55 protein-coding genes and 5 tRNA genes (2 of these 60 running past the window's edge) are annotated in these 57,671 nt (G+C 41.2%); 18 read left to right on the forward strand and 42 right to left on the reverse strand.

Annotated elements, in window-relative coordinates; all coding sequences use genetic code 11:
- The 18 genes from rpoC to GO816_RS02235 form a co-directional block, all read right to left on the reverse strand.
- Nucleotides 1–1,501, reverse strand: the start of a protein-coding gene (gene rpoC / locus GO816_RS02150) for a DNA-directed RNA polymerase subunit beta' (protein WP_157539711.1). The gene continues 2,789 nt to the left of window position 1, outside the view; 1,501 of the gene's 4,290 nt are visible here — the first part of the coding sequence; it begins with the start codon at nt 1,499–1,501; its stop codon lies off the left edge, out of view.
- Nucleotides 1,502–1,604: 103 nt separating this feature from the next.
- The gene (gene rpoB, locus GO816_RS02155; protein WP_157539712.1) at nt 1,605–5,408 is read right to left on the reverse strand and encodes a DNA-directed RNA polymerase subunit beta; all 3,804 of its coding nucleotides are present in this window, start codon (nt 5,406–5,408) and stop codon (nt 1,605–1,607) included.
- Nucleotides 5,409–5,563: 155 nt separating this feature from the next.
- On the reverse strand, nt 5,564–5,944 hold the full coding sequence (rplL, locus tag GO816_RS02160; protein WP_157539713.1) for a 50S ribosomal protein L7/L12: 381 nt from the start codon (nt 5,942–5,944) through the stop codon (nt 5,564–5,566).
- 58 nt (nt 5,945–6,002) lie between these two features.
- Nucleotides 6,003–6,524, reverse strand: a complete 522-nt coding sequence (gene rplJ / locus GO816_RS02165) for a 50S ribosomal protein L10 (RefSeq protein ID WP_157539714.1) — start codon at nt 6,522–6,524, stop codon at nt 6,003–6,005.
- A gap of 2 nt (nt 6,525–6,526) precedes the next feature.
- The gene (rplA, locus tag GO816_RS02170) at nt 6,527–7,225 is read right to left on the reverse strand and encodes a 50S ribosomal protein L1 (RefSeq protein WP_317163572.1); all 699 of its coding nucleotides are present in this window, start codon (nt 7,223–7,225) and stop codon (nt 6,527–6,529) included.
- Between the two features lie 101 nt (nt 7,226–7,326).
- A complete protein-coding gene (rplK, locus tag GO816_RS02175) occupies nt 7,327–7,767 on the reverse strand; it encodes a 50S ribosomal protein L11 (RefSeq protein WP_157539715.1) in 441 nt (146 codons plus the stop codon).
- Between the two features lie 123 nt (nt 7,768–7,890).
- The gene (gene nusG / locus GO816_RS02180; protein ID WP_157539716.1) at nt 7,891–8,433 is read right to left on the reverse strand and encodes a transcription termination/antitermination protein NusG; all 543 of its coding nucleotides are present in this window, start codon (nt 8,431–8,433) and stop codon (nt 7,891–7,893) included.
- A gap of 18 nt (nt 8,434–8,451) precedes the next feature.
- Nucleotides 8,452–8,646 carry a preprotein translocase subunit SecE gene (secE, locus tag GO816_RS02185; RefSeq protein ID WP_157539717.1) on the reverse strand — a complete coding sequence of 65 codons (195 nt, stop codon included), beginning with the start codon at nt 8,644–8,646 and terminating at the stop codon, nt 8,452–8,454.
- 20 nt (nt 8,647–8,666) lie between these two features.
- Nucleotides 8,667–8,737, reverse strand: a tRNA-Trp gene (locus GO816_RS02190).
- A 100-nt stretch (nt 8,738–8,837) separates the two neighbouring features.
- Complete coding sequence (tuf, locus tag GO816_RS02195) at nt 8,838–10,025, reverse strand: elongation factor Tu (RefSeq protein WP_157539718.1); 1,188 nt, start codon at nt 10,023–10,025, stop codon at nt 8,838–8,840.
- 55 nt (nt 10,026–10,080) lie between these two features.
- Nucleotides 10,081–10,152: transfer RNA gene (locus GO816_RS02200), tRNA-Thr, on the reverse strand.
- Nucleotides 10,153–10,261: 109 nt separating this feature from the next.
- Nucleotides 10,262–10,334 (reverse strand) — tRNA-Gly (locus GO816_RS02205).
- Nucleotides 10,335–10,439: 105 nt separating this feature from the next.
- Nucleotides 10,440–10,520: transfer RNA gene (locus tag GO816_RS02210), tRNA-Tyr, on the reverse strand.
- 92 nt (nt 10,521–10,612) lie between these two features.
- A tRNA-Thr gene (locus GO816_RS02215) sits at nt 10,613–10,685 on the reverse strand.
- A gap of 158 nt (nt 10,686–10,843) precedes the next feature.
- Nucleotides 10,844–11,194, reverse strand: a complete 351-nt coding sequence (locus GO816_RS02220; RefSeq protein ID WP_157539719.1) for an HPF/RaiA family ribosome-associated protein — start codon at nt 11,192–11,194, stop codon at nt 10,844–10,846.
- 16 nt (nt 11,195–11,210) lie between these two features.
- On the reverse strand, nt 11,211–12,104 hold the full coding sequence (locus GO816_RS02225) for a tyrosine-type recombinase/integrase (protein ID WP_157539720.1): 894 nt from the start codon (nt 12,102–12,104) through the stop codon (nt 11,211–11,213).
- Between the two features lie 71 nt (nt 12,105–12,175).
- Nucleotides 12,176–12,367, reverse strand: a complete 192-nt coding sequence (rpsU, locus tag GO816_RS02230) for a 30S ribosomal protein S21 (protein ID WP_157539721.1) — start codon at nt 12,365–12,367, stop codon at nt 12,176–12,178.
- A 120-nt stretch (nt 12,368–12,487) separates the two neighbouring features.
- A complete protein-coding gene (locus GO816_RS02235; protein ID WP_157539722.1) occupies nt 12,488–12,964 on the reverse strand; it encodes a DinB family protein in 477 nt (158 codons plus the stop codon).
- Nucleotides 12,965–13,088: 124 nt separating this feature from the next.
- Between GO816_RS02235 and GO816_RS02240 the strand changes: the two genes are divergently transcribed.
- From GO816_RS02240 to GO816_RS02250, 3 genes are all read left to right on the forward strand, one after another.
- Nucleotides 13,089–14,858 (forward strand): DUF885 domain-containing protein, encoded by a 1,770-nt coding sequence (locus tag GO816_RS02240; RefSeq protein WP_317163573.1) that lies wholly within the window; start codon nt 13,089–13,091, stop codon nt 14,856–14,858.
- Between the two features lie 88 nt (nt 14,859–14,946).
- Nucleotides 14,947–16,218, forward strand: a complete 1,272-nt coding sequence (locus tag GO816_RS02245; RefSeq protein ID WP_198171398.1) for a DUF2268 domain-containing putative Zn-dependent protease — start codon at nt 14,947–14,949, stop codon at nt 16,216–16,218.
- An 85-nt stretch (nt 16,219–16,303) separates the two neighbouring features.
- Entirely contained in the window at nt 16,304–16,486 is a 183-nt protein-coding gene (locus GO816_RS02250; RefSeq protein WP_157539724.1) for a hypothetical protein, read from the forward strand.
- On the opposite strand, the gene GO816_RS02255 is transcribed toward GO816_RS02250, so the two are convergent.
- The 3 genes from GO816_RS02255 to GO816_RS02265 all read right to left on the reverse strand — a co-directional run bounded on the left by GO816_RS02255 (nt 16,461) and on the right by GO816_RS02265 (nt 18,884).
- Nucleotides 16,461–18,101 (reverse strand): M28 family metallopeptidase, encoded by a 1,641-nt coding sequence (locus GO816_RS02255; protein WP_157539725.1) that lies wholly within the window; start codon nt 18,099–18,101, stop codon nt 16,461–16,463. The two genes, GO816_RS02250 and GO816_RS02255, sit on opposite strands and share 26 nt — an antisense overlap.
- Nucleotides 18,102–18,154: 53 nt before the next feature.
- Entirely contained in the window at nt 18,155–18,349 is a 195-nt protein-coding gene (locus GO816_RS02260; RefSeq protein ID WP_157539726.1) for a hypothetical protein, read from the reverse strand.
- Between the two features lie 85 nt (nt 18,350–18,434).
- The gene (locus tag GO816_RS02265) at nt 18,435–18,884 is read right to left on the reverse strand and encodes an SRPBCC family protein (protein WP_157539727.1); all 450 of its coding nucleotides are present in this window, start codon (nt 18,882–18,884) and stop codon (nt 18,435–18,437) included.
- Between the two features lie 109 nt (nt 18,885–18,993).
- Between GO816_RS02265 and GO816_RS02270 the strand changes: the two genes are divergently transcribed.
- Complete coding sequence (locus tag GO816_RS02270; RefSeq protein ID WP_157539728.1) at nt 18,994–20,832, forward strand: UbiD family decarboxylase; 1,839 nt, start codon at nt 18,994–18,996, stop codon at nt 20,830–20,832.
- 228 nt (nt 20,833–21,060) lie between these two features.
- Here GO816_RS02270 and GO816_RS02275 read toward each other — a convergent pair whose 3' ends face one another.
- From GO816_RS02275 to GO816_RS02305, 7 genes are all read right to left on the reverse strand, one after another.
- Nucleotides 21,061–21,387 carry an FtsB family cell division protein gene (locus GO816_RS02275; protein WP_232336466.1) on the reverse strand — a complete coding sequence of 109 codons (327 nt, stop codon included), beginning with the start codon at nt 21,385–21,387 and terminating at the stop codon, nt 21,061–21,063.
- A gap of 42 nt (nt 21,388–21,429) precedes the next feature.
- Nucleotides 21,430–22,728, reverse strand: coding sequence for a DEAD/DEAH box helicase (locus tag GO816_RS02280; protein ID WP_157539729.1), 1,299 nt, complete (start codon nt 22,726–22,728; stop codon nt 21,430–21,432).
- Between the two features lie 281 nt (nt 22,729–23,009).
- A complete protein-coding gene (can, locus tag GO816_RS02285; RefSeq protein ID WP_157539730.1) occupies nt 23,010–23,675 on the reverse strand; it encodes a carbonate dehydratase in 666 nt (221 codons plus the stop codon).
- A gap of 71 nt (nt 23,676–23,746) precedes the next feature.
- Nucleotides 23,747–25,201: a TolC family protein gene (locus tag GO816_RS02290; RefSeq protein WP_157539731.1), complete on the reverse strand. Its 1,455-nt coding sequence runs from the start codon at nt 25,199–25,201 to the stop codon at nt 23,747–23,749.
- A gap of 28 nt (nt 25,202–25,229) precedes the next feature.
- Nucleotides 25,230–26,603: an HlyD family secretion protein gene (locus GO816_RS02295; protein WP_157539732.1), complete on the reverse strand. Its 1,374-nt coding sequence runs from the start codon at nt 26,601–26,603 to the stop codon at nt 25,230–25,232.
- Complete coding sequence (locus GO816_RS02300; protein WP_157539733.1) at nt 26,596–27,600, reverse strand: ABC transporter transmembrane domain-containing protein; 1,005 nt, start codon at nt 27,598–27,600, stop codon at nt 26,596–26,598. The genes GO816_RS02295 and GO816_RS02300 overlap by 8 nt, the downstream gene beginning before the upstream one ends.
- A gap of 339 nt (nt 27,601–27,939) precedes the next feature.
- Entirely contained in the window at nt 27,940–28,287 is a 348-nt protein-coding gene (locus tag GO816_RS02305) for a hypothetical protein (RefSeq protein ID WP_157539734.1), read from the reverse strand.
- Between the two features lie 86 nt (nt 28,288–28,373).
- Here GO816_RS02305 and GO816_RS02310 point away from each other — a divergent pair, with 86 nt between their 5' ends.
- The 3 genes from GO816_RS02310 (at nt 28,374) to GO816_RS02320 (ending at nt 31,124) form a co-directional block, all read left to right on the forward strand.
- Nucleotides 28,374–28,784, forward strand: a complete 411-nt coding sequence (locus tag GO816_RS02310) for a GNAT family N-acetyltransferase (RefSeq protein ID WP_157539735.1) — start codon at nt 28,374–28,376, stop codon at nt 28,782–28,784.
- 242 nt (nt 28,785–29,026) lie between these two features.
- Nucleotides 29,027–30,145 carry a M42 family metallopeptidase gene (locus tag GO816_RS02315; RefSeq protein WP_157539736.1) on the forward strand — a complete coding sequence of 373 codons (1,119 nt, stop codon included), beginning with the start codon at nt 29,027–29,029 and terminating at the stop codon, nt 30,143–30,145.
- An 82-nt stretch (nt 30,146–30,227) separates the two neighbouring features.
- Nucleotides 30,228–31,124, forward strand: a complete 897-nt coding sequence (locus tag GO816_RS02320) for a nucleotidyltransferase family protein (protein WP_157539737.1) — start codon at nt 30,228–30,230, stop codon at nt 31,122–31,124.
- 84 nt (nt 31,125–31,208) lie between these two features.
- Here the strand turns inward: GO816_RS02320 and GO816_RS02325 are convergent, their stop codons facing one another.
- From GO816_RS02325 to GO816_RS02340, 4 genes are read right to left on the reverse strand one after another with little or no spacing between them, the layout of a single operon-like run.
- Nucleotides 31,209–31,769: a histidine phosphatase family protein gene (locus GO816_RS02325; protein ID WP_198171399.1), complete on the reverse strand. Its 561-nt coding sequence runs from the start codon at nt 31,767–31,769 to the stop codon at nt 31,209–31,211.
- A 52-nt stretch (nt 31,770–31,821) separates the two neighbouring features.
- Nucleotides 31,822–32,220, reverse strand: coding sequence for a DUF1634 domain-containing protein (locus GO816_RS02330; RefSeq protein WP_157539738.1), 399 nt, complete (start codon nt 32,218–32,220; stop codon nt 31,822–31,824).
- Between the two features lie 17 nt (nt 32,221–32,237).
- Entirely contained in the window at nt 32,238–33,071 is an 834-nt protein-coding gene (locus GO816_RS02335; protein ID WP_157539739.1) for a sulfite exporter TauE/SafE family protein, read from the reverse strand.
- 10 nt (nt 33,072–33,081) lie between these two features.
- Nucleotides 33,082–33,735 (reverse strand): FadR/GntR family transcriptional regulator, encoded by a 654-nt coding sequence (locus GO816_RS02340; RefSeq protein ID WP_157539740.1) that lies wholly within the window; start codon nt 33,733–33,735, stop codon nt 33,082–33,084.
- A gap of 163 nt (nt 33,736–33,898) precedes the next feature.
- Between GO816_RS02340 and GO816_RS02345 the strand changes: the two genes are divergently transcribed.
- Together GO816_RS02345 and GO816_RS02350 are read left to right on the forward strand one after the other, a co-directional pair.
- Nucleotides 33,899–34,480 (forward strand): DUF5025 domain-containing protein, encoded by a 582-nt coding sequence (locus GO816_RS02345; RefSeq protein WP_157539741.1) that lies wholly within the window; start codon nt 33,899–33,901, stop codon nt 34,478–34,480.
- 107 nt (nt 34,481–34,587) lie between these two features.
- A complete protein-coding gene (locus tag GO816_RS02350) occupies nt 34,588–36,849 on the forward strand; it encodes a glycoside hydrolase family 31 protein (protein WP_157539742.1) in 2,262 nt (753 codons plus the stop codon).
- A gap of 79 nt (nt 36,850–36,928) precedes the next feature.
- On the opposite strand, the gene GO816_RS02355 is transcribed toward GO816_RS02350, so the two are convergent.
- From GO816_RS02355 to clpB, 5 genes are all read right to left on the reverse strand, one after another.
- Nucleotides 36,929–37,156 (reverse strand): hypothetical protein, encoded by a 228-nt coding sequence (locus tag GO816_RS02355; protein ID WP_157539743.1) that lies wholly within the window; start codon nt 37,154–37,156, stop codon nt 36,929–36,931.
- Between the two features lie 76 nt (nt 37,157–37,232).
- Nucleotides 37,233–37,913: a GNAT family N-acetyltransferase gene (locus tag GO816_RS02360; protein ID WP_157539744.1), complete on the reverse strand. Its 681-nt coding sequence runs from the start codon at nt 37,911–37,913 to the stop codon at nt 37,233–37,235.
- Nucleotides 37,914–38,113: 200 nt separating this feature from the next.
- Nucleotides 38,114–38,653, reverse strand: a complete 540-nt coding sequence (locus GO816_RS02365; RefSeq protein WP_157539745.1) for a ferritin — start codon at nt 38,651–38,653, stop codon at nt 38,114–38,116.
- A gap of 205 nt (nt 38,654–38,858) precedes the next feature.
- Nucleotides 38,859–39,227 carry a hypothetical protein gene (locus GO816_RS02370; RefSeq protein WP_232336467.1) on the reverse strand — a complete coding sequence of 123 codons (369 nt, stop codon included), beginning with the start codon at nt 39,225–39,227 and terminating at the stop codon, nt 38,859–38,861.
- A gap of 214 nt (nt 39,228–39,441) precedes the next feature.
- Nucleotides 39,442–42,033 carry an ATP-dependent chaperone ClpB gene (gene clpB, locus GO816_RS02375; RefSeq protein WP_157539746.1) on the reverse strand — a complete coding sequence of 864 codons (2,592 nt, stop codon included), beginning with the start codon at nt 42,031–42,033 and terminating at the stop codon, nt 39,442–39,444.
- A 260-nt stretch (nt 42,034–42,293) separates the two neighbouring features.
- On the opposite strand from clpB, the gene GO816_RS02380 reads away from it, so the two are divergent.
- Entirely contained in the window at nt 42,294–43,628 is a 1,335-nt protein-coding gene (locus GO816_RS02380; protein WP_157539747.1) for a sensor histidine kinase, read from the forward strand.
- Nucleotides 43,629–44,094: 466 nt separating this feature from the next.
- On the opposite strand, the gene GO816_RS02385 is transcribed toward GO816_RS02380, so the two are convergent.
- A complete protein-coding gene (locus GO816_RS02385; RefSeq protein ID WP_157539748.1) occupies nt 44,095–45,522 on the reverse strand; it encodes an ATP-dependent DNA helicase in 1,428 nt (475 codons plus the stop codon).
- Between the two features lie 63 nt (nt 45,523–45,585).
- Here GO816_RS02385 and GO816_RS02390 point away from each other — a divergent pair, with 63 nt between their 5' ends.
- Genes GO816_RS02390 through GO816_RS02400 form a run of 3 tightly spaced genes read left to right on the forward strand, consistent with a single transcriptional unit; the run spans nt 45,586 to nt 47,523 of the window.
- A complete protein-coding gene (locus GO816_RS02390) occupies nt 45,586–46,401 on the forward strand; it encodes a DUF3822 family protein (RefSeq protein ID WP_157539749.1) in 816 nt (271 codons plus the stop codon).
- Nucleotides 46,377–46,943: a 16S rRNA (guanine(966)-N(2))-methyltransferase RsmD gene (gene rsmD, locus GO816_RS02395; protein WP_157539750.1), complete on the forward strand. Its 567-nt coding sequence runs from the start codon at nt 46,377–46,379 to the stop codon at nt 46,941–46,943. The genes GO816_RS02390 and rsmD overlap by 25 nt, the downstream gene beginning before the upstream one ends.
- A gap of 40 nt (nt 46,944–46,983) precedes the next feature.
- Nucleotides 46,984–47,523 (forward strand): DUF4269 domain-containing protein, encoded by a 540-nt coding sequence (locus GO816_RS02400; protein WP_157539751.1) that lies wholly within the window; start codon nt 46,984–46,986, stop codon nt 47,521–47,523.
- Here GO816_RS02400 and GO816_RS02405 read toward each other — a convergent pair.
- Nucleotides 47,520–48,092, reverse strand: coding sequence for a pentapeptide repeat-containing protein (locus GO816_RS02405; protein ID WP_157539752.1), 573 nt, complete (start codon nt 48,090–48,092; stop codon nt 47,520–47,522). The two genes, GO816_RS02400 and GO816_RS02405, sit on opposite strands and share 4 nt — an antisense overlap.
- A gap of 87 nt (nt 48,093–48,179) precedes the next feature.
- On the opposite strand from GO816_RS02405, the gene GO816_RS02410 reads away from it, so the two are divergent.
- Nucleotides 48,180–48,866 carry a hypothetical protein gene (locus tag GO816_RS02410; RefSeq protein ID WP_157539753.1) on the forward strand — a complete coding sequence of 229 codons (687 nt, stop codon included), beginning with the start codon at nt 48,180–48,182 and terminating at the stop codon, nt 48,864–48,866.
- On the opposite strand, the gene GO816_RS02415 is transcribed toward GO816_RS02410, so the two are convergent.
- On the reverse strand, nt 48,863–50,386 hold the full coding sequence (locus GO816_RS02415; protein ID WP_157539754.1) for a GH3 family domain-containing protein: 1,524 nt from the start codon (nt 50,384–50,386) through the stop codon (nt 48,863–48,865). The genes GO816_RS02410 and GO816_RS02415 overlap by 4 nt on opposite strands.
- 138 nt (nt 50,387–50,524) lie before the next feature.
- Here GO816_RS02415 and coaD point away from each other — a divergent pair, with 138 nt between their 5' ends.
- Complete coding sequence (gene coaD / locus GO816_RS02420) at nt 50,525–51,001, forward strand: pantetheine-phosphate adenylyltransferase (RefSeq protein WP_157539755.1); 477 nt, start codon at nt 50,525–50,527, stop codon at nt 50,999–51,001.
- On the opposite strand, the gene GO816_RS02425 is transcribed toward coaD, so the two are convergent.
- Nucleotides 50,955–51,596 carry an NUDIX hydrolase gene (locus GO816_RS02425; protein WP_157539756.1) on the reverse strand — a complete coding sequence of 214 codons (642 nt, stop codon included), beginning with the start codon at nt 51,594–51,596 and terminating at the stop codon, nt 50,955–50,957. The two genes, coaD and GO816_RS02425, sit on opposite strands and share 47 nt — an antisense overlap.
- On the opposite strand from GO816_RS02425, the gene pyrE reads away from it, so the two are divergent.
- Entirely contained in the window at nt 51,595–52,236 is a 642-nt protein-coding gene (gene pyrE, locus GO816_RS02430) for an orotate phosphoribosyltransferase (RefSeq protein ID WP_157539757.1), read from the forward strand. The genes GO816_RS02425 and pyrE overlap by 2 nt on opposite strands.
- Nucleotides 52,237–52,698: 462 nt before the next feature.
- The gene (locus GO816_RS02435; protein ID WP_157539758.1) at nt 52,699–54,321 is read left to right on the forward strand and encodes an ABC-F family ATP-binding cassette domain-containing protein; all 1,623 of its coding nucleotides are present in this window, start codon (nt 52,699–52,701) and stop codon (nt 54,319–54,321) included.
- Nucleotides 54,322–54,398: 77 nt separating this feature from the next.
- Here GO816_RS02435 and GO816_RS02440 read toward each other — a convergent pair whose 3' ends face one another.
- Nucleotides 54,399–56,975 (reverse strand): BamA/TamA family outer membrane protein, encoded by a 2,577-nt coding sequence (locus tag GO816_RS02440; RefSeq protein ID WP_157539759.1) that lies wholly within the window; start codon nt 56,973–56,975, stop codon nt 54,399–54,401.
- A 257-nt stretch (nt 56,976–57,232) separates the two neighbouring features.
- Between GO816_RS02440 and GO816_RS02445 the strand changes: the two genes are divergently transcribed.
- Nucleotides 57,233–57,671 carry the start of an alkaline phosphatase family protein gene (locus GO816_RS02445; RefSeq protein ID WP_157539760.1) on the forward strand. Its footprint extends 980 nt past the window's final position, so 439 of the gene's 1,419 nt are visible here — the first part of the coding sequence; it begins with the start codon at nt 57,233–57,235; its stop codon lies beyond the right edge, outside the window.

A 57,671-nucleotide genomic window follows, 5' to 3' on the forward strand; every position in this document is an offset into this window, starting at 1 on the left:
ACGCAAGCATCAAAATTTGGGCTTCCAAAATTGCCGCGTTACCTAGTGGTACGTGAACGGCCATCTGGTCACCGTCAAAGTCGGCGTTGAATGCGGTACAGGTTAATGGGTGTAACTGAATAGCTTTACCCTCAACCAGTTTCGGCTGGAACGCCTGGATACCTAAACGGTGCAGCGTAGGCGCACGGTTAAGTAATACAGGGTGTCCTTTTAATACGTTTTCCAAAATGTCCCAAACTAATGGGTCTTTACGGTCAACAATTTTCTTGGCAGATTTTACTGTTTTAACCACACCACGCTCAATCATTTTGCGAATGATAAATGGTTTGAACAGCTCGGCAGCCATATCTTTTGGTAAACCACACTCGTGTAATTTAAGGTTTGGACCTACAACAATTACCGAACGGGCAGAGTAATCCACACGTTTACCTAATAAGTTTTGACGGAAACGACCTTGCTTACCTTTCAGGATGTCTGAAAGTGATTTAAGGGCGCGGTTACCTTCTGTTTTAACGGCGTTAACTTTACGTGAGTTATCAAATAAAGAGTCAACCGCTTCCTGAAGCATACGTTTTTCGTTACGTAAAATTACTTCCGGTGCTTTAATCTCAATTAAACGCTTTAAACGGTTGTTACGGATAATAACACGACGGTAAAGGTCATTCAAATCCGAAGTAGCGAAACGGCCACCTTCCAATGGCACTAACGGACGCAATTCTGGCGGAATAACCGGAACGATCTTAACGATCATCCATTCAGGGTTGTTATCAATCCGTGTTTTAGCATCACGGAAAGCTTCAACCACCTGTAAGCGTTTTAAGGCTTCGTTTTTACGTTGCTGCGAAGTTTCGTTTGCAGCCTGGTGACGCAAATCGTATGATAACTGATCTAAATCAATACGTTTTAATAGCTCCTCTAAAGCGTCGGCACCCATTTTGGCAACAAATTTCTGAGGATCTTTGTCGTCAAGGTACTGGTTTTCTTTTGGAAGAGTATCTAAAACGTCAAGGTATTCTTCTTCTGTAAGGAAATCCATTTTTGAAATTCCGTCAGCTTCTTTAATACCAGGTTGTATGACTACGTAACGCTCGTAGTAAATAATTAAGTCAAGTTTTTTGGTTGGTAAGCCCAATAAGTAACCAATTTTGTTTGGTAACGAACGGAAATACCAGATGTGCGCAACAGGAACAACCAAGTTGATATGGCCCATGCGCTCACGACGAACTTTCTTTTCGGTAACCTCAACACCACAACGGTCACACACGATGCCTTTATAACGGATACGTTTGTATTTACCGCAATGACATTCATAATCTTTTACCGGACCGAAAATCCGTTCACAAAATAAACCATCACGCTCGGGTTTGTAAGTCCGGTAGTTGATGGTTTCTGGTTTTAAAACTTCACCACTTGAACGCTCCAAAATAGACTCCGGAGAGGCTAAGCTGATGGTAATGGTGGTAAAGTTGCTTTTAATTTTACTATCCTTTTTGTAAGACATATGCTTTTTTAATGATTTAGTGATGAGCCGCTAAGCTCATTTTGCACATAAAAGTTAACAAAGGGTTGAACTTTTACGTTCAACCCCTCACTAATCAATTTTATTATTCTAAGGTTATATCCAAACCTAAGCCTCTTAACTCATGAACCAATACGTTGAATGATTCAGGAACAGATGGAGTTGGTAAGTTTTCACCTTTAACGATGGCTTCGTAAGTTTTAGCACGGCCAATAACATCATCAGATTTCACTGTAAGGATCTCTTGCAGAATATTAGCAGCACCAAAGGCCTCAAGTGCCCAAACCTCCATCTCACCAAAACGCTGACCACCGAATTGAGCTTTACCACCCAATGGTTGTTGTGTAATTAATGAATATGGTCCGATTGAACGTGCGTGCATTTTATCATCAACCATGTGACCCAATTTCAGCATGTATATAATACCTACTGTTGTTGGCTGGTCAAAACGCTCGCCGGTTAAGCCATTGTGTAAGTAAGTACGACCAGTTGCCGGTAAGCCTGCTTTGGCAATCCACTCTTCCACTTCTGAATAGGTTGCACCATCAAAAATAGGAGTAGCAAACTTAACACCCAGTTCTTTACCTGCCCAGCCTAATACGGTTTCATAAATCTGGCCCAAGTTCATACGTGAAGGTACACCTAGCGGGTTCAACACTATATCAACCGGTGTTCCGTCGGCAAGGAACGGCATATCCTCGTCACGTACAATACGCGCTACGATACCTTTGTTACCGTGGCGACCAGCCATCTTATCACCTACTTTAAGCTTACGCTTTTTAGCGATGTAAACTTTGGCCATTTGTACAATGCCCGATGGCAGCTCGTCACCTACGCTGATGGCAAATTTATCACGACGGTAAGCACCCAGCTCTTCATTAACCTTAATACCATAGTTGTGGAGTAACAACTTGATCTGATCGTTTTTATCGTCATCAGTTGTCCACTTGGTTGGATTAATGTTTTCGTAAGGAAGCTCTACCAGTGTTTTTTGAGTGAACTTAACACCTTTTGGCACTAACAGCTCTTTGTAAACGTTGTATACACCTTGTGATGTCTTACCGTTCACTATCTCAAATAACTTATCAACCAAACGGTTTTTAAGGTCTTTGATAGCCTTATCGTGTTTATTATCCAATTTTTCTAACTGTGCTTTTTCTTCAGCTTTTGAAGTTTTCTTAGCACGTGAGAATAATTTGGTATCAATAACTACACCTGCAATTGATGGTGGAGTTTTCAACGAAGCGTCTTTTACGTCGCCGGCTTTGTCACCAAATATTGCACGTAAAAGTTTTTCTTCCGGTGATGGGTCTGACTCACCTTTAGGGGTAATTTTACCAATAAGGATATCGCCTTCTTTAACCTCAGCACCTACACGGATAATACCATCTTCGTCAAGGTCTTTAGTAGCCTCTTCAGATACGTTTGGAATATCAGGTGTTAACTCTTCCTCACCACGTTTGGTATCACGAACTTCAAGTTCAAATTCTTCAACGTGAATGGAAGTGAAGATATCTTGCGATACCACACGTTCTGAAATTACAATCGCATCCTCAAAGTTGTAACCTTGCCAAGGCATGAACGCAACCTTCATGTTGCGGCCTAAAGCAAGCTCTCCGTTTTGAGTTGCATATCCTTCACAAAGCACCTCTCCTTTTGAAACTCTCTGGCCTTTTTTAACAATAGGCTTAAGGTTCATGGTAGTGCTCTGATTTGTTTTCTGGAACTTAATCAGGCGGTAACCTTTAGTATCGTCGTCAAATGAAACCAAACGGTCATCATCATTACGATCATAACGGATACGAATTTCATTAGCATCAACATACTCAACAACACCATCACCTTCGGCGTTAACCAAAGTACGGCTGTCTTTTGCTACACGGCCTTCCAAACCAGTACCTACAATTGGCGCCTCAGGGCGTAAAAGCGGCACGGCCTGGCGTTGCATGTTTGAACCCATCAACGCACGGTTAGCATCATCATGCTCCAAAAACGGAATCAACGATGCTGCTATTGACGTAATTTGGTTAGGCGCAATGTCCATATAATCCAAACGCTCAGGTTCAATTACCGGGAAGTCACCTTCAAAACGGGCTTTAACGCGTGGGGTATCGAAAACACCCTGGTCGTTGTAAACAGCGTTTGCCTGGCCAATGGTTTTACCGTCTTCATCCTCAGCCGATAAATAAATTACAGGCTCATCAACAGCAACCACACCGTTATCTACACGTTTGTATGGAGTTTCGATGAAACCTAAGTTGTTGATTTTTGCGTGAACGCAAAGAGAAGAGATCAGACCAATGTTCGGCCCTTCTGGTGTTTCAATAGTACATAAACGACCGTAGTGAGTGTAATGCACGTCACGCACCTCAAAACCGGCACGCTCACGTGATAAACCACCAGGACCTAAGGCCGATAAACGGCGTTTGTGAGTGATCTCGGCTAATGGATTGGTTTGATCCATAAACTGAGATAACTGGTTAGTACCAAAGAACGAATTAATTACTGATGATAATGTACGCGCATTGATGAGGTCGGTTGGAGTAAACACCTCGTTATCACGAATGTTCATACGCTCACGGATGGTACGGGCCATACGTGCTAAACCTACACCAAATTGTGCATACAGTTGCTCACCTACCGTACGTACACGACGGTTTGATAAGTGGTCAATATCATCTACCTCAGCTTTAGAGTTAATCAATTTGATTAAGTATTTAACAATGGCAATAATATCAGCCTTAGTTAATACTTTAATCTCGTCAGATGTATCAAGCTTCAGTTTACGGTTGATGCGGTAACGACCTACATCACCCAGGTCATATCTTTTATCTGAGAAGAATAAACGATCAATAATACCGCGCGCAGTTTCCTCATCAGGTGGTTCGGCGTTACGCAGCTGGCGATAAATGTGTTCTACCGCTTCTTTCTCAGAGTTCGAAGTGTCTTTCTGTAAGGTATTGTATATGATAGTATAATCACCACTGGTAGAAGCATCTTCCTTATTCAGGATAATGCTTTTCACGCCAGAATCAATGATCATCTCAATATTATTATCATCCAGTATGGTTTCGCGCTCAAGAATAATCTCGTTACGTGGTATAGAAACCACCTCACCAGTATCCTCGTCAACAAAATCCTCCACCCAGGTTTTCAAAACCCTTGCAGCAAGCTTGCGGCCTACAAATTTCTTAAGGCCCGATTTGCTTACTTTTACTTCATCAGCAAGTTCGAATAACTCAAGGATGTCCTTGTCCGAATCATAACCAATAGCACGTAATAGAGTGGTTACCGGGAATTTCTTTTTACGGTCAATGTAAGCATACATTACGTTGTTAACGTCTGTAGCAAACTCAATCCATGAACCTTTAAAAGGAATAACACGGGCAGAGTACAATTTAGTACCGTTGGTGTGGCGGCTTTGGCCAAAGAACACACCTGGCGAACGGTGTAACTGAGAAACGATTACACGCTCAGCGCCGTTGATAACGAATGTACCTTTAGGCGTCATGTAAGGAATGGTACCTAAGTAAACATCCTGTACAATGGTTTCAAAGTCTTCGTGCTCTTCATCGTTACATGATAGGCGAAGCTTTGCCTTTAATGGCACACTGTAGGTAAGGCCACGGTCGATACACTCTTGAATATCGTAGCGCGGCGGGTCAATAAAGTAATCCAAAAACTCCAGTACGAAAATGTTGCGGGAGTCGGAAATAGGAAAGTTTTCGGCAAACACTTTAAACAAGCCCTCTTTATGACGGTTGTCTGAAGTGGTTTCAAGCTGGAAAAATTCCTGGAAAGATTTCAACTGTACATCCAGAAAGTCAGGGTAGTCGATGACGTGCCTGCTGGTTGCAAAGTTAACTCTCTGATTATTTTTGTTTGCCAAGGGATTATGATTTTAATATGTATTAAACTCTTACTGGTTTATTTAAAGTTGTTCCTGAACTTCAAACAAAAATGAAAACGTTATAAACGGCAATAGACCCCGAGCCAAATACAGGTCGGGGTCTTGATGCTTTTTAAGCTTGTATGGGGAGATAATTACTTGATCTCAACAACAGCTCCGGCTTCTTCTAAGGCTTTTTTCAAAGATTCAGCTTCAGCTTTATCTACACCAGTTTTTAATTCTTTTGGTGCACCGTCAACTAAGTCTTTTGCTTCTTTCAAACCAAGACCGGTTAAGTCTTTAACTAATTTAACAACTGCTAATTTCTGACCACCTGCTTCTTTCAGGATAACGTCAAATGCAGTTTGCTCAGCAGCAGCAGCAGGTGCATCACCACCAGCAGCAGGAGCAGCAACAGCAACAGCTGCAGCAGCAGGCTCAATACCATACTCGTCTTTCAGGATCTGAGCTAATTCGTTAACTTCTTTTACTGTTAAGTTTACTAACTGTTCAGCAAACGCTTTTAAATCTGCCATGATTATCTAAATTTTACTTTTAATACTTTTTTGTTAATTGCGACCTTAAGGTGTTCGCTTAACCTTCTCTTTCTTGTAATGTTTTTACCAAACCCGCGATAGTAGTTCCGCCTGATTGTAGGGCAGAAAGTACGTTTTTAGCAGGAGATTGCAGTAAGCCAATGATTTCGCCAACCAATTCTTCTTTCGATTTAAGGGTCAACAACGCATCTAACTGGCTATCGCCAACAAATGCTGCTGAGTATACATAAGCCGCTTTTAATACCGGCTTATCACCTTGTCTTCTTAAATCTTTAATCAACTTAGCCGGGGCTTTAGCTGATTTAGAGAATAATATAGTTGATGCACCTTTAAGTGAATCAAATATTGGTTCGTAGTCACCTTCGGCTGCTAATAAAGCTTTTTTAATTAAGCTGTTTTTAGCTACCTGCATGGTAATTTCGTTGTCAAAACATTTACGACGGATGTCGTTAATTTTAGCAACGGATAAATCTGCAGTATCAGTAATATAGAAATTACCATACTCTTTGATCTGCTCGGTTAGAGCTTCAACCAGTTCGTATTTTTCTTCTTTATTCATGATTAGATCCCCGCTACTGTTTTGGTTTCAACTTCAATTCCGCGAGACATAGTTGAAGAGACGTGAATGCTCTTGAAATATGTTCCTTTTGCTGCTGATGGTTTTAATTTAGAGATAGTTTGCAATACTTCTAAAGCATTCTCGTAAATTTTGTCAGCAGGGAAAGATACTTTTCCTATTGAGGCGTGAATGATACCTGTTTTGTCAACTTTAAAATCAATCTTGCCACCTTTAACGTCAGTTACAGCTTTACCAACCTCAGTTGTTACTGTACCTGATTTAGGGTTAGGCATTAAGTTACGCGGACCTAAAATACGGCCCAAACGTCCAACTTTAGCCATAACGCTTGGCATAGTGATGATAATGTCAACATCAGTCCATCCGCCTTCTATTTTGGCAATGTAATCATCCAAACCTACGTAATCTGCACCGGCGTCTTTTGCTTCTTGCTCCTTATCAGGAGTACAAAGCACCAGAACGCGCACAGTTTTACCGGTTCCGTGAGGTAAGGTAGCAATACCACGTACCATTTGATTGGCTTTACGCGGATCAACACCTAAACGAACGTCGATGTCAACAGATGCATCAAACTTGGTAGTAGTAATTTCTTTTACCAGGTTAGTTGCCTCTTGCAAAGAGTACGCTTTGTTAGCCTCAATTTTGGATAGTACTGCCTTCTGATTTTTTGTTAATCTAGCCACTGTCTTAAACTGATTTGTGTGTTAATGTTGTTAATTTCGCAAGCCGGATAACGTTTCCAGGCTAAACAGCCAGTAGAGTTAATCCGATATTCGAAATCATGTTAATTCCAGGGTGCTGTACCAGATACGGTGATACCCATGCTGCGGGCAGTGCCAGCCACCATTTTCATGGCTGATTCTACTGTGAATGCGTTTAAGTCAGGCATTTTATCTTTGGCAATATTCTCAACCTGCTCCCAATTTACATTGGCAACTTTTTTACGGTTGGGCTCTGCCGAACCACCTTTTAAACCTGCTGCTTCCAATAACTGGATTGCAACCGGAGGGGTTTTGATGATAAAATCAAATGACTTATCGGTATAAACAGTAATTACTACCGGAAGCACTTTACCAGGTTTATCCTGAGTACGCGCGTTGAATTGCTTGCAAAACTCCATGATGTTCACACCTTTTGCACCCAATGCAGGGCCAATTGGAGGTGATGGATTTGCAGCGCCACCCTTAACTTGTAGTTTTACTAACGCACCGACTTCTTTTGCCATCTTTAATAAAATTTAATGTACTTAATGTTAGTAAGTTGGAAGCTATGTAACATTTAGAACTGAATATAAAAATTCAGCCCGCAAAGATATTAACTTTACGGGCTGAATGCAAATTATTTTTGATTATTCTTTTTCTACCTGCATGTAGTTTAACTCGAGCGGCGTTCGGCGGCCAAATATCTTAACCATTACCTTCAGCTTTTTCTTCTCTTCGTTAACCTCTTCTATCACGCCGCTAAAGCCATTGAACGGACCGTCCATAACCTTAACGTTCTCACCCACGTAATACGGCACATTGGCTGTATCAGCCTGTGAAGCCATTTCATCAACCTTACCTAAAATACGGTTAACTTCGGCTTGGCGTAAAGGAATTGCATTACCTGCTTTATCACCCAAAAAGCCAATTACGCTATTGATGTTTTTAATAATGTGCTCTAGCTCGCCATCAAGTGCAGCTTCCATCATTACATACCCCGGGAAGTAGTTACGCTCTTTGGCAATTTTTTTACCATCGCGCATTTGGTAATACTTTTCGGTAGGAATTAATACCTGTGGTACCAGGTGTGATATGCCTAAACGGTTAACTTCGGCATCAATGTATTGTTTAACCTTTTTTTCTTTACCGCTTACGGCTCTAACTACATACCATTTTAATTGATCACTCATCTTTTTCTCCAGGTGTTATTAAGCAAGTGAACTATAAAACAGTCTCAAAACGTAACCAATAACTTGATCCATACCAAATACAAGAAACGCGATAATTAAGGCAGCAACCAGTACCAAAATAGCACTGCTTTGCAGCTCGCGCCAAGTTGGCCAGGTAACCTTTTCGGTTAACTCGATGTATGATTCTTTAATATATTCGGCTACTGCAGACATGTGTATGAATTACTTAAGAGCACGGGAACAAGGATTCGAACCCTGATCAAAGGTTTTGGAGACCTCTATTCTACCGTTGAACTATTCCCGTTTATTAGTTTAAAACAAAGTACTTAGCTTTTATACCAAGTACTTTGTTTTTAAATTAACCTAACCTTTTTGTTTCCTTTTACAGAAATGAGGGGTAGGTCTTATTTTAAGATTTCAGTTACCTGACCAGCACCTACTGTACGGCCACCTTCGCGGATAGCGAAACGTAAACCTTTTTCCATTGCGATAGCGTTGATTAACGATACAGTGATGGTAACGTTATCACCTGGCATAACCATTTCTACGCCTTCTGCTAATGAAATTTCACCGGTTACGTCAGTGGTACGGAAGTAGAACTGAGGACGGTATTTGTTGAAGAATGGAGTGTGACGACCACCTTCAGCTTTTGATAATACGTAAACTTCTGCTTTGAAATCGGTGTGAGGAGTTACTGAACCTGGTTTACAGATAACCATACCACGACGGATATCAGTTTTCTCAATACCACGTAACAATAAACCTACGTTGTCACCAGCTTCACCACGGTCAAGGATTTTGCGGAACATCTCAACACCAGTTACGGTTGATTTTAAGTTCTCAGCACCCATACCCAGGATATCAACAGGATCACCAGAGTTGATTACACCACGCTCGATACGGCCAGTTGCTACAGTACCACGACCAGTGATCGAGAATACGTCCTCAACAGGCATCAAGAAAGGTAAGTCAGTTAAACGTGGAGGAATTGGAATGTAGCTATCTACAGCATCCATTAACTCCATAATTTTTTCAACCCATTTAGGCTCTGCGTTTAAGCCACCTAATGCTGAACCTTGGATTACAGGGATATCGTCTCCAGGGAAATCGTAGAATGATAATAACTCACGGATTTCCATTTCAACTAATTCTAATAACTCAGGATCGTCAACCATGTCAACTTTGTTCATGAAAACAGTCAAAGCAGGTACACCTACCTGACGAGCTAACAGGATGTGCTCACGAGTTTGAGGCATAGGACCATCGGTAGCAGCAACTACCAGGATAGCACCGTCCATTTGCGCAGCACCAGTAACCATGTTTTTTACATAGTCAGCGTGACCCGGACAGTCAACGTGTGCATAGTGACGGTTTGCAGTTGAATACTCAACGTGCGCAGTGTTGATGGTGATACCACGCTCTTTTTCTTCAGGAGCAGAGTCGATTGAATCGAAAGAACGAGCTTCTGATAAACCTTTATCAGCTAATACTTTAGTAATAGCAGCAGTTAAAGTGGTTTTACCGTGGTCAACGTGACCGATAGTACCGATGTTTAAGTGCGGCTTACTGCGGTCAAATTTTTCTTTTGCCATGATTTATAAAATGTTTGTAGGTTAATTTACTCTTTTAAACGTTATTACTACGTTGAGCCAACGAAGGGATTTGAACCCTTGGCCTCTTCCTTACCAAGGAAGTGCTCTACCCCTGAGCTACGTCGGCTTGTTTACTTAAACGGCTTAAATAACTTTATCCTGAACATGTTCAAGACGTTTGTTATTAAAACCTGGCCCGATGTCCAAAATCGAAATCCGAAATCCGACATTCAAAGAGCGGAAGACGAGGTTCGAACTCGCGACCTATAGCTTGGAAGGCTATCGCTCTACCAACTGAGCTACTTCCGCAGTTTGCACAAAGAGTGAATTAATGAAGGGGTGAATACTGCGAACAAGACAAATCTTAATCACTTATTCACTCAATCAACAATTCACTCATTGACTAACTAATTGTGGAGAGGGAAGGATTCGAACCTTCGTAGCCGAAGCAGCGGATTTACAGTCCGCCCCATTTGACCGCTCTGGTACCTCTCCAAGGTTCTTTAAATCTTTAACCTTTACCGCCTAAACGGGGTGCAAATATACACCCTTATTTATAAAAGCAAAGTTCTAATTTAAAAACTTTGAGCCCCCTATCGGAATCGAACCAATGACCTACTGATTACAAGTCAGTTGCTCTACCAGCTGAGCTAAGGAGGCGTTTATTTTAAGTGTTAAAGAACCGTTTCCCTTATGTTGACTACCTCTCCAAAAGGGAATGCAAATCTACACATTTTTAGTACCGTGCAAAATATTTTTTCAAAAAAAATCAGCAGGTTTTTTACCTGCTGATTTTTTTATTTCTATGTGGTTGATTATCAATATTCATCGTCTTCAACCGCCAGCGGATCGGCATTGCGCGCTTCGCTCGAAATTGCGCTTTGCTTCTGTTTATGTTTCTGAATTTGCTTGCGCAAACTCTCTATGGCAAGGTCTGTTCCCTCTTCAAACGTTTTACATTGATGGCTTGCAAACAATTGGTTGCCCGGTGTGAGCAATTTAATTTCAGTTATTTTATTGGCTTCTTCGCCGGTATTCTCCAATTTCAAATACACTTCGCCACTAATAATATTATCACTAAATAGTTCGAGTTTATCGGCTTTTTTCTGAATAAAGTCAATTAACTTCTTGTCTGCACTAAAATGAATCGCCTGAACAGTAATTTTCATATGTTCCTCCTTCGTGTTAATTAGCCTTTGGATGGGCTTGTTTATAAATAGATTTAAGTCTTTCAACTGAGTTATGTGTATACACCTGCGTAGCGCTTAAACTGGCATGCCCTAACAAATCTTTAATGGCATTAAGGTCAGCACCTTTATTCAATAAACTTGTAGCAAATGTATGCCGCAGCACGTGCGGGCTTTTTTTGTTTTGGGTAGATATATAGGTCAAATATTTCTGCACAATTAAGTAAATCATCTTCGGGTAAGCATCGGCTCCCTTATTTGTAACGATTAATTTTAATGAATTGTTAGCAAAAATTTCATTTTTCTTTAACTCGGCGTGTTTAAGTATTACTTGCCTCAGTTCTGTATTAAGAGGTATAATGCGTTGTTTATTACGTTTTCCAAGCACCTTCACCGTTCCCTCATACATGTTTATATCCTCACTGGTTAACCCCAGCAATTCGGCAAGGCGCATACCTGTTCCAAACAGCAGCTCAATTACAAGCTTATCACGCATTCCCTGAAAATTGGCACCAAACACCTCATCATTATCCAGTAGTTTGGATAGCTTCTCGTCCTCCACTACTACAGGTAATTGTTTGGCTACTTTGGGTGTTTGTATACGCGCAACCGGCGAAGCTGAAATTTGCCCGCCCTGAAGTAAAAATTTAAAGTATTTGCGCAACGTTGCAATTTTGCGGTTAATAGAGCGCGCAGCTATGCCGGCATTCATAAGCTCTACCATCCAGTTGCGTATTTGATGGTGTGTAATTTCTGCGGGATGATTAACCACCGCATCCGGATGGTTCAAAAAAGTGAAGAATTGAGTCAGGTCAGACTCATAGGCAGATGCGGTATGAGGGGAATACCGTTTTTCGTATTTAATATACGCTATAAACTGCTCTAAAAACATAAAAACTATTTGAACAATGCCAGAAAGGCAAAGTACAAATAGTTTTATTATATCAAAACAGGAAGTTTAAATTAAACTGTTTCCTGGTTTAAGCCTTGTTTGTAGATGGCATGTTTAACCACGTTACGACGGGTTACAGATCTTTTTTCAAAAGCCTGACGACTACGTAGTTCACGTAATACACCGGTTTTCTCAAATTTCTTTTTGAAACGTTTAAGGGCTTTATCTAATGATTCGCCGTCTTTTACATTGATAATAATCATATTCCTTCTATATACCTCCTTTCAGGGAGAGCAAAGGTACATAATTATGTTTATATAAATAAAGCATTTTTAAACATATTTTACTGGCTAACTTACTGATAGTCTTACCATATCAACAGATCAGGATTCCCAAGTGCCAAGAAGCCGTCTTATAATTATAATTTCGGCCACATGGTATGCCGTGTGATCGGCAGCCTGAAGTGCTTCACGCAGCAGTGTTTGGCCGTCTCCATGGGGTATCTGGGTAAACAAATCTCCGGTTTTCACCAAATCAATCATCTCGGCCAAATTGGTTTTAATTTGATTAAGAGACTTGTCCCAGGCTTCGTCATTTTCCGGGGCTTCATCTTTCACCCAGTACCCATCAGGCCATTTGGGTGATTGATGGTTGCCATCTTTGCTAAACTCCAACATATCCCATAATGCTATGCGAATATGCTCTACCAATTGCCATATGCTATAAGGGAGGCCATTTGGTATTTGCCCCCGGTGTTGAGTTGGCAAGCCTGCAATGGCATCATCAAATGTAGCATGTGCAGTACCGCCGTTTAGCAGCTTTATAATTTCATCAGTTAATACATTTTTATCGTTCACCATAACACTCATTTTTCAAAACAACAATCAATGCAATACAATGATTGCGGTATAAGATTAAAATCTGTGTTGGTAGTAACAACCATTATTGCGTACGTTTATGCGTTAAATATAAACTATACTTACTGTGGCATATAAGTTTTTACCGGCAATAGTTATTGCAGCGCTTCTTTTAATAGGATGTAAAAAAGACGGCGGAAGCATGCAGGAAATGAATAAAGACGAAGCAGCTTTTAAAGGCTATACACAGCACTTTTTAGAAGCGCTTTGGGAGCTTGACCCAGACCGTGGTACTATGAACGGTTATGATAAATACGACAGTGTATTGTTAGTGCCATCGGCCGGTTATCGTGATAAGATCACTAAGTTTTGCAAAGTGGAAACGGATTCTTTATTACGCTATGACCCCAACACATTAAATGATGCCAATAAAATAGATTTTCAGCTAATACAAAATGAGCTGCAGCGCATGCAATGGGAGGTGCAAAGCTTAAAAGATTATGAATGGAACCCCAATACATATAATATAATATCAACGTTTGCGCACATACTGAATGAAAACTACGCCCCGCTTGATAAACGGCTGCGTAATTTTTATGAAAAGATGGAAAACATTCCGGCTTATTATAAGGAGGCTGAAAAGCAAATTAAAAACCCGGTGCCCGAACTTACCAGCCTGACTATTGAACAGCTTACGGGCGGTGTTACTGTTTTTGAAAATGACTTTGCCGACTCGTTAAAGAAAACCAAGATTGCCGACGCAACCAAAAAGCAAATGCTTGCACGGGCAAAACTTTCTGCAGATGCTATTAAAAGCTTTACCGATTGGCTGGGCAAGCTCAAAAGCGTTAAGCCACGAAGCTTCAGACTTGGGCAAAACCTTTATCAGGACAAGTTTAAGTATGAAATTCAATCATCACTAACGGCGCAGCAAACTTTCAACGCCGCTACCGAACGCAAAAGGCTGCTTCACCGCGAAATGATAAAGCTTAGCAAGCAGCTATGGCCTAAATATTTTGGGAAGGCAGATATGCCTAAAGATTCGCCCATGCTTGTAGGCAAGATGATTGATACGCTTTCAGCAAAACACGTTAAACCTGATCAATTTCAAAGTGCTATTCAAAACCTTATACCTAAACTAACCGACTTTGTAAAAACCAAAAATCTGCTTACACAGGATGCATCCAAACCTTTAATTGTACGCAAAGAGCCTGCTTACATGGCGGGTGTGGCCGGAGCATCGGTATCATCGCCCGGGCCATATGATAAAAATGGGAATACCTACTTTAATGTTGGCAGCCTAACCGGCTGGACTCCACAACGCGCAGAAAGCTACCTGCGCGAATACAACCAGTACATGTTGCAAATACTTTGCATTCATGAAGCCATACCTGGTCATTATACTCAGCTGGTTTATTCAAACAAAACACCCAGCTTAGTTAAATCAGTTTTGGAAAACGGTGCCATGATTGAAGGTTGGGCAGTGTACGGTGAAGAAATGATGCTTGATGCAGGTTACGGAAATAATGAGCCCGAAATGCGCCTGATGTGGTATAAGTGGAATTTACGTTCGGTTTGCAATACCATATTAGACTATAGCGTGCACGCTAACAATATGACTAAGGAACAAGCCATTAAACTGCTTACGCAGGAAGCCTTTCAGCAACAAGCCGAGGCCGAAGGAAAATGGAAACGGGTAAGTGTAAGCAGCGTACAGCTAACCAGTTACTATACCGGTTATAAAGAAATAACCGACCTGCGCGATGCCTACAAAAAGCAAATGGGCGAAAAATACAGTGTTAAAGATTTTAACGAAAAGTTTTTAAGCTACGGCAGTGCACCTGTTAAGTTTATTAAAGAACTGATGCTTGCAAAAAAGAAGGACGCTGCTAAATAAAAACAACTCGGTGTCACATTTAGCAAGCATGTGGCGACTTAATATGTATATGAGATATACATTATTGTTAACCTGCTTACTTATTGTTGTGCAAACCTCGCAAGCACAGGTAAAGGTAGAAACGGTAGTAGGTACCGATATTAAAAACTTCTGGCGTGCCTATGATAAAATAACCGCTACAAAAGATAGTAACCTGCAATACACTTACCTTAATGAGCTTTTTATTGACAAAGGCACCCCGGGGTTAAAAGCAATGATGCAGGTTCGCGATTATACGCCGAAGCAATACATAGATGCTATTAACCGCTACCCGCTATTTTGGAAATCCGTGAGGAAAAACACATTAAAAGCCGACGGCTTTGCTGCTGATATTGCCATAGGTATAAGCAAGTTAAAAAAGCTTTATCCGCAACTTAAACCAGCGCCTGTATATTTTACTGTGGGTGTATTTCGTAGCGGTGGTACTGTGTCTGAAGGAAAGGTGCTTATAGGAAGCGAAATCTCAATGGCAGATGAACGTACCGTTACCAATGAGTTTCCGGATGAATTTAAAAACCTTCATAGCTTCTTTAAAACCAACCCAATAAAAACGTTGGTATTTACCAATGTGCATGAATATGTTCATACGCAGCAAAAATCTACGGAAGTTAATACACTACTCGGTCAGAGTGTAATGGAAGGCGCAGCCGAGTTTATGGCCGTGAAATCTACGGGGGAGCACTCGCCTACTTTTGCCAAATTCATAAACAGTATTGATAACCACAGATTAAAACAAGTTTTTGCTCAACAGTTACTTAATAATGGCTATGGTTACTGGCTTTATAGTAATCAAAGTAATGAGTTCAATCAACGCGATTTAGGCTACTATGTTGGCTACCTCATATGTGAACAATACTACCAGCGGGCAAGCAACAAACAACAAGCTATTAAACAAATAATAGAGCTTGATTATAACAACGAAGCTGATTTATTTGCCTTTGTTGACCAATCAAAATACTTTGATCAAAAAGCATCTGTGCTAAAAACACGATATGAAGCCAGCCGGCCATCAGTCACTAATATTAAAACATTTATAAACGGAGCTAACAACGTTGATCCCTCTACTACTACAGTTGTTATCGAATTTTCGGACAAGATGAATAAGCATTCGCGAAACTTTGAGGCAGGTCCGTTAGGGATCGATCATGTGATGATGGTTAAAAAGTTTTTAGGTTTTAGTGAAGATGGTAAGCAAATTACCATTGAAGTTGATTTAAAGCCCGGCCGTCGTTACCAATTACTTTTAGGATCGCGGTTTATGAACGAAAACGGAATATCCATCAAACCCTATTTAATTGATTTTACTACAGCCGCGCAATAGAAAACATTGCTTTCAAAAAAGATAGCACGCATCTGTCACTGCTTTCTTTCATATGTAAAATGTAGCCCTTACCTTTACCGCACTTATGAAAACGTGGCTTAAACGTTTAGGGGTTGCCGGATTTTTGTTCTTTTTAATTAAGGGATTAATTTGGCTGGCTATCTTTTTCTTTGGATTTAAAGCTTGCAACAAAGAGCAAACAAAAAAGACCGGGAAACTTTCCCGGCCTGCTTCTGATGTAATTACTTCTTATAGCGCTCGCGTATAGCTTTAAATTCAGAGCCCGCCTTCCACTTTGGCCATAATGTTGTAGAGTAAGCCATTTTTTTTCCCACAGCGTATAAAAGCTCCAGGTCTTGTATCGTTCCGCTTACATCCCACTCGGCTGTAACCTCATCAGATGGTTTATGGTAAGTTGTAGCCGTATAATTCTCATGCATCTTTAGGCCTGCTTGGCGGCCTTTGCCTATCAAATCAACACCGCTTTCGGTGTACAGGGCCGGTATACCCACCTTTGCAAAATTAAAATGGTCTGACCGAAAGTACATGCCCTTGGCGGGATCAGCTTCAGGTGCAACGTACCTGCCTTGTCTGGCAGCTTCCGTTTTTAAATAATCTTCCAGTTCTGACTGTCCGTATCCAACTAACCCTATGTCTTTGGTTTTTCCGTAAGGATAAAACATGTCCATATTAATATCGGCCACAGTTTTCTCTTTCGGGAATACCGGGTTTTCGGCATACCAAGCTGAGCCCCATAAACCCTGCTCCTCTGCAGTTACTGATAGAAACACAATGTTGCGAGCAGGCTCTTCTTTATTTTGTTTAAACACGCGGGCAAGTTCAAGCAGTGCTGCTGTACCGCTTGCATTATCAACTGCTCCGTTGTATATACTGTCGCCTTTTGCATCAGGCTTACTTATTCCAAAATGATCCCAGTGCGCCGAGTAAATAATGCATTCATCGGCTTTTTGCTTGCCTGTAATTTTTGCTATAACGTTGTGTGATTTTTTATAAGTAGCTGTTACGCTTAAGCCTGTACTCAACTTAAGAGGAAATGGCCTTGCTTTAAAATCCTTGTTTAGGGCACTTGCCAATAATGTTTTGTAATTGGTATTTGAGGCTTGCAGCAAGCGCTCAGTAGCAGGCAGGGTTAACCAACCTTCAATGGCGCATTTATAAATTTCCTTTGCGCGGCTATCAAGATATAGCTTAGTAGTTTTCCAACTGTTTTGTACTACGCTAAAGCCATACGCGGCGGGGGCAGTATCATGAATAATTAAACAACCTTTCGCACCATGACGAGCGGCCTCATCATACTTATATGTCCACCGGCCGTAATAAGTCATGGTTTTGCCCTTAAATTGCCTGGCATCATAATACCCGGGGTCGTTAACCAGCACTACAACTACTTTACCCTTCACGTCTAACCCGGCATAGTCATCATGCTTAAACTCTGGTGCGGTTATGCCAAAGCCGGCAAATACCACATCTTCATTTTTCAACTCGATGTCAGGATCTGTACGGCGGGTCCATAAAACATAGTCCTTCAGCCCGTCCAGCTTAATTGGCGTTGAAGAAGTGTTTATGCTCATGCTCATTTGCGGATTGCAACTTATAGCTACCATAGGCACCTCCTGTACAAAACTTTTTTTGTTTCCGGGTTCTAACCCCAAGGCTTTAAACTCTCGCTCAAGGTACTGTATTGTCTTGGTTTCACCGGCAGAGAACGGCATACGGCCCATCAAGTCGTCAGACGCAATAGCCTTTACATAAGCAGTATAACTTTCGGCACTGAAGCCTTGAAATTTTTGTTGGGCAGATGCCGATAATACGGCGCTAACAGCCAAACAGCCCGATAAGCGTGCAATTTTTTTGAGGAGCATAAAATAGATAAGCGTTAATAGTTAACCTAAAATACAAAACAGAAGCTTATTAACTATTTAGAATTGGCTTTCAGCATTACTCGTCCTTTTTTTGTGAGTGCAAAGCCAGGAGCTTTTGTCTTTTCATCTTCTGCAGGTGCAATAAGGTTGTAGCCCCTTAAGCTTTGTAAATCTTCTTTACTTATTCCTGCCGGCTTACCGGTATCTGCAATGGTTTTAAGTGTAGCAATAACCTGTTCATGTGTCATACGGCAAAATTAGGCATTTGCACAATAACACTTCTTATACAAATTACGATGATCACACCACAGGCATGATCATCGTAAAAAAAATCTATTTGCTTAGATAGCTATGCAAATCATTCAATGCCTTGTCCCACCCTTCCTGGTGCGGATTAATTGATTCTTCGTTTTCAAAGTTCTCTTGAGTAACTTTAATTTCGCTACCCTCGCCTTTTGCTACAAAGATTACTGTTAATTCGTGTTCTGCTTCTTTTACCTCGCTGTTGGGTATGTTCCAGTTCCAGCTGTAAGCCAATTTTTCATTTTCTTTTACCTCCTGGTACTCGCCGGTAATTACTACTGATGTTTCGCCGTCTTTACCTTCAAATTCATATTTAAAGGTTCCGCCCTCTTTAACATCCAGTTCAACAGATTTCAGTTTGCTTCCTGATGGTTGCCACCATTCTTTCAAAGCCTCTGGAGTGTTCCATGCTTTGTACAATTCTCCAACGCTTACGTCAAAGCTTTTGCTTGCCTCTAATCTCAATGCTGTATTTTCCATGTGGTTAAATAATTTTCATTAAACCACATATAAAACGTCATATAGTTTCAAAAAAAACAAACCTAATGGCTCTTTTTAAGTAGTTTTGAACAATAATTACAGCCAGTTAATGGGATATTCAAGTTTAAAAAACTGCGTTACCGACCTTGAAAAACATGGTCACCTTGTACGTATAAAAGAAGAAGTAGACCCGTATTTGCAAATGGCAGCTATTCATTTGCGCGTATATGAAAATGAAGGTCCGGCTATACTTTTCGAAAATGTAAAAGGCAGTAAATTTCCGGCATTAAGTAACTTATTTGGCACGCTTAACCGCTCAAAGTTTATTTTTCGTGATACACTGGATAAGGTTAAAACACTGGTTGATATTAAAACAGACCCTGTAAAGGCAATTAAGCGCCCATTCAGTTATGCCAATGTAGCCATGACTGCGCTATCTGCTCTCCCCATGAAAGTTGGCAAAGGTACACCTGTCAATTTCGGCCAAACACAAATAACTGAGTTGCCGCAAATTGTAAACTGGCCTATGGATGGAGGCCCCTTTGTCACCATGCCGCAGGTATATACCGAAGATGCTGACAAACCGGGCATTATGAGCGCCAACTTAGGTATGTACCGTATACAATTAGCCGGTAACGATTATATAACTGATAAAGAAATTGGACTGCACTACCAGTTACACCGTGGTATTGGCGTGCACCAGACCAAAGCTAACGCTAAGGGCCAGCCCCTTAAAGTAAGCATATTTGTAGGCGGGCCGCCATCGCACCCTGTGGCAGCGGTAATGCCCCTGCCCGAGGGGCTTTCAGAAATGACTTTTGCCGGCGCTTTGGGTAACCGCAGGTTCCGGTATTTTTATGATGCTGAAGGTTTTTGCATTTCGGCCGATGCCGATTTTGTGATAACCGGTACTGTTATGCCTCACGAAAATAAACCCGAAGGCCCCTTTGGTGATCACCTGGGATACTATAGCCTGGTTCACCCTTTTCCGTTAATGAAGGTGCACAAGGTATATCATCGTAAAGATGCTATTTGGTCGTTCACCGTAGTTGGCCGCCCGCCCCAGGAAGACACCAGCTTTGGAGCTTTAATACATGAAATAACCGGCTCGGCGTTGCCGTCGGAAATTCCTGGTTTGCATGCAGTAAACGCCGTGGATGCTGCCGGTGTGCACCCTTTATTATTTGCTATAGGCAGTGAGCGGTACACGCCTTATTTAAAAGAGCGCCGCCCGCAGGAAATATTGACCATTGCCAACCATATACTGGGTAAAAATCAATTGAGTTTGGCTAAATATCTTTTCATTGCCGCTAAAGAGGATGATCCGTCGTTAAACATTCATAACATAGGGGGTTTTCTCAAACATACACTAGAACGAGTTGACCTTACACGCGACTTGCATTTTTACACCAAAACTACCATTGATACGCTTGATTACAGTGGCAGCGGTTTAAACAGCGGCAGCAAGGTAGCTATTGCAGTAGCCGGAGAAAAAAAGCGCGAGTTATGGGCAGAACTTCCTCCCGGTTTCAGCCTTCCACGTCCGTTTAACGTATTTAAGCTAGCAATGCCGGGCGTGCTGGCTATTGAGGTGCCAAAGTTTATACATGAAGATGATATTGCCGGTGCAATTGAAATAATGAACAGCTATGTGAAAGACACGGATCTGAGCGGCCTGCCGCTTATGGTGCTATGTGACGATGCCGGCTTTACCGCACAAACCATCAATAATCTGGTATGGGTAACGTTTACACGCAGCAATCCATCGCATGATATTTATGGTATTGACAGTTTTACAGAGCACAAGCACTGGGGCTGCCGTGGCTCAATGATCATCAACGCCCGTATAAAACCCCATCATGCTCCTGAACTCATTAAAAATCCTGCGGTTGAAAGAACTGTAGATGCCTTAGGTGCTAAAGGTGGCAGTTTGCACGGAATTATTTAAACGCAATATTGCGCATCGGCTACGAAATATAATAAATAAAGAAGGCACTCCCTTGCGGAGTGCCTGATTAGCTTTTCAGCTTCTCTAATTTTATTGATCGCAGGGCTAAGGTAGCTGACTGCCGCTTAGCCTGTATGCGTATTTATACCTGAATAATTTTTCGGGTGAAACTACGGAGCAAAATAAAAGCGGCCCGTTTTGAGCCGCTTAAAATTTATTTGAGATATATTAATTATCGTCTTTTTTCTCTGTCACTATAACAAAAACGTCTTCGTCGGCCTTTTTCATCAAATACTTTTCGCGGGCAAACTTTTCGAGTTTTTTTGGGTCGGAGGTTAACTCATCAAGCTCTTTGGCTACCTCCGCTGTTTCCTTTGTATAAAAGTCGCGCTCCTGCTCAAGCTTGGTTAACTGCTGCCGGTGTTCATACTGGGTGTACAAATCGTTTTTATCAAAAAACAACATCCAAACTACAAACGCCACGGTTACTAAGAAGTATTTATTTTTAATGAGGTCGATTACACGCTTCATATCAGGGATGGGCTTGAAAGTCATTATAAATGTAAACCGAATATTTTAAGTTACAAATACTTACAATTAATTTTTTGCCGCAGGCTTACCCTTTCCTGAGCTATTGCGATTGTTGCCAAACCTGCGTTTACCGTTACGGTGACCACCACCCTGACGGTTTCCACCTCCGCCTTGTTGTGCAGGTTTTCCTTTCATTTCTTCGCGTATGCGCTCCACTGTACTCAACTGCTTCATTGGGTAAGGGTGCTCCTCGTTAACCGGAATGTTTTTAGCTATGAGTTTGTGAATGTCTTTCAAAAACTCCTTTTCTTCGTGGTCACAAAAAGATAGTGCTATGCCACTTGCACCCGCCCGGCCTGTACGGCCTATGCGGTGTACATAGGTTTCGGGAACGTTAGGCAACTCATAGTTAATAACATGAGTAAGCGCTTCAACATCTATACCACGTGCAGCAATATCAGTAGCCACTAATACACGTGTTGTACCTGCTTTAAAGTTACTCAAAGCACGCTGACGGGCATTTTGCGATTTGTTTCCGTGGATAGCCTCGGCGGTAATATTAGCTCTAACCAAATCTTTAACCACTTTATCGGCACCGTGCTTGGTACGGGTAAACACCAACACGCTTTGAATAGCCTTGTCTTGTAGTATATGGTTAAGCAATGCTCTCTTATCACCTTTCTCCACGAAGAAAATTTCCTGTTCTATGGTGTCGGCAGTAGATGATACCGGTGTAACTTCAACCTTTTCGGGCTTATGTAATATGGTATCGGCAAGTTGCTGAATTTCTTTTGGCATGGTGGCCGAAAAAAACAAAGTTTGGCGTCTTGAAGGAACCTTGGCTATAATCTTTTTTACATCATGCACAAAGCCCATATCCAGCATACGGTCGGCTTCATCCAAAATAAGGAACTTAATATGATCAAGACTTATAAAACGCTGGTTTACCAAATCGAGCAAACGGCCTGGTGTTGCCACCAAAATATCAACACCTCGCTTTAAAGCATCGGTTTGAGGGTTTTGTGAAACACCACCAAAAATAACCAAATGTTTTAACCCTGTATGACGCCCGTATGCCGCCAAGCTCTCATCAATTTGAATAGCCAGTTCGCGCGTTGGTGTTAAAATGAGTGCTTTAATGGTTTTTTGCTCTTTGTGCTGGGTACGATCCTGATAAAGCAATTGCAGCAATGGAATAGAAAAAGCTGCTGTTTTACCGGTACCGGTTTGGGCGCAACCTAAAAGGTCTTTACGTTGCAGTACAATTGGGATAGCTTGTTGCTGTATAGGGGTTGGTTGAACGTATCCTTCAGTTTTTAATGCCTTAAGGATAGGATCAATTAATTTTAAATCTTCAAATAACATGTAAAATGTATAACGTATATATAAAGCTGTACAGGCAGTACAGAATCATGATGAGTTTGGGCAATCCAGTTTTATAACTATCTGGAATGAAATGCAAAGATACGTTTTATTTATATGCAATGAAAGAGGCTTAAGAGACAAGAACTAACGGCTGAAAGCCAACAAAAAAAGCCGGAAAACAAGATAAATCATTACCTATGCTTCCCGGCTATTGTAGCTAGTTTTAATGTAAAACTTGGCTTTTCTTCTTTGCTCTATGCTTCGCCTCCAAAGGCCGGCGATTACTCAAATTTATATACGCTACCCATTTTGTTGCTGTCGCTGGCATCAACTTTAAGGTCGGTAATTTTACCTGTATCAAGGGCATAAACCCAGCCATGTATATTCAGCTCCTGGCCATTAGCCCAGGCACCTTGTACAATGGTAGTTTTGCAAAGATTATTAACTCCCTCTATAACGTTTAATTCAACCATGCGGTTAAATTTCTGCTTTTCATCAGTTATAGTTTCCAGTTCGGCCAGGTGCTTTTGATAAACATCTTTAATGGTACGCAACCAGTTATCAATCAAACCAAATTGCTTATTGCCCATAGCTGCCTGTACACCGCCGCAACCATAATGGCCTACCACAATTACGTGTTTTACCTTAAGTACGTTAACTGCATAATCCAGTACCGATAACAAGTTAAGATCGGTATGTACAACAACGTTGGCAATATTGCGGTGTACAAATATCTCGCCCGGATTGGTGCGGGTAATTCTATCGGCAGGTACCCTGCTGTCTGCACAACCTATCCACAAAACCGGCGGCTTTTGCCCGTTTGCCAGTTTCTCAAAAAACTGCGGATCTTCCTGAAGTGCTTCTTCAATAAACTTTTGGTTGCCTTCCAGCAAGCTCTCGTAAGTGATGTGGCTGGTATCGTGTATTGCCAAATTGCCTTGTGCCATAGTAAATGCTTTCTATTAAAATTTGGTTAAAATAACAAAAGATATCGCAAGCATACAAACCACACTAATTCTTAAAATGTTTGCCGCGTACCTGCTTTATAGTAAAGCTCGGCCAAAGTTTTTTGATAAGCCGCTATCATACTTTCGAGCTTTATGCGCATATCAATCAATTTAGTTTCGCGGCTATTGATCAGGAACAGCGTGCTTTCACCCAGGTCGAACTTCGTGGTTTCACCTTTAAGCAAGGCCGTTTGATTGCGGATGCTTTGTATTTGTACCGCTAATTGCGCCTCATATGCTTTCAGGCTGTTGTAAGAAGCCACCACATTGTTCCGGATTTCTCGTCCTGACTGTTGCAAATCATAATCAAGCTCTTGTTGCTTAATTCTTACTTCGCGTAGCTTTCCGCGCTCGGCACGTAAAAACAATGGAAATGAAAACTCAAGACCTATTTTATGGTTAGCCCACCCAAAATCATAGTAATCGGGTACATAACTGTTCCACGACCGTCTGCTTGAAATAAGGGTTCCGCTGATGTTAATTTTAGGCTTGAGCATTTCCTGCCTGTACAAACGCTCAACTGCCAGCTGTCCTCCCTTAGCACGCAGTTTAACAAGTTCAGGGTGCTGATCGGCAGCACGGCTTACCAGAGTATCAAGTACCAATTTGTTTACCTGCTGAACGTTACCATCCAATAACTCCGGCACAGCATCTTCGGGCAGTTCCATAGGGTTACCTTCGTTGTTCCATAAGTGGTTTGAAAGTATAAGCCTCGCGTTAGCCAGTTCAATTTTGTTTTTTTCAAATTGTATTATACGCTCCTGAACGGTAACATAGGCTTCAACTGAATCAATAGGTGCTTTATCGCCCAGCTGGGTTTGATTACTTACCGCCTTGAACCTGGTTTGAGCCAAATCAACACCTTCTTGTGTAAGCCTTAATTGTTTGTAAGCGTAGTACCATTCCCAGTAGTCTTTAGCTATTTCATACCAGGTTGTGTTTATTTGCTTCACACGCTCGGCCTCTGCATACCTCAACATTATTTTTGCCTGCCTTAACGTACTACGGCGGGCATCAATAATTAAACCAGCACCTAATGGAATTGACAAACCTACACCTGATAAGCCTGATAAGCTTGTACGAGTTTCGGGGTTGGTGTACGTACCGGCGTTACGGTCATAACCAACTTTTAAATCGGCACCTGCCAGCCATAAAGGCACTTTAAGCTCATTGGTCCAGTAATTATAATAATCAGTATTACCAAATGCCTTACGGTTAAAGTTGGCTTTTAAGGTTGGGTCAAAGTAACCTAATGACTGCAAAACATTAGCTCTTGCAGCATCAGTTAAAAGCGAAGCCTGTTTTATAATAGGATGGTACCTGAAAGCCATTACCTGCAAATCCTCCAGAGAAAAAACCTTTCCCGTATCGGCAGGCCGCTTGTTTTGAGCCGATGCTGCGGTTACGCACAGCAACAACATCCAAAACAAGCTTTTTATATGACAACTAATTTTCTGTTTCTTCATATATATTTTATCCTGTCTCGGCTACCAACTATTTTTTGTCCTTATCTTTTTCTTTCTCGTCCTTAGGTTCTTTCTCAAGGCTTGGCGGGAAACCGTTTAACTGGCGCCATATCTCGTACCATACCGGTACCGACCTTAAAATTACACGGGCATACACACCCGAACCCTGCCTAAGCTGTTCTGGCCACGATTCATCGTTTTTAGGAACCGGTAGTTGTTGTTTTACCAATAAACGGTATTTACCACCTGTGCTGCTAACCTTATCAATTGAAAACACCTTACCGGCAAACGTACCAACCGCTACCGATGGCCAGCCCGAGAACTGTATTGAAGGCCAGCCTTCAAACTGAAGCCTCACATCACTAGTATCCAATATAAGTGGAACATCCATAGCGCTAACGTAAATTTCGGCTGCAACCTGCGGATTTTTTGGCTGTAACGTGGCTACAGATTCTCCCTCTTTAATGTTTTCGCCAATACCGGCTTTCATGGTTTTAACCACAAATCCGTCTTGCGGGGCGCGTACTACATATAAGTTACGACGTATAGAGATATTAGCAATATCATTACGAAGTTTTGCAATATCACCCTGCACACCTGCACGGCCCGATAATGCCGAACCCAAATCAGAAAGCGCTTTAGCGTAGGTCTCCTGGTACTTGGCCTTAATATTATCCAAATCAATGCGTGCGTTAAGCAGGTTTTGCTTCGAATTATTTAGCTTGTTTTCCTGGCTTATTACTTTTGCACGGTCTTCCTGTAACTTTAAGCGACGCGTTTCAATATCAGTAAGTGAAAACAAACCATTTTTATAGCCCTGCTCGTAACGTTCTAATCGTGCTTTACTAGTGTTAAAAAAGTTTTGTACAGCTACTAAATCAGCCTGATCGATGTCAACATAATTTTGAGCCTGCTTAACCTTATTTTCGGCAGCCTGTAATTGAAAGCGCAAACCTTTGTTAAGCGCTTCAATTTGCGCGCGGGTAGCTCTTATTTTTTGCAGGTTGGCAGTATCACTGCCTCGTTTTGCATTAAGCTGCTCATTGAGACGCTGTGGCAATTCAGGGTCGAAGTATGATTGGCTGGTTTCGGATATTACCAGTATGGTGTCTCCTCTCTTTACTTCCTGGCCTTCACTTACAGCCCAGCGTTCAATACGTCCGCCAATTTGATTTTGTACGGTTTGAGGCCTGTCTTGCGGGCGTAGTGCTGTTACAGTACCGCGACCGGGTATGGTTTGCCGCCAAGGTAAAAGCAAAATAATGATAAATAAAAACAGTAATATAAGCAGTATACGGCCAAGCAAACGCGCGCCTTTTGCCGGCAGCACCTTTTCACATGATCTTACCGAAAGTTCCTGCCAATTATGTATTTGTTCTACGTAACTTGGATTTTTATGCATGATGATGCCCCTCCTCGTCAAGTTCAAGATCGGTTACAACGGCAAGTTTTTCAGCGCCTGTAGCCATATCAAATAAGGTATTCATGTTGGTCATTAATTTTTCAATAGCATAGCTGATTTGTACAATAATTACTTCAGCAGCTACAAACTGGCCAAAAGACATTGCGCGGGTAACTACAAAGTATGAACCCAATAACAGCAGTCCACCCATTAGAATTGTACGGATGACAACTGCACTGGCAAAAAATCTTTTTAAAATGGTAAAGTGCTCATTACGGGCCTGCAGGTATTCTGCCGTAATTTCATCAGTACGCTCAACTACCTGCTCACGCTTGGTGGTATCGTTACGGTAAGGTTCCAAATCGGCAGCTACCTCTTCAAGGTAAGCCACTAACTCGTATTTATGGTGCGATTCTTCAATGCTGGTATTTACACCTGGCTTAAAGTATAGTGCAAGCATTATTACTATAAACAGAATCACCAATATGCCGAAGGCAATAAAAAACGGGTGATAGAATGACAGCAGAATAGCGCTGAAAAATATCTGTACCGCAGCGGCAACAATATCAACCAATAGTTTGGTAAGCCCTTTTTGAATGGTGAGTATATCAAAGAACCGGTTAACCAGTTCGGGCGGGTTTTCGTCCTCTAACGCCTGACGCTTTATGCGCGGCAGTCTGAATGCAAATTCTAAGGCTGTTTTGGCAAAAATTTTCTGCTCTACAACCTCTACAAGCGAAAGCTGGCCAATAAGCAGTAAACCACCCATAACAATACCTAACAGTATTACGGCAATAAGTATATAGGTTGAACTATACATAGCACCGTTTGATAACAGGTTGAAAACTGCTGTTGTACCCAATGGTAGAGTAAGGCCAATTAAACCTATAAGTACGGCATAAATAAAGATGTAATTAATGGTAGACCGCTCGTAGTGCAAAATGCGCATGAGCCTTTGCCAGGGTGTAAGAAGTTCTTTATGATGATGTTTTTTCATTATTCTTTACGTATATCAATAGTATATAGGTGGATGCTTGCAGGTTTTTAATTGGCCGGCACAAATGCATCCGGCAATAAATACTGCATATTTAAATGCTACCTCTCCCTTTAAGAGATTGCATTTGGTACACAAAGGCTTATAATTTTTGCAATGAGAAACATAGCCTGCGGGCATTATGTTTCATGTTAATTAATTCAATGCTAATGTTTTATTGGTAACGGCAATGATTTATGCGCACGTACATACATCAAAATGCATGGGGTAGTTTAATAACTTACCTTTTTACGTATCACAGCGTACAGTTAACTGTTTAAAGCTACCGCAACAAAAGATGTGTTAAATAAGCCCGGAGTTTGGTGGCGGGGTTAACACAGATGGGTGATGGCCGGGCTGATAAATGGAATGGCCGTAATCTAACCGCTTCTGGGTTTCTATAGTAACGGGTTCATGCACATAGTGAGAAAACCATTGCATGTCCTCATCAAAAAACTTTTTTTCCTTCGCCGATTCTTTTTCAGGCGACTCTTTTTCGTTTTTGGTTTCCTCTTCAAGCTGCATAATTACAGCATTGACGGTTTTATTATTGAGAGACAGAAAGGCAGGAGCTACCGATATGATCATCTTTGCAACAAAGATCATCATAAACAGCAGACATATTGCTATCTTACCAATTCCGTTTTTCATATTTTTTGCAAAAGTATACTTTTTTAGGACATTAAATTGTCAATTTCATACAAGTGAAATTTCTTAATGTTTTTTAATAATTTAAAATGCCATTACATATTGAACAGGTAAGACCCGAACTAACATGGCGCCTACGCCGAGAAGCCTTGTATCCAAACCTTCCGTTATACGAAATGGAACTGGAAGAAGATACCAATGGCTGGCACTTTGCGGCTTTTAATAACGATGCTTTAGTAGGTGTAGTATCATTGTTTCAGCATTGTTGCAATTTTCAATTTCGCAAACTGGCCGTTGCAGTAAATTATCAGCACCAAGGCGTAGGCTCGGCCTTATTACAGTATATCACCAACTTTGCCATCAATGAAAATGGTGCACGCCTATGGTGCAACGCTTGTAAAAATGCTGTACCGTTTTATACAAAGGCGAATTTTACTGCATCAGGAGAAACATTCAGCAAAAATGGTATTGATTACCTTATTATGGAAAAACCACTTTGAAAACGGAAGACCGGCTTGTATTGCACAACCCGGTCTTTCTAAACTATTAACTCCTGAAAATTTTACTCGCCACAAAACAACAGTTTGCCTGTTAATTCATCATTAATACATTAATAAGTTTAGTAACTCTATTCGTTTCATCACAAGCTGTCAAAACAAATTCATTCAAATGCCCTTAAATTGGCACGGAATTGAATTTTTATATATTTGCTAACCCCATCAAAAAATTTTGCATATAAATTATGGCCGAAAATATAAATGAAGAAAAACCACAACACACTCCTGTGGTAACTGAAGAATCTCTTACGTTTCTTGAAAAATATATCAATAATCCATCTCCTACCGGGTTTGAATGGATGGGACAAAAGATGTGGTTAGAATACCTGCAACCTTATATTGATACACATTACGTTGACAATTACGGTACAGCGGTAGGCATCATCAATCCTAAAGCAGAATTTAAGGTTGTAATTGAGGCGCATGCCGACGAGATATCATGGTTTGTAAACTACATTACCAGCGACGGACTAATATACGTTATACGCAACGGCGGTTCAGATCATCAAATAGCTCCGTCAAAACGTGTAAACATCCATACTGATAAAGGCGTAGTAAAAGCAGTATTTGGCTGGCCGGCCATTCATACGCGTCACGGTGGCGAAAAAGAGGAAGCTCCAACCCTTAAAAACATCTTCCTTGATTGCGGATGCACCAGCAAAGAAGAGGTTGAAGCAATGGGTATACACGTTGGTTGTGTAATTACTTATGAAGACGAGTTTATGGTTTTAAACAACCGTTACTATGTTGGCCGCGCACTTGATAACCGTGTTGGTGGTTTTATGATTGCCGAAGTTGCCCGCCTACTGAAAGAAAACGGCAAACAACTGCCTTTTGGCTTGTACATTGTAAATGCCGTGCAAGAAGAAATTGGTTTACGTGGTGCCGAAATGATAGCCCACAAAATTAAACCGCACGTAGCCATCATTACCGATGTAACTCACGATACGCAAACGCCTATGATTAATAAAATTACTCAGGGCGATTTAGCTTGCGGCCGCGGTCCGGTAGTATCATATGCTCCTGCTGTTCAAAATAACTTAAATAAGCTGCTGATCGAATCGGCACAGAAAGCCAATATCCCTTTTCAACGCCAGGCGTCGTCACGTTCAACAGGTACCGATACCGACGCGTTTGCTTACTCAAACGATGGTGTTCCGTCGGCACTGATATCATTGCCGCTGCGTTATATGCACACTACTGTTGAAATGATTCATAAAGAAGACGTGGACAATGTGATACGTATGATTTATGAAACGTTATTAAATATCAAGCCCGGACAAGATTTCAGATATATTAAGTAAGCATTAAATATAATCTAAAACATATATTTTAATTAACCGTATTTATACCTTCGGGTATATATTTTTCTATATTTACATCACTATGAAACCAACCTTACTGATATTGGCCGCAGGTATGGCCAGCCGTTACGGCAGTATGAAACAAGTTGATGGTTTTGGTCCTAATGGCGAAACCATTATCGATTATTCTATATATGATGCTATAAAAGCTGGCTTTGGAAAAGTAAGCTTCATCATTCGCGAAGAGTTCCAGGATGCTTTTAAAGCCATATTTGAGCCTAAACTGGCCGGCCGCATTGAAACCGATTATGTGTTTCAAAGCTATGACCTTACCCAATTTGGTATTGATAAAACAGTTGAGCGCTCAAAACCATGGGGTACTGCCCATGCTGTATTAGCAGCACGCAACCAAATTAATGAGCCGTTTTGCGTTATCAACGCTGATGACTTTTACGGTTATGAAGCCTTTGAAAAAATGGCTCAGTTTTTAACTACCGAAGTTGCCGATGATAACTACTCATTAATGGGTTACCAAATTGATCGTACTTTATCAGATTACGGTTCGGTATCTCGCGGTGTATGTAAGGTTGAAGACGGTAAAATGGTTGAAATTAACGAGCGTACCGAAGTTTACTTTAAAGACGGCGACGTATTTTACAAAGACGCAACCGGCGAGCATGAGTTACCAAAAGACACCCGTGTATCAATGAACTTCTGGGGCTTTACTCCTGCTGTATTCAAACAAAGCGAGGAAATGTTCAAGAAATTTGTTGACGCTAATGAAAGCAACCCTAAAGCTGAGTTTTTTATTCCGCTAGTAGCCGATGAGTTAATTAAAACAGGTACTGCTGCGTTTAAAGTTATTCCAACCGGTAACAAGTGGTTTGGTGTTACTTATAAAGAAGATAAGCCAATTGTACAAGCCAGCATTAATGAACTGGTTGAAAACGGTACTTACCCAACTAATCTTTGGGAATAACAGTCTTCAAAAATTACTTTTAAATATAAAATCCCGCCCCTATATAAGGCGGGATTTTTTTGTGGCAATGTTTTTAATAAGCATTCAAAACCTGCATCCATCCGGTGCATTAATGCCCTGTGCGGTTTGTTGCAGGCTGGCTTTCCCGTTATGAATTGAAACTATCCATAAGCTGTCATAATCGTTACTTTTCCATTTAAGCTTATCCGCTTTTATACCCAGAGCAGCAATAATACTACGAATGGCATTGTGTTCCCAAACTACCAGTACGGTCCCGGTTTTATTGCTTATATTTTTGGCAAGAGCTTTAGTGTTTTCTACATCAAACTTGCTGTTAACCGTTAAATTGTATTTGGTAGCCAAGGGCCAAACGGTTTGCAGCATACGCCCGCTTTTGGTTGCCTTGCCTGTTGATGGTGATGGCACATAAACGTAGCGCGGAACTCCAAACTTCTTTACTAGTACCCCCGGTAACATCATGGCACGGTTAAAGCCTTTACATGATAAGTTATCACCATTTGCCGGCTTTTCAGCATGGCGCATAATTATGATGCGCAAATCATCACCACCCTTTTGCTCTTGCGCAAATGCCATGGAACTGGCAAAAGTGAATAGTATAATGTGTATAAATCTTGATATTGTCATATAACGCAAATTTTAAAAGGTTGGTTAAGCACCATTGTCAAAATTCATACGTCTAAACTTTTAGCCCGCCAAAAATACTTGTCATAATTACGCAGAGTACGATTAACGTAATAAATATGTACAGCTTGTCTTTTTCCAGAATGAAAGCCAGTAAAGAGAAGATGACCCTAAGTATTGGCGTGGCAATTAAAATTAAAACGCCTAGTTGAATTACCTCGGTAGCGTTTAATGCCAATGCACCTTTAAAAATACCATTGAAGGTTGTATAGCCTGCTCCTTCACCTATAAAGTTACCGTATTGTGGTACAGGGCCACTACCGTGCAGCAACAGGTACATTATGCCACCTGTCAAAGCTACCACACTAGCGGTAACAACCCCGTAACGCAATAGTTGCCCCACAACCAGTTCTACATCCTTATCGCCCCACAAGGCCGAAAATATATGTTTCATGCTTAAAAATTCTTTGATTAAAACTTGTGTTGAATACCGTTATAAATCATTTGCAGTGCTACAAATACAATGGCTACACAAAATATAATTCGCAACGTTTGCGGATTGATGCGTGCCAGTAACTTTGAGCCTGTAAAGGCACCTGCAAGTACACCCAGTATTACCGGAAAGCCTATTCCCGGATCCATATAACCGCGTTGAAGATACACTACCGCACTTGCTGCAGCTGTAACGCCTATCATGAAATTACTGGTGGTAGTACTCACCTTAAATGGTATACGCATGGCCGTATCCATAGCCAAAACCTTGAGTGCACCCGAGCCTATACCCAACAAACCCGATATTACCCCGGCAACCGTCATTATAGAAAATCCGGCGCCTATGTTCTTTAATTTGTAGTTAACCACGCCGTCTTTGGTAGGATAGCTACCATTAAGTTTAAGCAAATAAGAAAGTTTGCTACCCTCGGTTAAAGCGTCCTGGTTTTTTTTACGCAACGTCATGGCTGCCGAAAAAATGAGCACCGAGCCAAACATGATAGCAATAATGTTGACAGGCGTGTACACCGCCAGCAGCGCACCAATAACGGCACCAATGGTTGTGGCAATTTCAAGAAACATACCCAGCCTTATGTTAGTAATACCCTCTTTAACATATGCCGTTGCAGCACCTGATGACGTTGCAATGGATGCAAGCAGTGCAGCACCAATGGCATACCTTATATCAACCCCAAAAACTAAAGTTAGCAGCGGAATAACCACCACACCGCCACCCAGACCGGTAAGCGAGCCAAGCAACCCTGCCAGGTAAGATCCCAACAGCAATATCATAGTGAATGTTAGTATTGTCATATAAATTTATTTAGTAGTTATTATTGAGTATTTGTTGCATTGCCGCGCGTGCTGCTTTTTGCTTTTTAGATTTTATGGCATTGTATAATTGCTCGTGTAAGTGGTGACTCATGGCAAATTGCCCTATTCCCTGTGGTTCCCGCTTCAAAAAAAAGTCGCGTATTACGTTGGTAAAACTTTGGTAAAGGTTAAAGAGCACGCTGTTACCCGCTGCCCTGGCTATGGTGATATGAAATGCAATATCAGCATCCATACACGCTTGCCGGTCATTGCGCTCAATAGCTTCTTTACGGCTTTGCAAATGTTGGTGCATTTGCTTCAGCTGCTCCTGACTGTGGTTTTCAACGGCAAGGCTTACAATTTCCTTATCAAGCATTTGCCTTACCGCATTGATTTCATCAAAATCGGCACGGCGCAACCTACTGTCAATAGGCTCACTGTCGTCAACAGCATTTACTACCGTACCCATCCCCTGTTGTACTCGTACCACACCAGCCATCGCTAACGCCTTGATTGCTTCCCGTATGGTTGAACGCCCCACCTCGTAAAGCTTCATCAAATCAGGCTCTGCCGGTATTTTGTCACCTGGCTTGTATTTACCTTTTTCAATATCATTTTTTATTAACCGGCTAATGCGGTCGCTGAGTTTAATACGGGCGTCCATGAGTTCCAATAACAAACATAAACATATGATGTTTTTATTAAACATCATATGTTTGTGTTGATTTGTTTCATTCTACTGACTTAGCAAATTGACATTATTACTTTTTAATTAATTTAATTTTGCCTTTTAAAACATTGTTTTATATTCGGGAAATAGCTATCACATGATCAGTACACGAATTGCGCTCCTTAATTTGAGCTTATCTTTATTTGCAGCTTTAAGCATCACGTCTTGTTCAAAAACTAAGGTCACTGAACCGCAACAGGAAGAGTTTGTACAGCACTTTAAGGCAAATATTGCTGGCAAAGAGGTTTCAATCGAAAACACCCGGGATAGAAACCGGACTCAATTAACCGGCCAGTGGACGGGCTTAGGTAATGGCGATGGCACGGAAAGAGAAATATACACGGTTGACGTTATCCTCCCGGCGGATATATCACCAATTGCGGCACAGGCACGACTTCGCGTTCAAGTTGAAAATGTAAAAAAGGGAAAATTTCTGATAACCGGCGAAAATAAAGACTTTCCTCCTTACAAGTCTTTAATCTCATTACGTAACAGTAATGTATCGTACTCGGCTAACACTGCAAAAAAACCGTTTGAAGTTGAAATTACAAGATACGAGTATCCTTATGGCAGTATGGTTCCGTACGTGGGCGGAAAACTAAACGGTATATTGTATAATGATAAAAACCTGCAAGATTCCATCATCATTAAAGACGGAACATTTGAGGTTCGTTTTTAGCATTTTATAAGCAACCGCTCAATTTTCTGTTTTTATCAAACTATCACGTTCTGCTAGCTGTTCAAGTTCCGGTTAGTAGTTATATTCACCAAATATTGTAACCCTTTATGGATTTTAAAATATTAGGCCCTTCTCAAAGCGTTGTACAGCAAAACAACAAGTTAATTATTAAAACCGCCGAAGCTGAGGCACATGTTACTGTATACAGCCCGTCAATTATTAGGGTAAACATTACCCGCCAGCCAGCAGATGCTGATGAGTCGTTTGCTGTAATCAGAGAGCCTGAAAACAGCTTAGCTTACGAAGAGACAGACGCCGAGATTATCATCAAAACAACGGCACTTACCCTGCGCGTTAATAAAACGCCATTACGTTTTGCATTTTACACACCAGACGGAAAGCTACTAAGTAAAGATGATGACCGCTTTGGCACCAACTGGCAAAACAGTCGTGTAATTAACTATAGGGAGTTACAACCCGAGGAGCACTTTATTGGTTTGGGCGAAAAGGTGGGCAACCTTAACCGCCGTGCCAGTTCTTTTACCAACTGGAATACAGATGCATCTGACCATACACCTAAAACCGACCCTCTATATGAAACCTTCCCTTTCTTTATAGGCATACACAGTGAGCTTACTTACGGGTTCTTTTTAGATAACACACACAAAAGTTATTTTGATTTCGCCGCATCTTGCGATGATCAGTTTATTTGGCTTGGAGCGGATGATGGTGATTTGAATTATTATTTCTTTGGTGCGCAAACGGTAGCAGGCATTATTGATGACTATACCTGGCTAACAGGCCGCATGGAAATGCCGCCCCTATGGAGCCTGGGGTACCAGCAATGCCGCTGGAGTTACATGAGCGCGCAGGAAGTGTTAGATGTTGCAGCAAAGTTCAGAGAGCATAATGTGCCTGCCGATGTAATGTATTGCGACATTGATTACATGGAAGGCTTTAAAATTTTCACCTGGAATAACGAAACCTTTCCTAATCCAAAAGCATTCATTGATAAGCTAAAAGCAATGAATTTTAAACTGGTGACCATTGTTGACCCGGGTATTAAAGTTGAAGAAGGCTACCAGCAGTATGACGAAGGTGTTGAACGCGGCTATTTTGCCACCTACCCTAACGGTGAAAATTATATAGGTGAGGTTTGGCCCGGCCGTTGCCACTTTCCCGACTTTTTCAGAGAGGATGTACGTGAGTGGTGGGGTGCTGCCTTTACTGCTTTAATCGAACCAGGAGTTGAAGGGTTTTGGAACGATATGAACGAGCCCGCCGTTTGGAACCAGAACATGCCATGGATAGTAAAATTTGGCGACAAATTTATGCCTGAGTTACGTAACGTATATGGCATGCAAATGGCACGTGCCACTTATGACGGTACCCGTAAAATATTAGGTAACAAGAGGCCATTCGTATTAACACGTGCGGCATACTCGGGTACGCAGCGCTATTCGGCCGTGTGGACGGGTGATAATACCGCAACCGATGAGCACTTGCTTTTAGGAGCGCGGCTGGTGAATAGTTTAGGCGTAAGCGGGATGGCATTTGTAGGCGTTGATATTGGCGGCTTTAGTGGTAACCCTACCCCCGAGATGATAGTGCGTTGGAATAACTTAGGTATTTATACGCCTATGTACCGTAATCACTCTATCAAAGATTCTGAATTTAGGGAACCATGGCAATACGGTGAGGAGAACCTTAATCTTATCCGCAAATTTATTGAAGACCGTTACCGCTTACTACCATACCTTTATTCGGCCTTTTACCAAACTACACAAAGTGGCTTACCTGTATGCCGTACACTGGCTATTGAGTATACGCACGATAAGGCCGTTTACTACGAGGATTACCAAAATCAGTTTTTATTTGGCGATGGTTTATTGGTTGCACCTGTTAAAAGCACGGAATTGACAGCAAAGGTATATCTACCTTGCGGCGATTGGTACAGGCTTGGCACTGATGAAAAATACACAGGCGGACGCGAGTATGTAGTTGATGCACCGTTAAGCGATATGCCGGTATTTGCAAAAGCAGGAGCAATTGTGCCTATGCAAAATGTAACACAAAGTACACAGCATTCAGGTGATGGCACGCTAATTTTGCATGTTTGGAATAGCACAGAGGATAATGACTTTGTGTATTACGAGGATGATGGTAATACCTATGATTATGAAGCCGGAAATTATCACAAACGTTCTATAGCCTTTAGCCCAAACGAAAAGACTATAAAAATTTCGGCTGCTGAAGGCAATTATAAGTCTAAATACAATCTTCTTGAATTGGTGTTACATGGCTTTGATGATGCCATTCACTTAAACAAGCTCAACTTTAATAACGATGAAATAGTTATTGAATATTAATAGAAATAAGAAGGTGGGCAGCTAAATCTGAAAACCAGAACAGCTGCCCACCTTTTTTTAATATTTATATTTAACTCTCTTATTCAAAATTTTTTATCTGAGGGTCGGTAAAATGATTTTTGAACCATTCATCAAATAATTCATGCACTTCCAGCTCCGGGTGCTTGCTTCCATACTCGGCAAACGCTGTAGCAATATATTTTACATCTGCGGTAAGCAACTGGCTAAGCGTATCGGCATTTTGCTCGTTGATGTTATCTTTTAACTGGCCGGTTATTTTTTCCTTAATTCTTTCTTGTAATGTCATAACTTCTTTTTGATAGTAACAACAAAACATTCAAAAAGATGGACAGAACTTCGATTAAAGTATAAAACTGGTCTGTCTATGCTTTCTCCATAAAATGGAAATTCATAACGGAACTTATTTTAAAACCCAAATGCTTATAAACATTTACAGCGCGTTCATTATCATCTCTAACATGCAAAAAGGGCACATTACCAGCGGCAAGCATACGGTTAACCTGACTTAGTAACAGTTTACGTGCGTAACCTTTGCCTAAATATTGTGGATGGGTACAAACGGCGCTTATCTCAGTGAATATGCCCGGGTTAAGACGTTGACCGGCCATAGCAACCAATTTTTCATCCTCAAATATTCCTTCATAGTAACCAAATTCGATAGTACGTTGAGAAAACGGACCCGGTACAGTAAGTTGAGTAAGCTCGAGCATTTGAGGTATATGCTCATGCGTCAACGGCTCGATTATATCGTCCTCCCATTCTGCATTAACCGGCTTTTCGCAAACCATTTGATAGCCTGTTATATACTTCAGCAGTTTCCATGATGGTGGTATAACAATGTCTTCAGGAGTAAATACCACACGCGGCGTATTATCTGAAATTTGATCGTATAAATCATTTAACAATAGTCCGTCAAAATTGGCTAAACCAATAATTGGCGATACCTCTGCATCAAAATACCTTACGTCTCCATTGCCTTTAGCTAAAGCCGCGTTTCCGGTAACTAAGGCGTTCCAGGCCGGATTATATAAAACATCACTCATTTGAAGGGCAAAGCTAAAACAATAAGTTTTTAACCAAAAATTGGAACTGAATAAGTAGGTAACTCATTACCTACATTTTTAAGGCCAGCATAATTAGTTGCTTAGCCAATCTATATAGGTCTGATAATTTAACCCTTTGCATAAATAAAAAGAGCCGTTGCTTATGCAACGGCTCTTCATTAGTAGTTCTGTATATATAATTATGCCCCGGCAGTTTCGCTGTCGTACTTAATTTTATTAACGTGTTTATCAATTTCCCAACGGCCGGTACCTTCTTCACCAATAACTTCAAATAATTCCAGTGCACGGCGGGCTTTGTATTCCTCCTCACGTTGCTCCTTCATAAACCAATTTAAGAACTCAAACGTAACAAAGTCTTGCTCCTTCATACAAGCAGCAGCAATGTTTTTAAATGATTGAGTAATGGCAACCTCTGCATCTAAAGCATCTTCAAATACTTCACGGAAGGTAGTGTACTCCTGTTTGATGCCGTTAACATCCGGAGATATCGCGCGGCCACCCATGTCCAATACGTATTTAAAAAGTTTTAACTGGTGCTCACGTTCCTCGCCCGACTGTTTAAAAAAGTAGTCAGATGAATAATCAAAGCCGTTTTGGTTACACCATGAAGCCATTGCCAGGTACATAGCTGATGAATGTGCTTCTTTCTTTATTTGTTGGTTTAAAAGCATTTCGATGTCGGCAGACAGCAAACACTTAATACGCATTATATCTTTCATGTTATGTTATAGTTAGGAATTGTTGTATCCGATTGAATACATACAAAAATAGTGCTATAACAACAGGTTGTACAATATAAAGGCAATATGAAATAAGTCTAAATTAGTGAAGATGAGATACAAGAGCTAAGAAACAGGAGCCAAGATTTTTTGAAAGTTCCGGGAAAACAACTTGTTTCCTGGCTCTTGTCTCTTGGTTCTTTCTTTAAATCACCATTCGGCTCAATCTGTCATGCAGAATCTGATTGAGTTCGAGCATGGCAAAGGTTCCTTCAAGAAGTTCTTTAAGGGCAATGATTTGTAGCAGATTCAGAAAATAGCAGTGATTACATGCGCAGATGAACACCATTTCAATTTCGGGCGATTTGCTGCTATCTAACAGCAATTGCTCAATATCAACGCGGTAAATCGATTTTTTGAGGAGTAATAAGGTACGGTAGTCAAACTTAACCAGTTTACCGGCAAAATCAATATACCAGCAGCCTTCACGGTCACTTTGATATACAGTTCCGGCTTTGGTGCCAAACACTTCGGTAAATCTATCAGTAGCTTTAGTTTTAACCCCGGTCATCATCTTACTGAGGCAAATTTAGCATTATTTAGAAGCAGTCCAAATACTATTAAGAAAATTTTTTGAATGAATCCTTGGGCAGAATCAGTAAAATGACATTGCGAGGTACGTAGCAATCTGTGTTTATAAGTCAGTCACAAACTTCAAAAAGGGAACTACCTCACCGGCAATTCCCTTTATCATATAACAGATTCGCTTTTGAGGCAAAGACGTAACGTTACTCGTTCAAGAACACGAACTGATTATCAAACATATCCAGTTTGATCTTGCTATCTTTATCAACCTTACCGGCCAGTATTTGCTTGCTCAGCTCATTGAGTATCTTCTTTTGAATAACCCGTTTTAGCGGACGCGCACCGTACTGCGGATCATAACCCAGTTGCGCCAGCCAATCAAGCGCTTCGGAAGTTGCTTCCATGTGGATGCCCATTTCGCTTAGCGTTTGCTGCAAACCTCTGAATTGAAGTTTCACAATCTCTCCTATTTCATCTCGACCCAGTGGAGTGAACATGATGATTTCGTCGATACGGTTCAAAAACTCGGGGCGGATGGTTTTTTGCAGCACCTCGAACAGTTGGTTCTTGGTACGGGCCATTACTTCTTCCTTGTCGCTTTCTTCAAAGTTTACAAAGTTCTCCTGTATAATGTGCGAACCAATATTAGAGGTCATGATGACGATGGTATTTTTAAAGTTTACCACGCGGCCCTTATTGTCAGTTAAGCGCCCATCATCTAACACCTGTAATAAGATGTTAAACACATCGGGATGAGCTTTTTCAATTTCATCCAGCAAAATAACGCTGTATGGCTTGCGGCGTACAGCTTCAGTTAATTGTCCGCCTTCATCATAGCCCACATAGCCCGGAGGCGCACCAATCAGCCGGCTAACGGCATGGCGTTCCTGGTACTCCGACATATCGATGCGCACCATTGAATGCTCATCGTTGAACAGGAACTCAGCCAGTGCTTTGGCCAATTCGGTTTTACCAACCCCGGTTGTTCCTAAAAAGATGAATGAACCGATTGGTTTCCGTTTATCCTGCAAACCTGCGCGGCTACGGCGAATGGCATCACTTATGGCCTCAATTGCTTCCTCCTGTCCTGCTACCCGTTTGTGCAGTTCGTCTTCTAAACTTAAAAGCTTCTCGCGCTCGCTTTGGATCATTTTAGATACCGGGATGCCTGTCCAGCGTGATACCACACCGGCAATGTCATCGGCGGTAACTTCTTCCTTCAGCATACGGTGATCTTCCTGATCTGCACGCAAGGCCTCTTTTAATTTTTCAACTTCAGCTTCGGTTTCGCGGATGCGGCCGTAACGTAACTCGGCTACTTTACCGTAATCGCCTGCGCGTTCGGCCTGGTCGGCTTCCAGCTTATAAGCCTCTATAGCTTCAATTTTAGTGTTAATGCCGTCTACCAAATCCTTTTCACCCTGCCATTTGGCACGTAAAGAATCACGCTCTGACGATAGATTGGCAATCTCCTCGCTCAGGTCTTTTACCTTGCGGTCGTCGCCCTCGTGTTTAATGGCCTCACGTTCAATTTCGAGCTGCATAATGCGGCGTTCTAACTCATCTACTGCTTCGGGCACCGAGTTCATTTCGAGGCGAAGCTTTGAGGCAGCCTCATCCATTAAATCGATAGCCTTATCGGGCAAAAAGCGGTCGGCAATGTAACGTTGCGACATTTCAACCGATGCAATAATGGCCTCGTCTTTAATCCGCACTTTGTGGTGGGTTTCGTAACGCTCTTTTAAGCCACGCAATATGGAGATGGCATCGGCAGCATCAGGCTCATCAACCAACACGCGCTGGAAGCGACGTTCGAGAGCTTTATCCTTTTCAATATATTTTTGATACTCGTTAAGCGTAGTTGCACCAATGGCGCGCAATTCGCCACGGGCTAAAGCCGGTTTAAGGATGTTTGCGGCATCCATAGCGCCTTCGCCGCCGCCTGCACCAACCAAGGTGTGTATCTCGTCAATAAAGAGGATGATCTCGCCATCGCTTTTAATCACCTCGTTAACTACGGCTTTAAGGCGTTCTTCAAACTCGCCTTTGTATTTGGCACCAGCAACCAGCGCACCCATATCTAATGAGTACACTACCTTGCCCTTCAGGTTATCGGGCGCATCACCTTTTATAATACGGAAGGCTATACCCTCGGCAATGGCGGTTTTACCTACACCCGGTTCGCCAACCAATACCGGGTTGTTTTTGGTACGGCGGCTCAATATCTGTATAACACGGCGGATCTCCTCATCGCGGCCAATAACCGGATCCAGTTTGCCCGATTCGGCATACTCGTTCAGGTTGCGGGCATACTTATTAAGCGCATTATAAGTAGCCTCAGCGTTTTGATCGGTTACTTTACTATCACCACGCAAACTGACAATGGCTGTTTTAAGGTCTTTTTCATTAACGCCATAATCTTTAAGCGCGCTGCTTACCTTATCGTTAACCGACAAAATGCCCAGCAAAATATGCTCTACAGATACAAACTCATCTTTAAATTCTTTTAAATAGCTCTGCGCCTTTTGCAGTGCCGTATTGGTGTTTGATGACAAGTATATATTACTGCCGCTTACCTTTGGAAACGCCTCAATTTGTGTATCAAGTGTTTGGTTTAAACGGCTTATATTTACATTCAGCTTCTTTAAAAGGTAGCTGATTACATTTTCGTCAACCAGTAACAAACCTTTCAGCAGGTGAGCATTCTCAATGGCCTGTTGCTGATTACCGGTTGCTATTTCGGATGCCTTTTGTACAGCTTCCTGTGCTTTGATGGTAAAGTTGTTAAAATTCATGGTACTAACTCTTATTCAAACTGTTTGCCAATACTACATTCCTGAAAAAAAGTCAGCCACAATTGATTGTTAAACGTCAATTTGTCTTTTAATACATTACAAGTGCATTTTAACTACGCCAAAACACTTGTCGGCACAGTCAATTATTTCCATACAGTTAATAACTAAAACACCTAGGTTAAAAATTACCGCTTAGAGCTCAGCTCTTTTATTCTATTTTGATTAAAACCTGTAGTTTTGACCAAAAGACTTTATCAAAATTGGAAACCTACTACTTTAAAAGCATTCCAAAGCTTTACCGTGTTGGCTATCAAAAGTTTTATACGCTTCAAAACTTAAGCACGGCACAGGTTGCTGCCATAATATTCTTTGTACTTAGCGTTGCTATACGGCTGTTTATAACGCTGCTTCCGCCAGCACTAACACGCATTCATAACTTTCCTGAGTTTAGCGCGGCAAACTGGGCAACTATACTCATTACTCCATTTTTCTACCTCTCTGGCGCCTTTTTGATTAAAAAAGTTAAAACGTACAGAAATGGGCTGCAATTGTCACTAGCTCATATTTTACTGTTTAGTACCTATTTACTTACGTGCGGAATTGTGTTTACATTTATGGCCACTTCCGACCCAAGCCGAAACATCATAATTTATATGGTGGCGTTAATTGCGGTTGGTGGCGTTTACACTTTTGAGTATCAGGAAAGCATTTTACTTACGCTTGTCAACGTACTGATATTTAGCCTTATTTTACTTTATACCCATGCCGACCCAACTGAAATTTTATACAATGAGCTATTACTTATAGTATTGGCCGGTATTTTCTTTTTTGTATCAAGGCATATTTACTCGTACAGGGCCAGCCAGTACATACAGTTTAGAATGATTAAGGAAAAAAACGTTGAAATTGAGAAGGCAAGTGCCTTTAAGAACGACGTTTTAGGAATGGTTGCACATGATCTTCGCAACCCAATAGGTGCAGTTGAATCAATTGCTCAACTTATTGAAATGGACGACCTGGATGATGACATGCAGGAGAACATGAATATGATTAAAGCATCATGCCGAAAAGCTTTGGCCATAATAAACGATTTGCTTGAGGTTGCCCGTAATGACAACAGCAACCAAATGACTGAAGCCCTTGTTGATATGAATAGCTTTTTACAAGGCATAGTGCAGGTTTGGCAACATGTAAGCAGCTTCACCAATGAGTTAATACTCACCAGCCCGCAACAGCCCGTACATGCGCTTATTGACCAGGAAAAATTTCATCGTGTTATAGATAACCTGATTAGTAACGCCGCTAAGTTTTCAAAAGACAAAGAGAGAATTGAAATTTTATTGAGTGAAAAAGACACTTATGTACAAATAGATGTCAGAGATCATGGCATGGGCATCCCCGAACCGCTTTTGCCGAATATATTTGACAGATTCTCGAAAGCGGGGAGACGCGGATTAAAAGGTGAGAAATCGACCGGTTTGGGCCTCAGCATCTCAAAACAAATAGTTGAGAAGCACCATGGCCGGATAGATGTTCACAGCATTGAGGGCGAGGGAACCACTTTTAGTATACGACTGCCAAGGCTGAAAAATTAGAAATTATTAACTATAGACTTAAAGTACAAGTTAGCTAAAGTATAATTGCTTTGAGGCTCGTTAAAGACGCTAAACGCCACCTTATTAGTTAAAAACATACAGGGTGTATTTTTTTTGAAACAATATTAAAACTACTTCAATTCGTCGTTTTTTAATGGTTTAGCCACTTCTTTACACATTACATCAGTGTTACAAGTACCTTTTGCAATTATATCAAAAGTTAAATTATGGCTACTAAATTGTATCACAAAAGTGTACACTAGCGTACTGATTAATTATTTACCTAACCATGTGAGAGTTATGAAAAAGGCGTTTACATTATTTTCAGCGGTATTTTCGCTGATGTGTTTACTGGTAATTATCTTATTTAAGATTAAAGAGCCGCATTATTAACCTCGTTTTTTAAACCTAACCTTTCGGGCATCTGTATAAATCTTATTTACATTTTTTATGCAGATGCTTTTTGTTAAATCTCCGGTGCCGGATCACGGTAAAATTTAGAACTGAAGTTTACCAGGAATAACTCCTTTGTTGCCCGTGTGCACGCCGTATAAAACCATCTCAAAAAATCGGTATTCAGCATCTCGTCTGTCAAATACCCCTGATCTATAAAAACTGATTCCCATTGCCCGCCCTGAGCCTTATGGCAGGTAACCGCATAAGCAAACTTAATTTGCAAGGCGTTGTAATAAGGGTTTTTCTTGAGCTCGTTGAGCCTATCGCGGCGTGCGGGTATATGCTCATAATCTTTCATAGCCTCTACAAAAAATGTTCGCTGATGTTCCTGCGGTAAGGCAGGGGCATCAGTATATAATGTATTCAGCAATACCTTGCAATCAATTACCGGGTCTTCGGCATAATCAATAAACTCAATTTGTACATCAGCAAACCTAAAACCATACATATCCTCAATACGCCGCACCTTTTTTATACGGGCAATATCACCATTGGCTATAAAGCCGGTACTTCCCTCCTCGCGTTCAGGCAGCCAGAAATAGTTATTACGAACCACCATTATCTGATCGCCGCCCGTAAGTTCTTCTTCGCGGTAAAGTATGCGGTTGCGTATTTGCTGGTTATACAAGTTGGCATTTTTGTTCGACCGGCAAATTACCAGGGTACCATCATGCCCATATTTACTGTAAGCATAATTCAACCCTTCCTCAAGGCGCTCACCCGTCATACGGTAAACATCTTTAAACCCTTTAGTAATAATCTGTGGAAATACTTCTTGCTCCTGCCGGATGAGTTCGCGCACGGCGGTAACGTTGTTTAATATGCCCGAATCTTTTTGCTGCCTAAGCACATCGGTAAGTTCGAAGCCAAAAACCTGCAGGGCAAATTCCTCTTTAAGTATGCGTGCATCAAGCGCAGGGCTAAAATCGGCCCCCACAGGTGGAAGCTGTGCAGTATCACCTACCAGCATCAGTTTACAATTTTTCATGTTGTAAACGTAGTTAACCAAATCATGCAGTAAGGTGCTGTAACTACCGCCACTAACCTCATCAGATATCATTGATGCCTCATCAACAATAAAAAGGGTATCTTCAGAAAGGTTTGGGGCAAGCATAAACGCCTCATCCATATTCATGGCCGACTTTTTACGGTATATACGCTTGTGAATAGTATAAGCCTTCCGCCCCGAGTAACTTGTAATAACCTTTGCCGCCCTGCCTGTAGGCGCCAACAAGGCCGACTTTAAACCATAGGCTTTAAGAGCCTTTACCAAAGCACTTACAACAGTTGTTTTACCTGTACCAGCATAACCCTTAAGTAAGAAACACTCGTGGCCATTATTGCTTAATAAAAACTCATGCAGCCGTTTAAACAGTTCTTGTTGCTGCGGAGCTGGCTGATGCGGAAATGATTTACTTATTTGCTCTGTTGCTGGCATGATTCAAAAAAGGCCTTAAACCTTAACAAAGCAATGAAAAAATAGTTACTTTTGAGCGTTGCTATGAACGATTCGCTGTATCATTATATCGACCCGCAGTTTAATTATACCCAGGTTGGAAATTACACACTATTGCTGCAACTAAGCGAAACAACTTTTTCGCTGGCGGTAACGCATGGTGATAAGTTAATGGTTTGGCGGCATGATTCGCCTTTAGCTGAGCTTATACAGCCAGGCGAGGTGCAGGAAGTACTCAACTTCAACTATGCCAACGTAGTCACCGGCATCAAATCAGCTGCATTTACACTTGTACCGCAAGGTTTGCTAAACGAGGAAACCACCATTGATGCTGCAAGATTATTGGATGTTAAGCCCGAAGATACTGTATTTTCACAGCCGCTTGATGACAGCAATGATGTTATCTTTAAGGCGACACCTTCAGTAACACAAGCCATACAGCGCTTTGGCAACGAACGGGTAGTATTTGGCGCAAGCGGTTGGTTACAAGCTATTGCAAGCAGCCAGCCATCTAGTTATCATTTATATATTAATATTTACCATCAGCAATTTGATGTTGCCTATTTTAGGCAGGGCAAGCTACAATTATTTAACACCTTTGATTTTACCCACGAAGATGAATTGGCTTACTATACAGCTTTTGTTTGTCAGCAACTAAAGCTTGATATGAGTACTGTATCGGTTGTTTTAAGTGGCAGTATTGCGCACAACGACATGCGATATCACACCATTCTTGCCGGCATTTTTAAAACGGTAGAATTAAACAATACATCGGTAGTACAGCAAACTGGAAGCTTGCCTGTGCATCAATTTTTGTCTCTTACTGCACTATCATTATGCGCATCATTGGCGGACGCCTAAAAGGATTACGCCTTAATCCGCCTAAGAACTTACCGGTAAGGCCCACCACCGACCTTGCAAAGGAAGCCCTATTCAATATTCTGCAAAATCAAATTGAGCTGGAAGGCATTAAAGTACTTGATTTGTTTAGTGGCACGGGCAATCTTGCGCTTGAATTTGCATCGCGCTACGCGCAAAGCGTAGTTGCAGTTGACCGCAGTATTCACTGTGTTAACTACCTTAAAGATACAGCGCGACAACACGGCCTTGAGCAAATAAAAACATTTAAGGCAGATGTATTTAAATACCTTGATATTGAGACTGAAGGTTACAACCTGATTTTTGCCGATCCGCCGTATGACCTTAGCCGCATACCCGAGATACCTAAAATCGTATTTGAACGAAACCTTTTATTGCCGGGGGGCTTGCTTATAGTAGAGCACCAATCGATGCAAAACCTGGGCAATCATCCTAACTTTGCCGAACAGCGCCGCTACGGTCATTCGTCTTTTTCATTTTTCTGGATGAAAGAGGATGAACAGGCACCGGGCGAAGAACTGTAAACTTAAGCGCTATCCATGCGTAAATAAAGAATCATAACGCATGCCTTATATCAACTTTGATAACATTGATTATTTAGCTAATGGCACCAGCCGGCAGCAGAGTGCCTACCGCGCGTTAACTAGTCTCAATATTTTATCACTACTCCAACTTTTTGAAGCCGTATTGGCCGGAACAGTTCCGCTTAATATTGATATACAAGGAAGTGATTTAGACATTTTATGCCATTATACGGATAAAGGTTCCTTCATCAATACGCTAGTCAAAGAGTTTTCGTTTCTTGACAGATTTAAGATTTACGAAACGTCAATAGGCGGAACTGACGCAGTTGTTGCTAATTTTTTTGCTGATGATTGGGAAGTTGAAGTGTTTGGACAAAGCATACCGGTTAAACAGCAATTTGGCTATCGCCACATGATTATTGAACATCAGTTACTTGAACATAAAGGAGAATCTTTTAGGCAACAAATTATACAGCTTAAGCAGCAAGGCTATAAAACTGAGCCTGCATTTGCCAAAGCCTTAAACTTAGAGGGTAACCCGTATATTGCCTTACTTGATGTTTATCCAAGCAAAAATTAGATAACTTTTATTTGATGACGCCTTAATAACCCAATAAGGCTATCAGCAGTAAAGCTTGCCTTTTTTATGGTATTCACTTCCGGGTCTATATCAAAATTCGCAGCTGTTGTAAAGTCAACTGAACTAAGATCGATGCGGTGGAATACTGCGCGGTCAAGGTCACAATGCTGAAATTTGGAACCTGTAAGATTAGCTTGTGAAAAGTTCACCTCCTTAATTGAGGATTTGCTGAAGGTTGTTTTTAGCATTTTTTTTCCGCTGAAAGATGCATAGTCAAGCACGCAGTTCTCAAATTCAACGCTAAACATAAAATCGCTGCATTCGTGAAAGTTTATTCCAAGCAGTTTGCAATTCTTAAAAACAGTGCTGCTTAAAGTTGCCTGTGAAAGCTTTAACATAGATAAGTTACAACCATCAAATACACAATCAATAAACCTATTGTTGCCGAAGTTACCGTTACTCAGGTCGCATTGCTTAAACACACATTCCTGAAATTCCTTACCGTTGATGATCTCACCTGCGTAACTAAACTTTTCAAACGTTACGCCATCATTGTATTGTTGCTGCATTGCTAAAATATAGGAATAACCAAAACAACAGATTTTAATTAACAAAAGCTAAATAAACCATAACCTGATACGTGCGTTGTTTTAATTATGAAAAGGAAACACCTGTTTATAATTATACTGGTAGCACTAACTGTTACTGCTTATGTATACGCATTGGTGTATTTTTCCTCAACACCAGCCTCACTGGCTGGCGCCAGCCAAAAAAATGTTTTCTACCAGCATAAAACTATTCCGATAGTGCTCAAAACGGAAATTCTTGCCGCTTTAAAGTATTACCCAGAATTAAAAGATACCCCTATTGATTTCATATTTGATCCAAATACCAGTAAATCTATAATGCTGTCGCAACCTGTGGTTGGTACATTTTTCAGGGGTCAAAAAAAACGGAGTTACGTGGTCAAAATTAATCCTATGTTTCACATGGTTCACCGGTCAATGCCAATTGAGGACGCACCAAAAGATGTATTGATAGGTTGGATAGGCCATGAACTGGGGCATGTTATGGACTATCATAGTCGCAACAACTGGCAACTGATTGGTTTTGGTATAAGCTATTTATGCTCAGAAAAATCATTGATGCAGGCTGAACGTAATGCAGATAAATATGCGGTGCAACACGGCCTGGGCGATTACATCATCAAAACTAAAAACTTCATACTCAACAATCACGATTTGCCGCCCGAGTACATTGCACGTATTAAACGCCTTTATCTTTCGCCGCAGCAAATACTTGATTTAATTAAGGAATTAAAAAAGCCAATTACCGAAAACTAGTTAAGTGCTTTATTTACAAATTCTTCCCACTCCAAAAACTGTTCTTCTTTCAAAACGCGTGGAATTTTCACCTGCCCGCCCAGCTTTTTGTTGGTTTCGGCCCAACGGTGAAAAATCTCAACAGGTATGGTTACCACCTCAACATCTTTAAGGGCGCGGGTTCGGGCTACGGCGTAATTTTTATTGTTATTACGCAATGTTTCGTCAAGCTCTTTCGCAAGGCGTGCATCATCAACTTCACTATCAGCACTTATATACCACCGGTCAATCAAATCATCACCCCTGTGTACAGTAGCAACTATAAATTCTTCCATTGAACAGTTGTACTTGTTGCACATCTCCTGTATGGCTTTGTTCATTTGCAGAACGGATAATTGCGACCCTGCTACGTTTAAGAACTGCTTGGTACGGCCGGTGATTTTAATTTCATGACGGTTTACATCAGTAAAGGTAACCGTATCGCCTATGGTGTAACGCCATGCGCCTGATACCGTTGATATAAGCAGTATGTATTCCTTACCTTCTTCTACCTGGCCAAGCGTAAGCACTTCGGCACCATCGGCAACGCTGCCATCTTCGGTAACATTACCTTCCTCAAAAGGTACAAATTCAAAGTATATGCCGTTGTCGACAACCAAAGCCATTGACGATGTTTCGGGGCGCTTTTGCATAGCCATGAATCCTTCTGAAGCCAAATAGGTGTCAATATAAATAAGCGGATGAGCCATCAGCTTTTCCAAACTTTTACGGTAAGGTTCAAAGTCTACTCCTCCTGATGTATACACTGCCAGGTTAGGCCATATTTCGTGTATGTTATTTAATTTATGCTCCTTAATGATTGTTTTCAGCATCAGTTCAATCCAGGCAGGAATACCTGACAGGCTACCGATATCCCAGCTTGGTGCCTGTCGGGCAATCTCTTTAATTTTCTCGTCAAAATCACTTATTGATGCAATGTCTTTTCCAGGCTTGTAATACCCCCTGAACCAAAATGGGATATTGCTTGCACTTATACCGCTAATTTCACCGGCTTTGTGTCCGTTTATATCTTTTAAATCGGTACTGCTGCCAAGCATCAGTATTTGCTTTTCAAAAAAGTTGGCAGGCAAATCAAAATTAGCAAGCGCCGCAACCTGCTGCATACCCGAGCGTTTGATAGCTGCAAGCATATCATCGGTTACGGGTATGGTTTTGCTATGACTGGTGGTACCACTGCTTAAAGCCAAATAATGCACAGCGCCGGGCCAGGTAACGTCAGTTTCATTATCAACCACCCGGTGCCACCACTCCTTCTCTATACGGTCATAATCAAAAACCGGGACTGCCTTGGCAAAGGCTTGCGCTACATTGTTGCTCTCTAGTATTTCTTTGAAATGGTAATGCTTGCCAAATGCAGTATTGGCTGCTTTTTCCAGCATTTCTTTTAAAACTTCGTTTTGTGCCTCTATGGGGTCGGGTTCCTTTATTACTTTGTCAGTAAAATCAATTGCCGCTTTAATAAGTTCGCCTATAATTGCCATTGAGTGTATGTTGATGAAAACTGATACTCATAACAGTTGTAGGTAAGAAATGATTGTACAAACAACAAGTATTTGCCAAAAAGCTTATCACATTATCCGGGCAAAAAATTTAACTTTGCCATACCCCAAAAAGTAACTATGAAAATTGCCCTTTTCCCCGGCTCGTTTGATCCTGTTACCAAAGCACATGTTGATATTGTAAAACGCTCGGTAGGTTTATTTGATAAGCTTTACATAGGCATTGGTGTAAACAGTTCAAAACAAAGCTTTTTAAGTATAGAGCAAAGACAGGAAATGCTAAGGGCCGTTTTTGAAATGGAACCAAAAATTCACATTATTGCTTACGAGGGACTTACAGTTGATTTTTGTAAGAGCATTAATGCAAACTACATGATACGCGGCATACGTACCGTATCAGATTTTGAGTATGAAAAGGCCATAGCGCAAATGAATCACGCTTTGGCCCCTGATATTGAAAGTATTTTTATAGTGAGCAAGCCGGGCTACTCATCTATCAGTTCAACAATTGTGCGCGAGGTTTTAAAGCACAATGGCGATGTAAGCCAGTTTATTCCGAAAGAGGCGCTGGAACATCTGAAAGCAAATCGCGCTTAAGCAAAACATCCATAATTGAAGGGAAGGTATTATTTACTACCATGTTAATGTCGCTACGGTTCATCCAACGTACCTCGGTTATTCCCTCTTCAACCTGCGGTTTAAGTTTGGCCTTGCCAAAATATTTCATTTTGTACCAGTAGGTTTTCTTCAAAACTACTTCACCGCGGCTGGTATAGGCGTGATAAGTATTAACTATTTTCTTTCCGCATTTATCAATGCTGATGCCGCATTCTTCTTCTACTTCACGCACGGCACCTTCTTTAGGCTTTTCGCCTTTCTCGAGTTTACCTTTAGGAATGTCCCATTTACCGTTTCTGAAAATAAAAAGATAATCGCCTTTATCATTTTTAACCAGGCCGCCTGCCGCTTCAATAAGCGTAACACTTTTCATTACCTTTTTGAGGTATGCTTTGGCATTATTACAAAGTATATAGTAATACAACCTGGTGTTGTCGGCAACAATTTTATGATACAAAGTTTTCATATCAAATGATTGCTGATCAAGCTGTTCGTACTGCTCAGGCTGAGCAGGTACCGTTTCTGTAATTAAAACAACCTTCTGGTTGATATAAATTCTGTATTTTTGCGCCATGTTTAATAAAAATGAGATTGAACAGCAAGTGGCCGAATTCCTGCTGCAAATTAAAGCAATTAAATTGCAACCCGATAATCCTTTTACATGGGCATCGGGATGGAAATCTCCAATTTACTGTGATAATCGCGTAACCTTGTCTTATCCGGCTATACGTACTTATATACGTCAAAAATTAAGCCTAGTAATACAGGAAGAATTTGGCTCGGTACAGTGTATTGCCGGGGTGGCCACTGCAGGCATTCCACAAGGAGCGCTTGTAGCACAAGAGCTAGGGTTACCATTTATATATGTACGCTCAAAGCCTAAAGAGCATGGTACCGGATCAATGATTGAAGGCGAAATTATGCCGGGTAAACGTGTTGTGGTTATTGAAGACTTAATTTCAACAGGTAAAAGCAGTCTTCAGGCAGTTGAAGCACTACGTGAGGCCGGATGTGAAGTAGCAGGCCTGGCTGCAATTTTTAGCTATGGTTTTGATGTAGCCGAAGATAATTTCAAGAAAGCTAAATGCAGATATGTAACCCTTTCAAATTATAATGCCATGCTAAAGTTTGCCGAGGAGCAGCAATACATTAATAAAGATAGTGTTGCGCTGTTGCAAAAATGGCGCGAAACCCCTTCTGAATGGGGTAAATAAAAAGCATAAAAAAACAGGCTGCGTTTAACAATGACAGCCTGTTTGCAATTTATAAGTTGATGCTATGCGGCTAATAAGCCGCAGGCTTGTAATTATAATTAAAAAGCCTTTTTGCTTTGTGAGTTATATAATGCAACTATTACATTTACAACTACCAATCCTGCGATTACTACTAACATAATATTGATTTTATTTGTTACTAATTTAACGCAATCATACATCCATAAGTTACTTTTTGGCATGTTTTTCAGCACTTTTCTAAATATATTAGCAATTGCTGCATAGCCTTTAATAAATTAATAAAATATTTATTCTTAAGTTAAGAATATCAAATTGTTAAAACATCCCCTTCCGGCGTTAAATCGCTTTATAAGCTCTTGTAATTGTTGATTTTAATGCCCAAAACGCGTAAGTGTGGCATTTTTACCGTATTTTTGCCCAAATTCTTTTTAAAAGAACGGCATGATTACAGTATCTAATTTATCGTTGCGCTACGGTAAGCGCACCTTGTTTGAAGATGTTAATTTAAAATTTACCCAAGGTAATTGCTACGGCATTATTGGTGCCAATGGTGCAGGTAAATCAACCTTCCTCAAAATATTATCGGGCGAAATTGATCCGTCAACCGGTTCGGTAAGCTTTACACCTGGAGAGCGCATGGCGGTTTTAAAACAAAATCACTATGAGTTTGACGAGTTTCCGGTGATTGATACTGTATTGATGGGACATAAAGAACTTTATGCCACCATGAAAGAAAAGGATGCCATTTACCTCAAAGAAGATTTTACCGATGCTGATGGGGAACGTGCCGGCGAGTTAGAGAACATTTTTGCCGAAATGGACGGTTGGAATGCTGAAAGCAATGCCGCCACCCTTTTAAGCAATCTTGGTATTAAAGAAGACCTGCATTATAAGTTGGTGAATGAGCTTGACGGTACGCAAAAAGTACGCGTGCTACTAGCGCAAGCACTATTTGGCAAACCGGACATTTTACTGCTGGATGAGCCTACCAACGATTTGGACATTCATACCATTAACTGGCTTGAAGACTTTTTGGCCGGCTATGAGGCTATTGTTTTGGTAGTATCTCACGACCGCCACTTTTTAGATACTGTTTGTACCCACGTAGTTGATATTGATTTTGGTAAAATGACCATTTTTACCGGTAACTACACCTTCTGGTATCAATCAAGTCAGCTTGCTCTTAAGCAGCGTGCCGATCAGAACAAGAAACTGGAAGATAAGGTAAAAGAGTTACAGGAATTCATTAGCCGTTTCAGCGCTAATGCATCCAAATCAAAGCAAGCTACCAGCCGTAAGAAAGCGCTTGATAAAATCAATCTCGATGAAATCAAGCCATCAAACCGTAAGTATCCGGCTATCATGTTCAACCAGCAAAGCCGCGAGGCCGGTGACCAGATATTGCAGATTGAAAACCTGAGCAAAACTGTAAATGGAGAAGTGATGTTTGCCAACGTTAACCTTATGGTAAACAAGGGCGATAAAATTGCTATCCTATCGCAAAACAGCCTGGCAACATCTGCCTTTTATGATGTTTTAACCGGCCGCGACGAGGACTATACAGGCAGTTTTAAATGGGGCGTTACCATTAACCCGGCTGATATTCCTATTGATAACGCCGATTACTTCACCGGCAAAGACCTTAATTTGGTTGATTGGTTACGTGAGTATTCTACCGGTGATAAAGACGAGCAGTTCATCCGCAGTTTCCTTGGCCGTATGCTATTCTCGGGCGAGGAAGTTTTAAAAAATTGCACTGTACTTTCGGGTGGCGAAAAAATGCGTTGTATGTTTAGCCGCATGATGCTGCAACAGCCTAACCTGCTTATTTTTGATGAGCCAACCAACCACCTTGACCTGGAATCAATTACTGCCCTGAACAATGGCATGAAGGATTTTAAAGGCACTATATTGTTTACCTCACGAGATCATGAGCTTACCCAAACAGTTGCAACACGTGTTATTGAAATTACCCCTAACGGCGTAATTGATAAAATGATGAGCTATGATGACTACATAAGCAATGATGCTGTACAAAAACAGCGAGAAGAAATGTACGCTTAAACTAATTAAGTTATAGCAAAAGAGGGTTTGTGAATTGCTTCACAAACCCTCTTTTGTTTACTTTCAATTGTAACGGCTTAAAATCTATATCCAAGATTTACATATACAAACTTTCCTTCTTTTGAGTGGCCAAGAGTTGCCTGTATCAAAAACAATTCGGCAGGCACTAAAAACAAGCCTCCTCCGTAACCATCGTGCCATTTGGATGATTTTTCGCCCGGAGTCCATACCCGGCCAATATCATTAAAACCAATTAAACCCAAAGTTCCGGGGAATAAAAAAGAGTTAAAGTTTAGCACTCGTACACGGGCTTCAATGTTGTTATACACCATGCTTTTACCGGTAAACCTCCAGGTGCGAAATCCTCTTAAATTATCTGAACCGCCCAACTTTAGCTGTTGAAAATACTCGGCATGACCAATTGTTGTACCGCCGCCGAAACGTGTAGCCAGTACAAAGGTTGAGTCGTGTCCTAAGTCGTTATAAAAGCTAATTTCTGATAGCAGCTGACCATAACGGCTGTTATCCTGATTTAACTGCTGCAAACCACGCAAAGTGGTATTCATGTAAATACCTTTGGTTGGGAGTATAGCACTGTTACGGGTATCAATTTCGGCACCGGCTATTAAACCGGCATAGGTCTTATTACTGAATACATTGTCGCCCGGGTTCTGAATATTAAATTGCTGTAAAAACTTATTGTTATTATCGCCTCCGTCAGCATGGTAATATTGCCCGGTTACACCGGCACTCAGTTTAACCTTACCATAAGTATGCGCTAATCTTACATCGCCATACAAGTGATCGTACCGGTTACGGAAGTAATTGATCCACTCGCTGTCTTTCTCAAAAAATGTTTCGTTACCTACGCCAAAAAAGTTACTGATGTTGTGCGGCCCCCTGGAGGTAATATGCACCATCAAATCATTTTTACCAATAAGCTGTTTAAAATCGGCATTATAACGTATAAGAAATGATTTACGGCCGAAAGCGTAATTAACCAAAAACTCCTGCCGCCAATCATAAGGCACTTTACGGAAACCTTGCTTGGTAAAAGCATATCCCAGCGAAAGAATTACACCGTAATCATTGTTATAACGGGCATATACAATAGGTTGGGGTTGATCATATTCAAAGTTCTTTCTTTCGTAGTAAGTTACGCCCGTATCTGTTGAGGTACGTATTTTGGCAAGGCTTTTATCGGGTAAAATATTTTGCTCGTCTTTGCGGTCGTACACGTACAAGCGGCCGCGATTGTCAACGTCTTTATTAACGGCAAAGGTATCAACGCTGCCCTTAGCGCCAATCATACGTATTTTAACAGAAGATTTTCCCGTTCCTTTTACTTCAAATTTATCACCGCCTCCAAAGCCGTAAATACGCACTTCTTTAGTAACATCAGGCTTAAAGGTACGCTTGTAAACCTCGCGCCCCAGCGAATTATCCTTTTTGATATTGCGTATAGTCAACTTAACGTCGCCGCTATCTTTAAGATCAATTTCAATGTGCTCATTTTTTTCGCTTGCAGGTACATCAACCTGGCCCGATATAAAACGGTAATACTCCAACCCCATTTTCATGAGGTTATCACGCCGTGCTTTTACCGTTTGGGTGATTTTTTGTCCTGATAGCTTATAAACACCTGAGGGCATGCGGTGCATTGCCTTATCAATAACTTCGTCAGTTAAGTGCGTTTGCACATAGGTTATCTGTTCTTTCCAATCCTTTTCGTTAAGTTCTCTTAAAAAGTACCTGTCAAAAAATCTGCCGTTAAAATTCCAGGCGCCTATATCCCTTATCTCATTATTAAAGGGCTGAAATTTTGCCTTCAAAAACTGGTGAGCTACTATCCACGGTAAAACGCCCGATGTTTTGTAATAAACCTGGTCACGATCGCGCGGGATAGGGGTATACATAGTCTTATCTCCCTCCTTCTTCTTATCCCAACGCCATTGATCGTCGTGGCGGTCCCAATCGCCAATTACCTGGTCAAATAAACGGGCTCTTAAAGTAAGCTTAGCATCAAACTCTACATCGTTATCCTCTGCCAGTTTTCGCTGTACTTTCTTGGTGTTATCTGTTTTTTCTGATTCAAGGGGCTCTCGTTCCTCAAATAAAAACACGCTGTTTTTATAGTCCTTACTGTACTTTCCCAAAACAGGGTCATCCCCCACATAAACTATCTCAGGGTTTGAATGCGGTATTTGCAAGGCTTCAGCCATTACAGGCACCGTAAGGGCGGCAAAAGGGTTTGCAGTACTGGTTTGATCTTGTATAATGGCTTTGGTTAAACCCGACCTTAATGATGGAGGCAAAACACGCTCAGGGTATTTCTGCACAGAACGCAGTACCCACTCCTGACCTGTTTTATCTTTTAACCGCAAAGACTTGGTTTGCATACCACCGCCCTTCTGTTCAATCTCCAGGCCACCTTTTTCTTTGCTAAGATCAATTATGCGCACCTTTACCGGCAGGCCCCACTCCTTTCGGTAATTTTCGCCAAGTAAAATACGATGCACACCACTTACGTCGTTGTAATCGGGTGCAACAGCAACAGTAATACTATCGGCTTTGCGTTGAGCCAATACGTTAATTGCAGGCGTTAATAATCCTGCGGCTAATAAGTATGATAAGTAATGTTTTTTCAAAGGCATTTTAATAGAACGGCCGGTTGTAGTTATAATAAATTAGTAATCAATAACATTAAAAGTTGTTTTTGTGAGGCTTGGTTTACTCAACTACAAAATAATTATTAAAAAGTTGTTAAGGCAGGCTATTATAGTTTAAGGCAAATGCACTATACAGCTTTGTAAAAGTTTATAAGCTGATTGTTTAATGTAAAAATTATATTTACCGATTGTTAAAAGCTGCCTGTCAGCTTTTTTAAACTCCATCTATAAGTTCAGTATTAATGCACAATAAAAAACGAACCCTTTTTTACCTGGTTGATGGCGCTCATGCCGAAATAATGCCGGAACTTATAAATCAGGGGCTCTTACCGAATATAAAACGCATCATTGACGAGGGTACCTACCGTAAAGCAACCACATGTTTTCCGTCAACCACAGGGCCTGCATACCTGCCATTTTTAACCGGGCACTTTCCGGGCACTATGGGCATTACCGGCATACGTTGGTTTGATAAAAAAGAATTTAAACGTACCCGTTGGAATAAAATGGCCATGCGCTCCTACTGCGGGCCTGAAGCGGCCTGGTTTAATACCGACATGCCAGCTGATAAGCCTACACTTTTTGAGTTAATGGGCGAGTCATACAACCTTTATAACATGATTACCCGCAACGTACCGGATGAGTATGATTTGGGTAAGAAAGGTAAAGGGTTGTTATATA

The sequence above is a fragment of the Mucilaginibacter aquatilis genome, assembly GCF_009755275.1.
GTDB lineage: Bacteria > Bacteroidota > Bacteroidia > Sphingobacteriales > Sphingobacteriaceae > Mucilaginibacter > Mucilaginibacter aquatilis.

Excerpts from the sequence above, each read along its gene's own strand:
- rplL (WP_157539713.1), bottom strand. The coding sequence starts at position 5,944 with ATGGCAGATTTAAAAGCGTTTGCTGAACAGTTAGTAAACTTAACAGTA.
- rplJ (WP_157539714.1), bottom strand. The coding sequence starts at position 6,524 with ATGAATAAAGAAGAAAAATACGAACTGGTTGAAGCTCTAACCGAGCAG.
- rplK (WP_157539715.1), bottom strand. The coding sequence starts at position 7,767 with ATGGCAAAAGAAGTCGGTGCGTTAGTAAAACTACAAGTTAAGGGTGGC.
- nusG (WP_157539716.1), bottom strand. The coding sequence starts at position 8,433 with ATGAGTGATCAATTAAAATGGTATGTAGTTAGAGCCGTAAGCGGTAAA.
- secE (WP_157539717.1), bottom strand. The coding sequence starts at position 8,646 with ATGTCTGCAGTAGCCGAATATATTAAAGAATCATACATCGAGTTAACC.
- tuf (WP_157539718.1), bottom strand. The coding sequence starts at position 10,025 with ATGGCAAAAGAAAAATTTGACCGCAGTAAGCCGCACTTAAACATCGGT.
- GO816_RS02220 (WP_157539719.1), bottom strand. The coding sequence starts at position 11,194 with ATGAAAATTACTGTTCAGGCGATTCATTTTAGTGCAGACAAGAAGTTA.
- GO816_RS02225 (WP_157539720.1), bottom strand. The coding sequence starts at position 12,104 with ATGTTTTTAGAGCAGTTTATAGCGTATATTAAATACGAAAAACGGTAT.
- rpsU (WP_157539721.1), bottom strand. The coding sequence starts at position 12,367 with ATGATTATTATCAATGTAAAAGACGGCGAATCATTAGATAAAGCCCTT.
- GO816_RS02235 (WP_157539722.1), bottom strand. The coding sequence starts at position 12,964 with ATGGTGAACGATAAAAATGTATTAACTGATGAAATTATAAAGCTGCTA.
- GO816_RS02250 (WP_157539724.1), top strand. The coding sequence starts at position 16,304 with ATGAAAACGTGGCTTAAACGTTTAGGGGTTGCCGGATTTTTGTTCTTT.
- GO816_RS02255 (WP_157539725.1), bottom strand. The coding sequence starts at position 18,101 with ATGCTCCTCAAAAAAATTGCACGCTTATCGGGCTGTTTGGCTGTTAGC.
- GO816_RS02260 (WP_157539726.1), bottom strand. The coding sequence starts at position 18,349 with ATGACACATGAACAGGTTATTGCTACACTTAAAACCATTGCAGATACC.
- GO816_RS02265 (WP_157539727.1), bottom strand. The coding sequence starts at position 18,884 with ATGGAAAATACAGCATTGAGATTAGAGGCAAGCAAAAGCTTTGACGTA.
- GO816_RS02270 (WP_157539728.1), top strand. The coding sequence starts at position 18,994 with ATGGGATATTCAAGTTTAAAAAACTGCGTTACCGACCTTGAAAAACAT.
- GO816_RS02275 (WP_232336466.1), bottom strand. The coding sequence starts at position 21,387 with ATGACTTTCAAGCCCATCCCTGATATGAAGCGTGTAATCGACCTCATT.
- GO816_RS02280 (WP_157539729.1), bottom strand. The coding sequence starts at position 22,728 with ATGTTATTTGAAGATTTAAAATTAATTGATCCTATCCTTAAGGCATTA.
- can (WP_157539730.1), bottom strand. The coding sequence starts at position 23,675 with ATGGCACAAGGCAATTTGGCAATACACGATACCAGCCACATCACTTAC.
- GO816_RS02290 (WP_157539731.1), bottom strand. The coding sequence starts at position 25,201 with ATGAAGAAACAGAAAATTAGTTGTCATATAAAAAGCTTGTTTTGGATG.
- GO816_RS02295 (WP_157539732.1), bottom strand. The coding sequence starts at position 26,603 with ATGCATAAAAATCCAAGTTACGTAGAACAAATACATAATTGGCAGGAA.
- GO816_RS02300 (WP_157539733.1), bottom strand. The coding sequence starts at position 27,600 with ATGAAAAAACATCATCATAAAGAACTTCTTACACCCTGGCAAAGGCTC.
- GO816_RS02305 (WP_157539734.1), bottom strand. The coding sequence starts at position 28,287 with ATGAAAAACGGAATTGGTAAGATAGCAATATGTCTGCTGTTTATGATG.
- GO816_RS02310 (WP_157539735.1), top strand. The coding sequence starts at position 28,374 with ATGCCATTACATATTGAACAGGTAAGACCCGAACTAACATGGCGCCTA.
- GO816_RS02315 (WP_157539736.1), top strand. The coding sequence starts at position 29,027 with ATGGCCGAAAATATAAATGAAGAAAAACCACAACACACTCCTGTGGTA.
- GO816_RS02320 (WP_157539737.1), top strand. The coding sequence starts at position 30,228 with ATGAAACCAACCTTACTGATATTGGCCGCAGGTATGGCCAGCCGTTAC.
- GO816_RS02325 (WP_198171399.1), bottom strand. The coding sequence starts at position 31,769 with ATGACAATATCAAGATTTATACACATTATACTATTCACTTTTGCCAGT.
- GO816_RS02330 (WP_157539738.1), bottom strand. The coding sequence starts at position 32,220 with ATGAAACATATATTTTCGGCCTTGTGGGGCGATAAGGATGTAGAACTG.
- GO816_RS02335 (WP_157539739.1), bottom strand. The coding sequence starts at position 33,071 with ATGACAATACTAACATTCACTATGATATTGCTGTTGGGATCTTACCTG.
- GO816_RS02340 (WP_157539740.1), bottom strand. The coding sequence starts at position 33,735 with ATGGACGCCCGTATTAAACTCAGCGACCGCATTAGCCGGTTAATAAAA.
- GO816_RS02345 (WP_157539741.1), top strand. The coding sequence starts at position 33,899 with ATGATCAGTACACGAATTGCGCTCCTTAATTTGAGCTTATCTTTATTT.
- GO816_RS02350 (WP_157539742.1), top strand. The coding sequence starts at position 34,588 with ATGGATTTTAAAATATTAGGCCCTTCTCAAAGCGTTGTACAGCAAAAC.
- GO816_RS02355 (WP_157539743.1), bottom strand. The coding sequence starts at position 37,156 with ATGACATTACAAGAAAGAATTAAGGAAAAAATAACCGGCCAGTTAAAA.
- GO816_RS02360 (WP_157539744.1), bottom strand. The coding sequence starts at position 37,913 with ATGAGTGATGTTTTATATAATCCGGCCTGGAACGCCTTAGTTACCGGA.
- GO816_RS02365 (WP_157539745.1), bottom strand. The coding sequence starts at position 38,653 with ATGAAAGATATAATGCGTATTAAGTGTTTGCTGTCTGCCGACATCGAA.
- GO816_RS02370 (WP_232336467.1), bottom strand. The coding sequence starts at position 39,227 with ATGATGACCGGGGTTAAAACTAAAGCTACTGATAGATTTACCGAAGTG.
- clpB (WP_157539746.1), bottom strand. The coding sequence starts at position 42,033 with ATGAATTTTAACAACTTTACCATCAAAGCACAGGAAGCTGTACAAAAG.
- GO816_RS02385 (WP_157539748.1), bottom strand. The coding sequence starts at position 45,522 with ATGCCAGCAACAGAGCAAATAAGTAAATCATTTCCGCATCAGCCAGCT.
- GO816_RS02390 (WP_157539749.1), top strand. The coding sequence starts at position 45,586 with ATGAACGATTCGCTGTATCATTATATCGACCCGCAGTTTAATTATACC.
- rsmD (WP_157539750.1), top strand. The coding sequence starts at position 46,377 with ATGCGCATCATTGGCGGACGCCTAAAAGGATTACGCCTTAATCCGCCT.
- GO816_RS02400 (WP_157539751.1), top strand. The coding sequence starts at position 46,984 with ATGCCTTATATCAACTTTGATAACATTGATTATTTAGCTAATGGCACC.
- GO816_RS02405 (WP_157539752.1), bottom strand. The coding sequence starts at position 48,092 with ATGCAGCAACAATACAATGATGGCGTAACGTTTGAAAAGTTTAGTTAC.
- GO816_RS02410 (WP_157539753.1), top strand. The coding sequence starts at position 48,180 with ATGAAAAGGAAACACCTGTTTATAATTATACTGGTAGCACTAACTGTT.
- GO816_RS02415 (WP_157539754.1), bottom strand. The coding sequence starts at position 50,386 with ATGGCAATTATAGGCGAACTTATTAAAGCGGCAATTGATTTTACTGAC.
- coaD (WP_157539755.1), top strand. The coding sequence starts at position 50,525 with ATGAAAATTGCCCTTTTCCCCGGCTCGTTTGATCCTGTTACCAAAGCA.
- pyrE (WP_157539757.1), top strand. The coding sequence starts at position 51,595 with ATGTTTAATAAAAATGAGATTGAACAGCAAGTGGCCGAATTCCTGCTG.
- GO816_RS02425 (WP_157539756.1), bottom strand. The coding sequence starts at position 51,596 with ATGGCGCAAAAATACAGAATTTATATCAACCAGAAGGTTGTTTTAATT.
- GO816_RS02435 (WP_157539758.1), top strand. The coding sequence starts at position 52,699 with ATGATTACAGTATCTAATTTATCGTTGCGCTACGGTAAGCGCACCTTG.
- GO816_RS02440 (WP_157539759.1), bottom strand. The coding sequence starts at position 56,975 with ATGCCTTTGAAAAAACATTACTTATCATACTTATTAGCCGCAGGATTA.